Genomic DNA, 56,394 nt, shown 5'->3' with positions numbered 1-56,394 from the left:
GCCCGAGGCCCGCTCGCTGGACGGCCTGCCGGTGGCCACCGCCCGCACGCAGCCGCTGCCGCCGCTCGACGGCCACGTCTTCGACGGCTACCGCAATGCCGACGGCACCGTGGGCACCCGCAACCTGCTGGCGATCTCGTCCACCGTGCAGTGCGTGACGGGTGTCATCGACTACGCGGTGCGCCGGATCCGCGAGGAACTGCTGCCGCGCTTTCCGAACGTGGACGACGTGGTCAGTCTGGAGCACGCCTACGGCTGCGGCGTGGCGATCGACGCGCCCGACGCCCCGGTGCCGATCCGTACGCTGCGCAACCTGGCGCTGAACCCGAACTTCGGCGGCGAGGTCATGGTGGTGAGCCTGGGCTGCGAGAAGCTCCAGCCCGAGCGGTTGATGCCCGCGGGCACGATCCCGATCGCCGACCTGCGTGGCGACGCGCAGCTCGACGTGGTCTGCCTGCAGGACGACGCGCACGTCGGCTTCGAGTCGATGATCGAATCGATCCTGCGCAGCGCCGAACGACACCTCGAACGCCTGAATGCGCGGCGGCGCGAGCCCTGTCCTGCGTCGGACCTGGTGGTGGGCGTGCAATGCGGCGGCAGCGACGCCTTCTCGGGCTTGACCGCCAATCCGGCCGTGGGTCACATGACCGACCTGCTGGTGCGCGCCGGGGCCACCGTGATGTTCTCGGAGGTCACCGAGGTGCGCGACGCGATCGACCAGCTGACCGCGCGTGCGGCCACCCCCGAGGTCGCGGCGGCGCTCGTCGAACAGATGGCCTGGTACGACGCCTACCTGGCGCGCGGCGGCGTGGACCGCAGCGCCAACACCACGCCGGGGAACAAGAAGGGCGGCCTGTCGAACATCGTCGAGAAGGCGATGGGCTCGATCGTGAAGTCCGGCAGCGCGCCGGTGGCGGGCGTGCTCGCCCCCGGACAGCGCCTGGGCGAGGCCGGCGCGCCGCGCAAGGGGCTGGTATTCGCCGCGACGCCGGCCAGCGACTTCGTCTGCGGCACGCTGCAGATGGCCGCCGGCATGAACCTGCACGTGTTCACCACCGGCCGCGGCACGCCCTACGGGCTGGCTGCGGTGCCGGTGGTCAAGGTGGCCACCCGCAACGACCTGGCGCGCCGCTGGCACGACCTGATGGACGTGAACGCCGGGCGCATCGCTAGCGGCGAGGCCACGATCGAGGACGTGGGCCGCGAGCTGTTCGAGCTGCTGCTCGAGGTCGCCAGCGGCCGCCGCGAGACCTGGGCCGAGCGCTGGAAGCTGCACAACTCGCTGGCGCTGTTCAATCCGGCGCCGGTGACCTGATCAACCTTTCGCCGGCGAGCGAGGCCCCGGTGACGGCCGGGCGCGGCTCAGTGACGCACGGGACGGCAGAAATGCCCCTGAATCGCCTCGGCCATCGCCTCCCGGAATTCCTCGCGCGACATGCGAAGCAGGCATTCGTGATCGCCGCCTTCCATGTAGACGACGTCGACGCTACCGAGGTCCTCGTCGACCAGGGTCGGCAGGCCCCAGGCCATGGCGAGCGGCGGCACGGCGCCCCGGTCGCACTCCTCGAAGAGCATCGCGATCCGGTCCTCGTCGGCCAGCCGCAGGCGCTCGCGGCCCAGCAGCTCCGCGATCCGGCCGATCATCACCCGGGAGTCCGCCGGGACGACGGCCACGACCCAGCCTCGGTCGTCTTCGAGGACGACCGACTTGGCCAGCTGGTGGGGCGGAATGTGCGCCGTGCGGGCAGTTTCCGCACTGCTGCGGCTGTAGTCGTGGGTGGAAACCTGGTAATGGGCGCCGCGCCGATCGAGATAGCGCGACAGGCGTGAGGGAATGGACATGGCGGGCCTCCTGCTGGCTGGCCAGGGCGGCTCCGGAGCAGCGGCGCCGAGGCGATCGCCCCGCAGGCCCTGGTGCGCAAAGTCTGCGCCGAGCGGAGCCCGATGACCAGTAACCATGTCGGCGCGAGCTGTTTACGGCTGCGTCTGCTTCGGCGAGCCCAGCACCAGTGCGATGCGCCGCCGGATCGCCGCGGCGGCCTCGGCATCTCCCGCCGCCTGCGCGCGTTCTTCCTGCACGCCGAGCCAGGCGAGCAAAGGACGACGCCAGCCGTGGGCCGACGCAGTCTCCACGACAAGGGCGATGTCTTCGGGCACGATCTTCCCGACACGCATCAGGGCGCCCGCGGCGACCAGTCGGGCGACCGGCTCCTCGATCGCTCCCAGTACGCCGGGAGTGGCTGGCGCCACGCCCTCGCGCTCGCCGTTCGCGCCGCCGACGGCCGTGAACGCCATCCGATGCGGAGCCGGCAACAAGGCCGGATCGAGCTCGGCCCACCGGCCCCCGATGTAGGCCGAGTAGGCGCGAGAACCGGCGCCGGCGTCCCGGGCAAGCGGCGCCAAGCCCGGGCAGTCGTCGAAATCGAGGCTCGCCCCCTGCAAGGCGCAGCGGGTGAGCTCCGCGCGCGCCACCAGTTCGGCGCTGCCGGTGCTGGCCAGCTCGCTGCGGGCCCGCTCGAAGGCCTGCTCGGCGATGCGCGATTCGCCCCGCAACCAGGCGTGCCGGTACTGGTCGAGGGCGGCGCTGGCGTCGCGACGCCACTGGGGCGGCAGTGGCCCGCCCTGGCAGGCGGCCAGCAGTGCAAGGGCCAGGCTCCCGGTCGCGATGGCTCTGGCCCAGTTCATGGCAGGTTCCTGCGCCTCATGGCAAGTTCAACTCCGCCTCGCGCCTGAATGGCCACTTGCGCTCGAGCTCGTCGATCAGCTGCGAGGCCTTGCGCAGGCTGGCCTCGACCTCGGCGCGCAGCGACTGCAGGTCGGTGGTGGCCGCGCGGGTGTCGGCGGCGATGCCCTGTGCATCGACCAGCACCGCGTCGACCTTCTCCAGGCTCTTGCGCGCGTCGGCCAGCATGGCGCTCAGCTCCCGCACGAGCGCCTGGGCCTCCTGTGCGATGCCGCCCTCGCCGAGCAGCTCCCGATCGGCCTTGACGAGGGTCTGCTCGGCCTTTCCGGACAGGCTGTCGATCCGGCGTGCGGCACTCTCCAGCGAGGCCAGCACCTTGTCCATGCGGTCGATCGCGCCGACCACCTTCCTCGCCTCCTCTTCGCTGCCCAGCAGCGCGGTGAGCAGGCCGTAGCGGCCGCCTGCGCGATCGGCGAGCGTGCGCAGCCCTTCGAGGCTGCGGTTGATGTCCGAGTCGTGGGCGGTCATCTGTTCGAGGTTCCCGACGAGGCGCTTGACGCCCGCGACCAGCGCCGGCAACTCGTCGGTGGTATCGCCGCGCAGCACCTCGCGCACCGCGCCATCGGGCAGCAGCGGGTCGTTCATGTCGGTGGTGAAAGCGCGCAACCGTGCGCCGCCCACCAGGCCGCGCTCGAGCGTGAACATGCTGCCGGAGCGCAGCCAGTGCGCCTGCGAATGCGGCACGGCGATCTCGATCCGGGCCTGCCCGGTGCGGGCCAGCTCGATTCGCTGCACCCGCCCGATCGGGAAGCCCGAGAAGCTCAGGTCCGATCCGACCGACACACCCTCGGCGTTGTCGGTCATCAGGACCAGGCGCTGCGTCTCCTCGAAGGTGCCGCGCGCGTAGAGCGCATACAGCAGGAAGCCGACCAGCAGCGCGAAGGTCAGCACCAGTAGGAGCGTGGCCTTCAGGGCGACCTTCTCCGACGGCTCGGCGAGGCGAGGCTGCTCTTCGCTCATTTCGACTCAGGCATACAGGGCGGTCACGAACACGATCTCGATCACGGCGAGCGTCACGCCGAGCCGGACCATTCCGCGGCGCACGGCGCCGGGCACCTCGCCGTGACCGGGCCGCATGCCGAGGGCCGCCCCGATCGGGACCGCGCCCACCACGGCGCCGAAGAGCGACGTCTTGAACAGGAAGCCGGCGACCGCCACGGGATCGAAGACGTGCCCCGTGACCCGCACGAAGCCGCCAATGGCCCAGGGCGAGAACCCGTAGAGCTCGACATAGGCGAGCAGCAGCGCGACGGCGCCGTTCAGCCAGGCGAGAAGCATCACCGCGACCAGGCTTCCGATCACCCGCGGCACCAGTTCCGCCCCCACCGGATCTCGCCCCGATCGCGCCACGCGCCCGAGCTCGCCGTCGACCCGCATCAGCGCCACCGTTGTGCAGATGGCGGCCCCCGAGCGAAGCGCCACGTACAGCGCGGCGAGCACCGGGATCAGCTCGAGCACCAGCACTCGCACGGTGAGCTCCAGTGCGTACTGGGGCAGCCCGAAGTCCTGCGCGGTGTCCACCACGATCCGGATCAGCACGAAGCTCAGCAATGCGCAGGCGAGCGTGAAGCCAGGCAGCGCCTGCCAGGCCGAGAAGTGGATCTGGCGGGCGGCCAGCGCGCGCGCCTGCCGGTCGTAGGCCGAGGGCGAGAAGGCAGTCACCACCGCGGCAGCCGAGAAGTGGGCCGCGCGCAGCCACCCCGTGAGGGCACGTGAGCCTCCGGACGCGCGCCGGGGCGCGTCGGCTTCGGGAATCGAGGACTGGCGCGGCTGCGGCATGGAAGGATGATAGCCCGGCCCCTCGCGCCCGGCTCAGGCTTCAAGCGCCTCGCGAAGCATGTCGATGAAGGCGCTCACGCGGGTGGCCTGCAGGCGCCGTCCTGGCGTGACGGCCCAGACGGTCATGGTGGGCAGGCACCAGTCGGGCAGCACGCGCTCGAGCAGGCCCTTCTGCACGAAGGCCGCCGCATACCGCTCCGACAGGCCGACCAGCCCCAGTCCGTGCGCGGCAAGCTCACGCTGCAAGCCGACCGAGTTGACCGCGATCGGCCCGGTGAGCGCGCCGACCCAGTGCTCGTCGCCGCGCGAGAGCTGCCAGGCCTGGGCCTCGCCGCTGCTGGTGATCAGCTTGAGCCCCGTGTGGGAGGCCAGGTCGGCCGGTGCGAGCGGGCGCCCGAATCGCGCCAGGTAGGCAGGGCTCGCGTACAGGCCGTGGCGCATCTCGATGAGGCGCCGCGCGACCAGGGTGGCGTCGTCGGGCAAGCGTGCCGCCACCCGGATCGCCAGGTCGAAGCGCTCGGCGATCAGGTCCACCCGCCGCGGAGAGAGGTCCATCTCCACCCTCACCTCCGGATAACGGGTGGCGAAGGCCAGCAGGAACGGGACCAGTTCCATCTCCTGCAGGAAGTCCGGTGGCAGGGAGACTCGCAGCGTGCCCTGCGGCGTGGCCTGGCGGTGCTGGGCCAGCGCGCTGGCGGCCTCCGCCTCCTCGAGCAGGCGCCGGGCGTGCTCGAGCATGCCTTCGCCGAACTCGGTGATCGCAAACTGGCGGGTGGTGCGGGTGAGCAGCCGCTCGCCGAGACTGCGCTCGAGCGCGCTGATCCGCCGGGAGACGGTGGATTTCGGCAGGCCGCAGCGCTCGGCGGCTTGCGAGAAGCTGCCGGCATCGACCACGCGGGCGAAGAGGATGAGGTCGTCTGCTGCGATGTCCATATGGCTGCCTTACACCATTATTGTTCCGTAAATGCACTAATCATATCCATTTGGATGGCTTCCGGATTGTTTTTCTGTCCAATAAAGTGAGCCCATCTGCAACGACACAACCGGAAACCGAACATGAAGATTCTCCAGATCAACGCCAGCGCCCGTTCCGAGGGCGCCAACTCGACCCGCATCGCCGACGCGATCACCGCCCGGCTGAAGGCCCTGCATCCGGCTGCGAGCGTCACGCTGCGCGACCTGGCCCGGGACCCGCATCCGGTGCTCGACGAGCCGGCGCTCAAGGCCCTCTTCACCCCGGCCGAGCAGCGGACGCCCGAGCAGGCGGCGCGGGTAGCGCTCGACGACGCCCTGATCGCCCAGGTGCAGGCGGCCGACGCGATCGTGATCGGCGTGCCGATGTACAACTTCGGGACCCCGATCCAGCTCAAGGCCTGGATCGACGCGATCGCGCGTGCCGGAGTCACTTTCCGTTACACGGAGAAAGGCCCCGAAGGCCTCATCCGGGGCAAGAAGGTGTACCTTGCGCTGGCCCGCGGCGGCCTGTATCGCGACACGCCGGCCGACACCCAGGCGGCCTGGTTGAAGACCGTGCTCGGCTTCCTCGGCATGACCGACCTGGAGCTGGTCTACGCCGAGGGCCTGGCCATGGGGCCGGACGCCGCCAGCAAGGGGCTGGCCGAAGCCGAAGCACAGATCGAGGCGATCGGCGCCTGACGAAACGCTCGCCGCCTCCATCCGGATTGCCGGTCGCGAGGCATCTCCGCTTCGCGGCCGGCGCTCACGCATCAGCGAGGTTCACATCGATGGACATGCCCTCTTCTCCCACCGCGCTGCGCCTGCGCGCCGTCGAGCGCCTCGTTCGGGGCGTCGCCACGTCGGATGGCGCGGGCGTCCGGCTCACCCGCGTGCTCACGCAGAACCTGCAGCGCCGCCTCGACCCCTTCCTGATGCTCGACGCCTTCCGAAACGAGAATCCGGAGGACTACATCGGCGGCTTTCCCGATCACCCGCATCGCGGCTTCGAGACGGTCACCTACATGATCGCCGGTCGGATGCGCCACCGCGACAGCGCGGGCAACGAGGGGCTCCTGGGCCCGGGCGGCGCCCAGTGGATGACGGCGGGCAGCGGGCTGATCCACTCGGAGCTGCCCGAGCAGGAGGAAGGCCTGATGGAAGGTTTCCAGCTCTGGCTCAACCTGCCCGCGCGCAACAAGATGGTCGCGCCGAGTTACCGGGACATCCCCTCGGCCGCGATCCCCGAGTTCACCGACGACACGGGCGTGCGGGTGCGGGTGCTGGCCGGCGAGAGCCACGGCGTGGCCGGGGCGGTCGCGCGGCCCGACACCGAGCCGCTCTATCTCGACGTGCACCTGCCGGCCGGCGCCCGTTTCCTCCAGGCCATCCCGGCCGGGCACAACGCGTTCACCTACACCTATCGGGGCAGCGTGAGCGTGGGCGGCAGCGAGGCGCCGGACCGGAACATGGCGATCCTGGCCAACGACGGCGGCGAGGCGGTGGAGCTGGCGGCCCGCGAAGCCTCGCGGGTGCTGCTGATCGCCGGCCGGCCCCTGAACGAGCCGATCGCGCAGTACGGCCCCTTCGTGATGAACACCGGTGACGAGATCCGGCAGACGCTGGTCGACTACCAGCGCGGCGCCTTCGAGGCGGCGAAGGTGCGCGCGCTGTAGGTTCTGCGCGCCGACACGGCACAATCCGGGTGACGCCGCAGCGCCGAACAGGCGCCTGCGCGCACAACCAGGAGTGAGTCCATCGTGAAGACCCGCATCACCGAGCTTTTCGGCATCCGCCACCCGATCATCCAGGGCGGCATGCACTACGTCGGCTTCGCCGAACTGGCGGCCGCCGTGTCCAATGCCGGCGGCCTCGGCATCATCACCGGCCTGACCCAGGGCACGCCCGAGAAGCTCGCGAAGGAAATCGCCCGCTGCAAGGAGATGACCGACCAGCCCATCGGCGTGAACCTGACCTTCCTGCCGGGCTTCGCGAATCCGCCCTACCCCGAATACATCGACGCGATCCTCCAGGGGGGCGTTCGCATCGTCGAGACTGCCGGCCGCAGCCCGGAGGCCTACATGCCGGCGCTCAAGGCCGGCGGGGTCAAGGTGATCCACAAGTGCACCTCGGTGCGCCACTCGCTGAAGGCCCAGAAGATCGGCTGCGATGCGGTGAGCGTGGACGGCTTCGAGTGCGGCGGCCACCCCGGCGAGGACGACGTGCCCAACTTCATCCTGCTGCCGCGCGCCGCCGAGGAACTGTCGATCCCCTTCGTGGCCTCGGGCGGCATGGCCGACGGCCGCTCGCTGGTCGCCGCGCTCGCACTGGGCGCGGACGGCATCAACATGGGCACCCGCTTCATCGCCACCCGCGAGGCGCCGGTGCACGAGAACGTCAAGCAGGCGATCGTGCGCGCCACGGAGCTCGACACCCGGCTGATCATGCGTCCGCTGCGCAACACCGAGCGGGTGCTGGCCAATCCGGCGGTCGAGAAGATCGTGGAGATCGAGCGCACAAAGGGCACCGCCACCACGATCGAGGACATCCGCGAGCTGGTGGCCGGCGTCTATCCGCGCGTGATGCAACAAGGCGACATGGACGCCGGGGCGTGGAGCTGCGGCATGGTGGCCGGCCTGATCCACGACGTGCCGACGGTGAAGGACTTGATCGACGCGATCATGAGCCAGGCCGAGGGACTCATCCGGCAGCGGCTGGAGGGGATGCTGGCGGGTTGAGTCTGCATCCTGGCCTGTCGTCGCATCACGGAAAAGGGCCCCGCAATCGGGGCCCTTCTCACACCCAAGGCGCGATGGCACGGCCGAGCGGCCGTGCCCGCGCAGGCTCAGGGCGCCAGGTTCAGCTTGTACATCGCGTAGAAGTTCGCGTACTCGCGACCGGTGGCATCGGACGCCCAGAGGTGAAGCCCGTTCAGTACGGCCCCTTCGGCGAAGGTCGGTCCGCCGTTGAAGCAGTGCAGATCCTGCTGCGTCTGCGGCGAGCACGGCACCGTCGCGCTGCGCGCGGTCGACGAGAAGCCCACGCCGTCGTTGAACCGGACGTTGTTGTAGCTGCCGTACAGCGTGATCGACGTCGGCGGCATCTGCCCGGCGAGCACCGACCAGCCGTCGGCGCCGTTCACGCCGATGTAGCCGTCTTCCCCCTCGGCGAAGATCAGCTGGCCGGCGAAAGGCTGACCGTCGGCCTGGGCGCCCGACTCGATGTCGGCGACCAGCGCCGGATTCAGCTCGGCGAAGCCCTTCGTGCGCAGCTCGGCGATCGACAGCGCGCGCGACCGGCTCCGGTAGTACTGCGTGGCGTCGGGCGTGCCGCCGGTGTTCCCCGCCAGGAAATAGTCGAATCTCCAGGTGCCGCCCGACGGCGTGTTGACGAGTTCCTCCTCGGTGAGCTCGGTCTGCGCGAACACCACCGCGGCGCTTTCGACCTGCGACGGATGCGGCCTCGCGGTCGAACCGTCGACATACTCGCTGCGCAGCCGGAGGAAGCTCGTCCCGGTGGGACTGCTGTTGAGGTAGAAGACCAGGTTGGACTGGCCTGCCGACGGCTTCAGCGGCGGCAGAACCTTGCCCTTCGGCGAGGTGACGATGACCCGGTCGAAGACCGGCAAGCCGCTGGCCGAAAGATTGCCGACCGTCGGGACATAGCCGGTGCTGAAGTAGCTGTACTGGCCCTGGCCGAGCGTGATGAAGTTGCGCTTCTGATGGTAGCCGACGATGTTGCCCGGGTAGGCGTACTGGTTGCCGATCAGCCGCAGCACGCCATCATCGCCCTTGCGGACTGCCAGCACGCCGAAGGTCTCGCCGCGCTGCGCGTCGCGTATCTTGAAGCCGACGACGTAGTCGCCGTTGGCGCGCGTGAACTCGTAGCTTCCCTGGCTCCAGACCAGGCCGTTCGAGCCGCCGCGGAACAGGCTCGCGAAGGCGCCCTGGTTGGACGCGGTGCGCTGCACGACGACACCGTTGTGCTTGTAGAGCCCCGGGTTATCGTCGACGAACATGGACCGGCATGCAGGCGCAGTGACGTTGGCGGCCGTGCCGACCACGTTGCCGAAGCTGTCCGGCGTGCCACTGACGCGCTGCTCGACGGGCAGCGCGAAGCAGGCCGTGATCCGCTGCATCAAGTCGGCGATCCGGACGGAAAGGCCGTCTTCGGCCAGCGAGCTCGAATCGATCGTCGTGCCGCCAATGCCGGTAGACGAGATCTGGTTGTCGGACACGATGGTGTCGAGCGTCTGGTCGCTGCTGAAGTTGATCGTGGGCGGGTTCGCGTCCTCGCCGCCGACCGACTTGACCGCGACCTCGATGTTGGCGCTCGCCCCGCTCGGCACGATCGATACGCTGATCGAATCGAGCAGCTGGTCGTAGCCGCTTCCGTTCGTCGCGAACGCGTCGCGCAGCGGATCGAACTCGGTGGTGCCGCTCGCGGCGAGCAAGGGACCGAGGATCGTCTTCACTTCCTGCACCGTGGCGGCCACCCCTTCCGGCGTGATCTGCACCTGGTTCGCGGCCAGCTCCTCGGCGAGCTTCGCCGGATCGCCGGACGCAGACAGCCGCGACGCGATCAGCGTCGTGATCGGGGTCAGGTTCGCGGTGGTGACGTCGGTGGATTCGACGACGCTGACCAGGGTCTGCGTCTCGCCTGTCGAAGAGGTGCGCGAGGCCACGAGCACGAAAGGCGGCGTCGCGCCTTCGGCGAGCGTGACGCTGTAGACGCCGTCGTCGCCCACCGGCAGGCTGGTGCCGACCACATTGCCCTTGCTGTCGACGACCGAGACGACGCCGCCAACGAAGGCGGCGCCGGTCGCCGCCACCCCGGTGATCACGACGGTCTTGACCTCGGGCGTGGTCGGTGTGCTGCCGGGCGGCGCGGTACTGGTGGTCGAGTCACTGCCGCCGCAGCCGGCGATCGCCAGTGCGGATGCGCAGGCGATCGCTGCCAGCAGGTTTCGGGTCGAGCGGATCAACAAGTTCGTTCTCCTCGGAGCGCGGATTCGACGGACGCACTTGCGCCCGCATGGATGTCCGCCCGGATCATCCGGAACTACCCGGCCCCTCGCCTCCCATGAACATGGGAGGCGCCACCTTCCCTTGGCCGGCTCGCCGCCTTATGCTTGCCGACCAGGCGGCCGCGAACACGAGGCCCGAGGGGAGTTCGCCCGTGTGGCGTGTGCTGATCATCGAGGACGACATCGCCACTCGCGAATTCTTCGCGGCCAGCGTGAGCCGCTGCGCGCAACTCGAGCTGATTGCCGCGGTCGGCACGGTCGCCGAGGCCGCCGCGGTGCTCGGGGGCCCCGCGGAACGGATCGACGTGATGCTCGTCGACCTCGGCCTGCCCGACGGCCACGGTCTCGACCTGATCGGGATGGCCCGCACCCTGCGACCCGAGTGCGAGGCGCTGGTCGTCTCGATGTTCGGCGACGACGAGAACATCCTTTCCAGCATCGAGGCCGGCGCGCTCGGGTACATCCACAAGGACGCGCCGCGCGAGGACATCGCGAAGACCATCGTCGAGATGAAGTCCGGCGCCTCACCGATCTCGCCGATGATCGCCAGGCGCGTGCTGACCCGGCTGTCGTCACCGCCCGGTACGCCCGCACCCGCCGTTCCAGGCCTCAGCAACGCCGACCCGCCGGCCCGGCGGGGCGCCGCGGAAACGTCGCTGGCGCTGACGCCGCGCGAGCGCGACGTCCTCGAACTGATCGCCCGAGGCTTCTCGTACGCCGAGATCGGGCGCCTTCAGGCGGTCACGGTCCACACGATCCAGACGCACATCAAGAGCCTCTATCGCAAACTCGCCGTCCATTCCAAGAGCGAAGCGATCTACGAGGCCACCCGGATGGGGCTGCTCGACGTCGATCGGCGCGATGTCTGAGAACGCGCCCCCCGGGGTGCCTTCCCTTCGCACAGGCGCCGCCCGGGGCGGACCCGCGACCTGGCTGAAGCTGATTGCCGGGCTTCTGCTCGCGCTCCTCCTGCTCCGCGTGGGGCACACCGCTCCCCCTGACGGCCTGCTCGAGATCGGCGAGGCGGACGCGACGATCACGGTTGCCGGGGACAGCACGACCCGGACGGTCGCCCTTCCCTATCAGTGGGATCGCGAGCACCCCGGCCGGCAAGGCGCGGCGACATTCCGGATCCGGTTCACCATCCGGAGCCTGCCGGACAGCCCGCTGGATCTCTACATCCCGCGCGTCGGCAACGCCTACGAGATCCGCCTGAATGGGACCCTGCTCGAACGCAAGGGCGATCTCGACGTCTTCAACGGCGCGGATCATGCCCAGCTCCCCCGCCAGATGACCGTCGCGCCCGACCTGTTCCGTCTCGACAATCTTCTCGAGATCAGGATCCGGGCCGACCTGGGCCGGCGCGGAGGACTCTCCCGGATTCACGTCGGTCCGCGGCCGCTCGTGGAGCCGCTGTACGACCAGGACTACTTCTGGCGCGTCACCGGGTCGATCGGTGTAATCGTGTTCAGCCTGGTTGTCGGGCTCGGTGCGATCGCCCTGTGGGCCACGCAAGTCGACACCACTCGGCCCGGCCCGGTCCGGCGCGACCCGATCTACCTGCACGCGGGACTGGCCGAGCTCTTCTGGACGCTGCGAGTCAGCGACGTGCTGATCGAAAATCCGCCGCTCCCGTGGCCGTGGTGGGGCATGGTGCCGGTGCTGGCGCTGGGCGCCTGGGGCTACAGCATGGGGATGTTCTGCATGGAGGTCGCCGGCTGGCGGGACACCCGGTTCGGGGCAGCCTTTCGCCGCTGGCTGGCGGCCCTTGTCGTGTCGAGCGCCGCGGCGGCCGTGATGGCGCGCGCGCTGGGCTGGCCGCTCGCGCTGACCGCCTGGTACGCCGCGCTGGGCGGCACCTTCCTCGTCTTCGGCGCACTCTTCCTGGCCCACGTCCTGCGCGCCCGATCGCCGTCCGCGCACCGGATCGTCGCGCTCGCCATTCTGTTGAGCGTGTCGGTCGGGCTGCGCGACCTGTACCTGTTCCGGATCGCCCCCACGTACGGTGCCAACTCGATGATCCGATACTCGGCCCTGCTGTTCGGATTCGGGCTCGCCTATATCGTGCTGGTCCGGTTCCGTGAGGCCACCGCGCAGGCGCGCGAGTTGCTGCAGACGCTGGCGACGCGGATCTCGGACCGGGAGGCGCAGCTCGCCCGGAGCTACGCCGAAATGGAGCACATGGCGCACGAGCGCGCGCTCGCCGAGGAACGCAGCCGGATCCTGCGGGACATGCACGACGGTGTCGGCGCGCACCTCAGCACGGCGATCCGCCAGCTCGATTCCGGCGTGGCCCAGCCGGGAGATTTGCTGCAGACGATGCGCGACTCGATGGACCACCTGAAGCTGTCGGTCGACGCCTTGAACCTGCCGGCCGGCGACATCGGCTCGCTCCTGGCGAGTCTGCGCTACCGGCTGGAGCCGCGGCTGCGTTCAGCTGGCATCGAGCTGGAATGGGCCGTGGATCTGTTGCCGATCCTGCCTGAGGTCGATGGCTACCGGATGCGGCAATTGCAGTTCGTGCTCTACGAGGCCTTGTCGAACGTCCTGCAGCACGCGGGCGCCGACAAGCTGCGAATCGAAGCCGCGTCGGTCGGCGGCGGCATCAGGCTGCGGATCGTCGACAACGGCCGGGGCTTCACGGCGGACGCCATGCCGCGTAACGGCCTCAGGTCCATGCGCGAGCGCTGTGCCGCGATCGGCGGGCGACTCGACTATCGAAGCGAAGCCGGACGCACCGAGTTCGAGATCCGGATCGGTCGCGGGCACGCGTAGCGCAGTCGACAGGTGATCCCCCGGCGGGCTGACGTCGCCGGGCGACGCCCGCGACGCAGGTTCAGCCCCGTGCGAAGAACACCACGCTCATGATCGCGCCGGTGGCGATCACGACCGCCCGGATCCACGCCGCCGGCAGGCGACGCGCGCCATGCGCGCCCACGAATCCGCCCAGCGTCGCGGCGACCATCATCAGCACGCCCTGCTTCCAGGCGATCGCCCCGGCCACCACGAAGGCGGCCACCGACAGCCAGGAGAGCACCAGCGAGTTCAGGTTCTTCAGCGCGTTCATGGTGTTGATGCGCGACTCGCCGGCCAGCGTGTAGAGCGCCATCAGCAGGATGCCAAGCCCGCCGTTGAAGTAACCGCCGTAGATGGAGACCGCGAACAGGCCCGGATCGCGCCAGCGGGCCTTGGCCCCCTGGCGGGCGCCGACCCGATTCGCGATCAGCGGCCCGGCGGCGAACAGCACCGTGGCGAACAGCAGCAGCCAGGGCACGATGCCCGCGAACACGCTGGCCGGGGTGACCAGCAGCAGCAGCGCGCCGACGACCCCGCCGATCGACGCGAGCAGCGTCTCTCGGCGCAGGCGCGCGGGCGGCAGATCGCGAAGCTCGCGCCGGAACCCCAGGGTGCCGCCCAGATAGCCCGGGCTGACCGCGAGCGCGCTGGTGGCGTTGGCCACGATCGGCGGGACACCGGTGAACACCAGCGCGGGAAATGTAAGAAAGCTGCCGCCGCCGGCGATGGCGTTCAACACGCCGGCGGCGAAGGCTGCGAGGGCGAGAAGGAGGTAGGCGTGCAGGGGATCCAATCGGACGTCTTCTCGGCGCGGGCCATGCTTGCCTTGCTCGCATGGCTGAGGAAGGGAGATGGGGAAAGGCTTGCCTTGCTCGCTCGGGGACGGTGGGATTCACCGCACTCGCTTCGCGTGCGACCTGGGCTGAAACTGGCGCGCGCGTCCGGCGAAGCAGGACGGATTATCGCACCAACCTGCCGAAGATCCGATGCATCGCTTCCTGGCGAAATCGAGGATTCGAACCGTGCGCGCCGCACACGCCGCATGCGCACCGCTCGAGCGAACGGGGACCGCCTGCCTCTCCCCTCGCTTCACGCGGCCCGCATCAGATTGGCCGCCCCGAGCAAGACAAACATCGCGAACAGCGCTTTCTGGAATGCGTGGCCGGCAAGACGGCCCCGAAACACCTCGCCGAGCTTCAGGCCCAGGAATGCGCCACCCAGCGCCCCGCTCGTGGCCACGATCGTGGAGGCGGACATCCACCCCGGGGACGCCGATGCTTGCAGCCGGAAAGCCAATGCGAGCGTGGCGACAGTGAACGACAGGCCGAGAGCTTGCACCATTTCATCCTTGTCGAAGCGCAGGGACTGCAGGTAGGGCACCCAGGGCAGCACGAAGACTGCGGTGAGCGACGTGACCACTCCGGTCGCCATTCCTGCCAGCGCTCCCACCCATCGGCCGTGTTCCGAGAGGTCCGGCAAGGCGGGTCGCCACAGGCCCCAAAGCCCATAACCGACGAGCACGATGCCAAGCGAGCGTGAGGCCGAGTCGGTCGCGGACGCATCGCCACCCATGCCAGGCGCGAAGACTGTGACGACGGCCATTGCCAGCCATCCAGGCCACAGGCGCGCGGCGAGTCGTCGCAGATGCGGTCCCCGGCATTGGGCCACGTTGGTTGCCAGAGACGGAGCCACGAGCAGCGCTGCTGCCTGCGCTGGCGGCATCCAGAGCCCGAGCACACTCATTGCCACGGTCGGCAACCCCATGCCAGTGATGCCCTTGACGCCACCGGCAAGCGCAAACACCGCGACCACGAGCAAGACTTGCATCGTTTCCATGAAGCCATCATGTACCGATGCGTCTTGCGACGTCCATTCGATTCATGCGGGGATATCCTTCGGGAATTCCGTAGGATAGCCATCATGACCGCCCCACGCCGCAGGGTCGCCTACCGAATCGACCCATTCGATCTGCACCTGTTCTCCGAAGTGATTTCGCACGGCACGATCACTGCGGCCGCCGAGGCGGTGAACCTTTCGCTGGCCGCCGCCAGTGCCCGCCTCAAGGCCCTGGAAGAGGTTGCCGGCACCCGCCTGCTCGATCGCTCGAAGATCGGGGCGGCTCCGACCGACGCAGGGCTCGCCCTGGCGCGTCATGCCAATCGGGTGCTCGCGGAACTGGAAACGCTGCACGTGGAGATGGCGGGCTTCGGTCATGGCCTGCGTGGCACCGTTCGCCTGCTCTGCAACACCGCAGCGATGTCGGAGGCCCTGCCCAAGGCGCTCGGGCGCTTCCTTTCCAGCAATCCGGAGATCGATGTGGATGTGCGGGAACTGGCGAGCAACGCCGTTCTCGACGCGTTGCGCCGAGGCTTTGCCGACATCGGCATCGTTGCGGACTATGTGGACACTTCGGGACTGATCTCGCGCCCTTGGCTGGACGACCGTCTGGTGGCGTTTTTGCCCCGAAGCTGGCCGACAGGGAAGCGACGCTCCATATCGTTTGGCGAACTCCTGGAACGCCCCTTGATCGGTCTTTCCAGTGACAGCGGCCTTAGCGGCTTCCTGGCCGCCCAGGCGAGTCGCAGCGGGCGGGTGCCCCGTCACCGAGTGCGCCTGTCTGGATTCGACGGGATGGCGCAACTGGTCGCAGCCGGCGTCGGCGCGGCGGTCATGCCGGAAAGCGCGGCATTGCGCTTGAGAGGCAAGGACACCCGGACCCTCGTGCTCTCCGATGGATGGGCTGCCCGCAAGCTGCTGGTCTGCATGACACCGCAAGGTGCCGATTTCGCCGGGGTAAGAACGCTGGCGGACTCCCTCGTTTCGAGTCGACCCTGACGAGGCAGGCGGCTTCCGTCCGCACTTCCTGCTGCGGCCCGGTCTTGGATGCCCTTGTCCTGTCGCCGGCCCGTATTGGCCGGACCGGAGGGATTCGGTCACGCCCGTTTCGCGCGTCTCCGTCAAACAACAACGCCCGCTGATGCGGGCGTGGTTGCTTGGCGGAGACGGAGGGATTCGAACCCTCGATGCAGTTTTTGGCCGCATGCTCCCTTAGCAGGGGAGTGCCTTCGACCTCTCGGCCACGTCTCCGGGCTTCGATGACTTTCGTTCTCGATGCCGGCTCGGGGCGAATTGTACCCGAAAGCCGGGCACTACCCGAGTACCGCTCGGGCTGCCTTTCGCGTCAGGCCACCGCGGGCACGTCGCCGGACTGGTCCAGTCCGAAGGCCTTGTGCAGCGCGCGCACCGCGAGTTCCATGTACTTGTCCTCGATGACGACCGAGATCTTGATCTCGCTGGTGGAGATCATCTGGATGTTGATCCCCTCTTCCGACAGCGTGCGGAACATCAGGCTGGCGAGCCCCACGTGCGAGCGCATGCCGATGCCGACCACCGAGACCTTTGCGATCTTCGGGTCGCCGATGACGTCGCCGGCGTTGATCGCGGGCTTGACCTTGTTGTTCAGCACGTCCATCGCACGCTGGTACTCGTTGCGGTGCACCGTGAACGAGAAGTCGGTCATCCCGTCGACGCTCTGGTTCTGGATGATCATGTCGACGTCGATGTTCGCTTCGGCGACCGGCCCCAGGATCTGGAAGGCGATGCCCGGGCGGTCCGGCACCTTGGTGACGGTGATCTTGGCCTCGTCGCGGTTGAAGGCGATGCCCGAAATGACGGCCTGTTCCATGTTCTCGTCTTCCTCGAAAGTGATCAGCGTGCCGGAGCTGGCCTCGATCCCGAGCGGGAGATCGGGGGGCGTGAGGCTCGACAGCACGCGCGTCTTGACCTTGTACTTGCCGGCGAATTCCACCGAGCGGATCTGCAGCACCTTGGAGCCCAGGCTTGCCATCTCGAGCATTTCCTCGAAGGTGACCTTCTCCAGCCGGCGCGCTTCGGGCACCACACGCGGGTCGGTGGTGTAGACGCCGTCCACGTCGGTGTAGATCAGGCACTCGTCGGCGCCCAGCGCCGCCGCCACCGCCACCGCCGAGGTGTCGGAGCCCCCGCGGCCCAGCGTGGTGATGTTGCCCAGGTCGTCGATTCCCTGGAAACCGGTGATGATCACCACGCGGCGGGCGTCGAGATCGGCCCGCACCTTCGCGTCGTCGATCGAGAGGATGCGGGCCTTGGTGTAGGCGCGGTCGGTCCTCACCGGCACCTGCCAGCCTGCGTAGCTGACCGCGTCGGTCCCGATGGACTTGAGCGCGATGGCCAGCAGCCCCACCGACACCTGCTCGCCGGTGGCGGCGATCATGTCGAGCTCGCGCGGATCGGCCTGAGCACTGATCTCGCGGGCGAGACCCAGCAGGCGATTGGTTTCGCCGGACATCGCCGAGGGGACCACCACCACCTTGTGGCCGGCGGCATGCCATTTGGCGACGCGGCGGGCGACGTTCTGGATGCGCTCGATCGAGCCCATCGAGGTGCCGCCGTACTTGTGAACGATCAGTGCCATGGTCGGCTCTTGTCGCCCGGGTGGTCCCGGGCGGGTCACGTGGGAAAACCCGGGATTGTAGCGCGAGCGCCCCTGCAGCGTGGGGCCCGGCGCTAGTCCGCCAGGTAGTACTCGACCGTCGAGACCACCCTCACCTTCTTGATGTGTGGCGTGCTGGCGTCGCGATCCGCGATCGAGAACTGTCCCTGGCTGGCGCGCCGGATCTTGCCCAGGTGGCTGCCCGAGTCGTTGGCGAACTTCGTGGCCGATTCGCGGGCGTTGCGGGTGGCCTCCTCGATCATCTCGGGCTTGATCGCATTCAGGCCGGTGAACAGGAACTGGGTCTGGGCGCCATGGTCGCCGCCGATCGCGATGCCCTCCCGACCCAGTTCGCCGAGGCGGTTCATCGTGGCGCGAACCCGCGCCACGTCGGCGGTGTGGACGGTGACCGTGGCGCGGCCGGTGTAGCGGAAGGGGCTGCGCTCGTCGCCGCCGTACTCGCGCGCCTGCTTGTCGACCACCGACGGGGCCGATGACCCGATCTCCTCGGGCTTGAATCCGGCCTGCTTCAGGAACTCGACCAGGCGGATGCTCTTGCGCTCGATGGTCCGGTACAGATTGCCGACGTCGTTGTCGGCCTCGGCGAAGGAGATCGGCCATATCGCCAGGTTGGCCGGCACCTCGCGCTCGGACAGGCCCTTGACCTCGACCGTCCGGTCCAATCGCTTGAAGGCCAGCAGCGACTGACCGCCGACCCAGGCCGCGCCGACCAGGCCGATCGCGACGAGCAGGCCGAGAATGGCCGCTGCAGGGGCGAGTCGGATGACGCGAGGATCGGAAGAGGATTGCATGGATTCAAAGATTCTTGTTATTCAAGGTCTTGAAACTGCTTCGTGCCGAAATACTTGAATTCATTGGGTCGATGCTCAAACCCTGGTTCGCCATAGACGCCGAGCCAGGGCGATCCGATCGGGTGCGCACGGATGCACTCTTGCAATGTGATAAAACACTCAAGATTTGTTTTTCATCTATTTGTTTTTAATGATTTTATCAAGAATTATCCACTCGAGCCGGTAGCGTTCGCCCTGGGTTGCCACCCGATCGGCATCGATGCCCAGCCTGGGCACCCACACAGGATGCCCGCGCGACCACAGGATCGGCAAGCACGGCCTGAGCCAGGGCGGCACGCCCTGCTCCTGGAACAGGTTCTTCAGACTGCGATGCGGCCCGCCGGGCCGGGTTCGAAGCCGCTCCCCTCCCGTTCGAGGCCGCAGGACCAGATCGGGGGCACGGAGGTCATCGGCACCCAGGCCGGGCCGGCCAGGCTCCAGGACAGGCTCGATCAGCAGCCAGCCGCCGAGCCCGGGACAGTCGATCCGCCCCTCGCCGGCCCAATCGATCGGCACCGACCGCGCTTCCCTCGCCGCTCCGAGCGGGACCGTGCCGGCAGCGGGCACGCCCTCCGGAGCCCTGCCACCCGGCGCGAACCCCGCTGCAGCAGGCGCGAGGATCACCAGATCTCGATAGCGGCGCACCACGCACCCGTCATGGCTCATGGCCGCCTGCGCGTCCTTGCGCGGCGACTCCAGCTGTCGCGCGATCTCCGCAAGTCGCGCACGCGAGGGCATCCGCACGCCGCACTCGGCGAGCCAGCGGCGCAGCACGCCCGGCCGGCGCGCCACTGGCAAGGCCCGCCAGGCCGACAACGACAGGCACAGGCCGAATTCCCTGGTATCCACCTCGACCCCAGCCAGGTCCCGGAGCTCCAGGGCGCGGATGCGGTCGCGCGCCTCGCGCAGCGAGGCCAACGTGTCGGGCAGACGATGGCGCAGCGAAGGCAGCACCCGGTCGATCGCCGGCATCAGCTGGCGACGCAGCGCGTTGCGGGCCACGCGCTCGTCGGCGTTGGACGGATCCTCGATCCAGGAGAGCGCCGACTCCCGGGCCCACGCTTCGATGCATCGCCGCGACAGCGCCAGCAAGGGCCTCATCAGCCTGAGCCCGTCGCGGGTCAGGTCGACCTCGATGCCGACCAGGCCATCCAGCCCCGCCCCGCGCGCGAGCCGAAGCAGGAAGGTCTCGATCTGGTCGTCGGCGTGGTGGGCGGTCAGCATGACCGACACGCCGCTCTCCGCGGCCATTTCGGCCAGCGCCGCGTAGCGATGCTCGCGCGCCCAGGCCTCGAGACTCTCGCCGCGTGCGGGCGAACCGGCCAGCCGCCGTGTGCGGAAGTCCACGCCCAGCGCTGCCGCCTGGCGCGCGCACTGGATGGCCCATTCGGCCGAAGCCGCCTGCAGCCCGTGGTCGACGTGCAAGGCAAGCAGCCGCCCGGCCGGCAGGACTTGCGCCGCCGCGTGCAACAGGACGGTGGAATCGAGGCCGCCGCTGAAGGCGACGGCCGCGCGCGCCGAAGCGCCCAGCGGCGCGAGCGCCGCCTCGAGCGCCTCGACCGGGCCGGGATCAGCCCTGCCCGGTCTCCTTGAACTTGCCATAGGCCATGATCCGCTCGAGGCGATGCCTGAGCAGGTCGTCGAGCCGCATGCCCTGCAACTGGCGCAGCGAGTCGGACAGGGCGCGCTTGAGCAGCAGCGCCATCTGCTGCGGATCACGGTGGGCGCCGCCCACCGGTTCGGTGACGACCTTGTCGACCAGGCCCAGGGTCTTGAGGCGCTGAGCGGTGATGCCCAGGGTTTCCGCGGCGTCGGGCGCCTTCTCGGCGCTCTTCCAGAGAATGGCCGCGCAGCCCTCGGGCGAGATCACCGAATAGACCGAGTACTGCAGCATCAGCGTGACGTCGCCGACCGCGATCGCCAGCGCGCCACCCGAGCCGCCTTCGCCGATGATCGTGGTCACGATCGGCACCCGCAGCGCGGCCATCTCGAACAGGTTCCGCCCGATCGCTTCGGACTGGTTGCGTTCCTCGGCGCCGATGCCCGGGAAGGCGCCCGGCGTGTCCACGAAGGTGAGCACCGGAATCTCGAACTTCTCGGCCAGCTTCATCAGCCGCAGGGCCTTGCGATAGCCCTCCGGCCGCGGCATGCCGAAATTCCGGTAACCGCGCTCCTTGGTGTCGCGCCCCTTCTGGTGGCCGATCACCATCACCGACTGGCCGTTGAAGCGGGCCAGCCCGCCCACGATGGCCGGATCGTCGGAGAACGCGCGATCGCCGTGAAGCTCGTGGAAGTCGGTGAAGATCGCCTTGACGTAGTCGAGCGTGTAAGGCCGCTGCGGATGGCGGGCGACCAGCGCGGTCTGCCAGGGTGTGAGCTTGGCGTAGGTCTCCTTGACGAGGACCACGCTCTTCTTCTGCAGTCGCTCGACCTCGTCGGCGATGTCCAGCGCCGAGTCTTCCTGCGCAAAGCGCAGCGCCTCGATCTTCTGCTCGAGGTCCGCGATCTGCTGCTCGAAATCCAGGAAAGTCGTCTTCATCAGTACTCCACGGGCACCGGCTCGAGGCTGCGCCACAAGTACCAGGTGGCGACCGTTCTCCAGGGGCGCCAGGCTTCGCCCAGCTGCCGCGCCTCGCGTCGCGTCACGCTCGCCCCGTTCCGGTAGTGCTTCTCGATTCCGCGCAGCAAGCCGAGGTCATCCACTGGAAGAACATCGGGCCGCAACAGATTGAATATCAAAAACATTTCCGCTGTCCAGCGGCCGATTCCGCGGACCGTCACCAATTCGGCGATGATGGCCTCGTCGTCGCGCGAAGGCCAGTGCGTGGGATCGACCTCGCCGACATGGAAGCGCCTGGCCAGGTCCTTCAGGTACTCGGCCTTGCGCTCGGACAGCCCGCAGTTTCGCAAGGTGGCCACGCGCATCCGCGAGACCCGCAGCGGAACGACCTCGCCGGCGGCCGCTTCGAAGCGGTTCCAGACCGATTGCGCCGCCTTCACCGAGATCTGCTGGCCCACGATCGAACGCGCCAGGGTCTGGAAGGGATCTCCGCGCGACACCAGATGGGCATGGCCCCGTTCGGCGATGATCCGCCCCATGACCGGATCGCGCCGCGACAGGTCGCGGCAGGCGTCGTCCCAGAAGTCGGGTTTCATCGGCTCGGGCTATCCTCGCGGCGGGCGCGCAGTGTATCAGTGCCCGCGCAACGGCAGGTTGAAGAGCAGGTTCTGCGGCTTCATGCGCAGCACCCCATCCTCGTCCATGGCAAGCGCCAGGTAGACCGGCTTGCCGGCCAACTGTGGATCCTGGTCTTCCAGGCGCTCGAAGTCCAGCCGCATCAGCAGCAGCAGGCGGCGATGCTCGTCCGGCGTGAGGCCGCCGTCTCGCCAGAGCGTGTCGAGCAGCTTGCTCGATTCGACGTCGAGCCCGACATGCCAGCGCCACCGCTGGTCCTCGATCTGGGCCAGCGTGCGGACCTTGACCGCCACGCCGAGCAGGTGCCCGACCCAGCGGCGAAGGAGGTCGCAGAGCATGGCCGAGGCGGTGCGCCCGTGCGTGAGCTCGACCGCGAAGTCGTGGCGCTCGTCACGGCCGAAATAGGCCTCGGCATTCTCGCGGTCGATGACCTCCAGGTCCACGCCGCGGGCAGCGACCTGCGCCTGGGCCAGCAACCGGCCGAGATCGCCGAGCCCCTGGTCCTCGCGACGCGCGTCGACCGTTTCGAGGTCGGCCAGCAGCACCCGGTTGTCGGCGATCGACACCCGCTGCTCGCGGAACCACAGCTCGGCCACACGCAGCATCAGCCCGTCTTCGCAGTCGGCCAGCAGATGGTGGACGATGATCTGCGCGAGTTGGTCCACGAAGAGCGGCGGCACGTCGATCCGGCCCGCACGCTGCGCATCGGCGAAGACGGCCACGTAGGCCGCCTGCAGGTTGGGCGCGCCCAGCAGCCGGTCGCGAAAGCGCAGGAACATGCGCCAGTTGTCGCGGGCATCGGGATCGGCCAAGCCGGCCAGTTGCGCGTCCGGAACCGCCGCCCGCGGCGCCGCCAGCAGGCCGGTGTGCAGCGCGCGCTCGGCGGCGCAGGACTCGGGCACCGGCGCGAGCTCGGGCCGGCGCAGGTAGGCCGCCAGGAACTCGTCGGTGACGATGAGGCCACCGTGCTCGTCCACGTCGAGCAAGGCCAGCCCGGAATGGACCCAGAAGGGTTTCATCCGCTCAGGCGCGCCGCCAGGTCGTGCCACCGGGACCGTCTTCGAGCACGATGCCCTGCACGCTCAGCGCGTCGCGGATCCTGTCGGCCTCTGCCCAGTCCTTCGCTTTCTTGGCGGCGACCCGCTCGGCGATCGCGGCTTCGATCGCGGCGTCGTCCGGCGCGCCTGCCGAAATCGCGGCCTCGCTGCCGTGCAGGCCGCTGCGGCGCACCTCGGCCGGGTCGCGGGCGAGCAGGCCCAGCAGGCCGGCCAGTTGTCGCAGCTCGCGCACCGCCTGGGAGGAGGCGCTGCGGTGGGCCTCGGCGGCAAGGTCGAACAGGACGGACAAGGCGATCGGCGTATTGAAGTCGTCGTCCATGGCCTCGCGAAAACGCGCGGCGGCGGGCGCTGACCAGTCGATCGGCGCCTCGCCGGCCGGCGCGGCGAGCGCCGCCCGCGCGGCGGCATCGGCGGCGGCTGCCGCATCGAGCGCGCCGTACAGCCGCAGCAGCGCCTGGCGGGCGTCCTCGAGATGGGCGTCGGAGTAGTTGAGCGGGGAGCGGTAGTGCGCGCGCAGGATGAACAGCCGCACCACCTCGGCGTCGAACTTCTTCAGCACCTCGCGGATCGTGAAGAAGTTGCCCAGCGACTTCGACATCTTCTCGTCGTCGACGCGCACGAAGCCGTTGTGCATCCAGTAGCGCACGAACTGGCAGCCCAGCGCCCCTTCGCTCTGGGCAATCTCGTTCTCGTGGTGCGGGAACTGCAGATCGGCGCCGCCGCCGTGGATGTCGATGGTCTTGCCGAGCAGGCTGGTGGCCATGGCCGAGCACTCGATATGCCAGCCGGGGCGCCCCGGACCGAAGGGCGAGGCCCATCTGGCCTCGTCGGGCTCGTCGGCCTTGGCAGCCTTCCAGAGCACGAAGTCGAGCGGATCCTGCTTGGCGTCGTCGACGGACACCCGCTCGCCGGCGCGCAGGTCGTCGAGCGACTTGCCGGACAGCCGGCCGTAGCCGCCAAAACGACGCACCGAGTAATTGACGTCGCCGTCCGCCGCACGATAGGCAAGGCCGTTCTTCTCGAGCCGGTCGATCAGGCCGAGCATCTGCGGCACGTACTGCGTGGCGCGCGGCTCGTGATCGGGCCGCTGAACGCCCAGCGCGTCGGCATCTTCGTGCATGAAGCCGATGAAGCGCTCGGTGAGCTCGCGCATGGTCTCGCCATTCTCGACCGCGCGACGGATGATCTTGTCGTCGATGTCGGTGATGTTGCGGACGTAGGTGACCTGGTAGCCCGAGGCGCGCAACCAGCGCTGCACCACGTCGAACACCACCAGCACGCGGGCGTGCCCCACGTGGCACCAGTCGTAGACGGTCATGCCGCACACGTACATCCGCGCGCGGCCGGGTTCCAGCGGGACGAATTCTTCCTTGCTGCGGGTGAGCGTGTTGTAGAGGCGGAGCATGAGCGCGCAGGACGCGCCGGGCCGACGGCCGCGCGTTGCTAGAATGCAGGGATGCGATCGAGTATAGCACCGGGCCTGAGCCGTCCTGCCGCCCCTTGGGCCGCCCATGTGGTCGCCGCCTGCGCGCTGTGGGGCGCCCTCGCCGCCGCATTCTTCGGGGCTGCGGCGATGGCCCAGTCGCCCGCCTCGACCGAGCTGCCCGCCTTGCTCGCGCCCGGCTCGCCGATGCCGGCCATGTCCGATCCGCGCGCCGCCGACACCGCCTACGCCCAGGCCCAGCGGCTCGCCGACGAGGGCAAGCCCGACGACGCGCTCGCCGCGATCGAGGTCGCGCTGAAGGAGTCACCCTCCGACGTGCGCCTGCGCTTCCTGAAAGGCGTGATCCTGAGCGGCCAGGGCAAGGACGCCGCCGCCATCGAGGTCTTCCAGGCGCTCACCCGGCAGTTCCCCGAGCTGCCCGAGCCGCACAACAACCTGGCGGCGTTGCACGCCGCGCGCGGCGAGCTCGACCTGGCGCGCGCCGCGCTCGACGAAGCGGTGCGCGCGCTGCCCTCCTACGCACTGGCCCACGAGAACCTCGGCGACCTTCACCTGCGGCTCGCGATACGCGCCTGGCAGCGCGCGGCCGAGCTCGAGCCGGCGAACGCCGCGGTCGCGTCCAGGCTCAGGCTGGCGCGCGAGCTCTCGCGACAGATCGCCCCAGCGGCGCCCGGCGCGGCGCCGCTGCCCGGATCGCGCTGAGCGCTGGCGCCAGTCCCGTCCTCGCCCCGCCTACGTTTCCTTCCTCCAGTTCCTTCCTCCAGGAGTCCACAGAATGTTCCGCAAGCTTCCGCTGATCGGCGCCCTGATGTTCGCGCTGGCCGCCCCCGACGATGCCGCGGCCGCGAATCCGCAGGTGCTGGTCAAGACTTCGGCCGGCGAATTCGTGATCGAGCTCTATCCGGACAAGGCACCGGGCACCGTCGACAATTTCTTGAAGTACGTGAACGACGGCTTCTACGCCGGCACGATCTTCCACCGGGTCATCGGCAACTTCATGATCCAGGGCGGCGGCTTCACGAAGGATCTCTACGAGGGCGGCCTGCGACCGAAGCCCACCCGCGCGGCAATCGCCATCGAATCGCGCAACGGCCTGCGCAACGACACCGGCTGGGTCGCGATGGCGCGCACCGGCGACCCCGATTCGGCAACCTCGCAGTTCTTCATCAATGTGGTCGACAATGCCGGCCTGAACTATCCGCAGCCCGACGGTCACGGTTATGCGGTATTCGGCAAGGTCATCCGCGGGATGGACGTGGTGAACAAGATCCGCGCAATGCCTACCCGCACGGTCGGCCCCTACCGCGACGTGCCCGGCGACGCGGTCGTCATCGACTCGATCGCGGTGGTCGGCGCGCCGCGCTGATCCCTGTGCTCGTGGCCGCATCCGGGTCCTGCCTCGCCCACGGGCCGTCCCTGTCGGGCAGCGACGTCGCGCTGTTCGGCTCGGACATGCACCTGGGCGATCACGACCCGGCGACGGCGACGCTGTTCTTCCAGCGGCTCGAAGCGGCCTGGCCCCAGGCGAGCCACGTGTTCCTGCTCGGTGACCTCTTCGAGGCCTGGGTCGGCGACGACCAGCCGGACGCGGTCGCGGCCGACGCCCAGGCGCTGTTCGCCCGCATCGGCGCCAGCGGCCGCCGGTTCTACGTGATGCGCGGCAACCGCGATTTCCTGCTCGACGCGGGCGGCGGCGAGCCTGCTGAGCCGCGCTTTGCCCAGCGATGCGGCGCCACCATGCTCGACGATCCCTGCCTGGTCGGACTGTTCGGCCAACCGGCGGTGCTGGCGCACGGCGACGCGCTCTGCACCGACGACATCGATTACCAGCGAATCCGCGCCGAGATCCGCGCGCCTGATTGGCGCAGCGCCTTCCTGGCCCGGCCGATGCCCGAGCGGCTGGCCTTCGCGCGCTCGGCCCGCGCCCAGAGCGAGCGGGTCAAGGCCGCGCGCTATCCGTCGGATGTCAACGCGGGCGCGGTCGACGCGCTGCTGCGCAAGGCCGGGGCGAGGCTGCTGATCCACGGCCACACGCACCGGCCGGCCTGCCACCGCTGGCTGCTGGACGGCCAGGCTGCCCGGCGCTGGGTTCTGCCCGACTGGGATGCGATCGACGGCCGCGGCGGCTTCCTGTGGGCCGACGCCGGCGGCTTCGAGACCGACGGCTGGCTATCCGCTTCGGGCGCCTAGTCCACCATCCGGTTCAGGGCACCGGCATCCAGCGGCTCGCAGCATTCCTGCACGTCGGCGCCCATCCGCCGCAGGCATTGCTGGAGGGCCTCGATCTGCCGGTCCTGCTCGGCCACGTGATCGATCAGCCGGTGCAGCGCCACTGCCAGCGGGTCGTCGGCGTCGCGGGTGACCGCATAGGCGGAGAAGCCCATCTTCGCGGCCTGCTCCTCGCGGCGCCGGTCGGCCTCCTCGACGATGATCCGCGCTGGAATACCGACCGCCGTCGCGCCGGCAGGCACCGCCTTGACCACCACCGAGTTCGACCCCACGCGCGCGCCCGCGCCCACGATGAACGGCCCCAGCACCTGCGCCCCCGCGCCGATCACGACGCCCGGTTCGAGGGTGGGATGGCGCTTGCCCTTGTCCAGCGAGGTGCCGCCCAGCGTGACGCCCTGATAGATCGTGCAGCCATCCCCGATTTCGGCTGTCTCGCCGATCACCACGCCCATTCCGTGATCGATGAACACGCGGCGCCCGATCGTGGCGCCCGGGTGGATCTCGATGCCGGTCAGGAATCGGGTCAGGTGCGACACCCAGCGCGCCGGAGTGCTCAGGCCCGCCGCCCAGAGATAGTGGGCGCCGCGATGAAGCAGCACTGCGTGAATCCCCGGGTAGCAGAGCAGCACCTCGAGCGTCGAACGTGCGGCCGGGTCCTTCTCCAGCACGTTCGCGATGTCTTCCCGCAGGCGTTCGAACATGATTCCGGTTCTCCAGTTGTCGGCGACCGCGAGTTTAGGGCCTGAACAGGTCGCGGGTCGCGCGGTCGGCCAGCGCAGGCGGGCGCGAGGGCAAGTGCACCCAGCCGCTCATCAGCCTGCGGGCGCTGCGCGACAGCACCGCCTTGTCGAAGCGCCAGGCGCCGTCGGCGAGCGACAGCTCCGCGCCCACGGTGAGCGTGCCCGCCGGGTGGCCGATGCGGGTCGGCACGCCCGGCAGGGTGCGCGCCACCTCGCCGACCACGGAGCCGGGCAGCGCGGCGGCGGCGGCCAGCGCGATCGCCCCGCCGTCGCCAAGGGCGGCCTGCGGCCTGCCTGTCGACAGGAAGCGCGCCAGCAGGTCGATCCGCTCGGCCGCGATCTCGGCGCCGCCGACGCTCCGATAGGCTGCCGGCCGCGCGACCCAGGCGAGCCCGGGCGCGTCGGGCCTCGAACGAGCGGCCTCTTCGGGCGTCTCGGCCAACCCCATCCGGACCGCCGCCTCGGCACGGATCGCCTCGAGCAGACCGAGCAGCTTGCGCTTGCCCCGCAGCTGCTCCGGCAGCTCGCGGCCGCTCAGGCCGAGCGTGTCGGCGCGCACGATCACGGTCGGTTCGCCGGCGCCGACCAGCGTGGCCCTCACCTCGCCCAGGCCATCGATTCGCAGCAGCTCCTGCGGCGACCCAGTGGGCAGGAGCGCCGTCGCCGGCGAGTCGACCGCCAGGAACTCCAGCCGGATCTCGGCCCCCGGAAACGGCACGCCCTCCTCGCTGAAGGCCCCCTCCTCGAGCACCTCGCCGTGTCGAACCGGAACGAAGGCGTCGATCCGCTGCCCGACGCCCTGCTGCCAGATGCGCACGCGAGTCAGGCCATCGACAGCCGGCACCAGCCCCTGGGCGATCGCGAAGGGCCCCACCGCAGCCGACAGGTCGCTGCAGTTTCCGGACCAGTCGATGGCTGGCCGATCGATTGCGACCGCCCCGAACAGATAGTCGACATCGCAGTCGTCGCGCCGCGACGGCGAGACCACCGCGACCTTGCTGGCGCCTGGCATGCCCCCGCCCATGCCGTCGGCCTGTCGGCCGCCGGGGTCGGGGCTGCCGATCACGCGAAGCAGCAACGCATCGCGCTCGGCATGCATGCGCGGCAGGTCCTTGCCTTCGAAGAAGACGCCCTTGCTGGCACCGCCGCGCATGTAGACGGCCGGGATGCGCAGGGGCTTCAAGCGCGCTCCGCGGGCTTGCCGGGTCCGGCGGGAGCCGGCTCCTGGTGGCCTTGCCCGGCGACGGCGCGCGACCGGCTCGGTCCGTGTATGTCGCCATCCGCCAGCTTCAGGATCTGGGTGCAGACGCCGCGCAGGATCGCGACCTCCTCGTCCTCGAGCCGGGCGCGGCCGAAAAGCCTTCGCAGGCGCGGCATCAGCCGCTTGGGGTGCGCCGGATCGAGGAAACCGATGCGGATCAAGACCTCCTGCAGATGGCCGAAGAAGCCCTCGACCGCCTGGATCGTGGCGGGGCGGCCTCCTTCCGCGAGCCCTTCTCCCGGCCCCTCACCGGGCTCGCCGGTACTCGTCGCGAGCGGCTGCAGCCGGTCGAGCGAGCGCAGGCAGTAGGCGACGATCTGTGCGGCCTGGGCCAGGTTCAGCGAGTTGTAGTCGGGTTCGCCCGGAATGCTGCACATGAGCTGGCAGCGCGCGGCGTCTTCGATGGACAAGCCGGTGCGCTCCGGCCCGAACACGAGGGCGACCTGCGCGTCGGGCGTGTCCAGCAGCGCCGCCCTCGCGTCGACTGCGATCGCTTCGGGCGGGCGGGGCTGCGGACCGAACTCGCGCGCCTCGGCGCTGACCGCCACCGCCAGCGTGAAGGGCGCGAGCGCCTCGTCGAGGGTGGCCGCCACGCGGGCCTGCGCGAGCACGTCGTGTGCGCCGCTGGCGCGCGCCACCGCCTCGGGGTGCGCGAGCACGTCTGGCTCGCGCGGGTCGACCAGGATCAGCCGGCGCAGGCCCATCGTTCGCATGGCGCGAGCGACCGCGCCCACGTTGCCGGGATGGCTCGGCCGCACCAGCACGAACGCCAGGCGCTCGAACCACGGCGGCGCGGAACGGTGCAAGGCGGACAGGTCGAATCCCTTACAATGGCGGATTGCACACAGACAGACCGAAGAGGTCTCACCGTACATGCATCCGATGCTGAACGTGGCGGTTCGCGCGGCGCGCCGCGCCGGGCGAATCATCAATCGCGCGAGCCTCGACCTCGACACGCTGCAGGTCGCGCGCAAGCAGCGCAACGACTTCGTGACCGAGGTCGATCACGCGTCGGAAGAGGCGATCATCGACACCCTGCTGACCGCCTATCCGGGCCATTCGATCTTAGCAGAGGAGTCGGGTCACTCGGAGAACGGCCGGAAGGTCGACAGCAAGAAGGGCGGCGGCCAGATGGCGCAGGTCATGGAGGCCGAGAACATCTGGATCATCGACCCGCTCGACGGCACGACCAACTTCATCCACGGGCTGCCGCAATACGGCATATCCATCGCCCTGATGCAGCGCGGCCTGGTCACGCAGGCGGTCGTCTACGATCCATCGCGCGACGAGCTCTTCACCGCGTCCAAGGGCCGCGGCGCTTTCCTGAACGACCGCCGGATCCGCGTGTCCAGGCGCACCCGGCTCGAGGAGTCGCTGGTCGGCACGGGCTTCCCGTTCCGCAAGATCGACAACCTCGACCAGTACCTGGCGATGCTGCGCGCAGTCACCGAGAAGGCCGCCGGCGTGCGCCGGCCGGGCGCGGCGGCGCTCGACCTGGCCTACGTCGCCTGCGGCCGCTTCGACGCGTTCTTCGAACTGGGTCTCTCGCCCTGGGACGTGGCCGCAGGCAGCCTGCTGATCACCGAGGCTGGCGGCCTGATCGGCAACTTCACGGCCGACGGCGACTACCTGTTCGCCGAAGAAGTGGTGGCCGGATCGCCCAAGGTCTTCGCCGCGATGATCGCGCTGCTGCGCGGCACGCGGGGCGCCGCGCGGCAGGCCTGAGTCAGCCCTGACCGGACAGCCAGGCCGCCAGGCCGTCGGCGTTCAGCCCGATGTCGAGCGTGAAGATCCGCTGAAGCTCGGCTTCGTCGGCCGTCCATCCCTGTCGGCGGGCCTCGGTGAAGATCAGCTCGCGCATCCCGTCGCGAAGGCACTCGCGCAGCGCCTCGGTCGGCACGCCGTGTGCGGGGGCCGCCGCGGCATCGCCGAGGCGCGCCGCGCAGTCGCGCCCCAACGCCACCATGGCATCGATCTGGCGATGCAGATCGGCAGCCAGGCGAGGCACGTCGCCCACCGGGCCGAAGTGGGTCAGCGCGACCGCGCGCGGTTGCAGCGCGGCGATGCGGTCGATCGACGCATGCAGCGCCGGCGGGTCGAACTGCACCGGCGTGGTCGAGGGCACGACGAACTGCCGATCGCCCTGGTCCAGCTCGCGGTAGGACAGCCCGAAGGTGTCGCCGGCGAACACGATTCCCGCCTTGCGATCGACCAGGCAGAGGTGGTGCTTCGCGTGCCCGGGAGTGTCGATGGCCTCGAGCCGCCGACCGGCAAGCTCGATCGCGAATCCGTCGGGCGCCTCGACCACCCGCTCGGCCGGCACCGGGACGATCTCGCCGTACATCTGCCGGGCGGCTTCGGCGCCATAGACCGCCACCGTGCCGGCCATCAGCCTGGCCGGGTCGATCATGTGCCGCGCGCCGCGCGGGTGAACGAGCAGCCGCGCCGCGGGCAGCCGGCTCATCAGCAGCCCCGCCCCGCCCGCGTGGTCCAGGTGAACGTGGGTGAGCACGACCCAGTCGACGGACTCGGGCCCCAGCCCCAACCCGGCCAGCGCCTCGAACACGCGCGGGACCGAATCGTTCACCCCGGTGTCGACGATCGCAACCCTCCCCCGCTCGACGATCAGGTGGATCGCGTCGAGCCGGGGGCGGAAGAAACCGGAATCGACGACGTGGATGCCGTCGCCGAACTCGCTCAGCACCCGACGCACTCCAGCAGGGCGTCGATGCCTTCGAGCGGCTCGAATCGGTTGCCGCGCTGGATCAGCCGGGTGGGCCCCGCCATGACGCGCTCGCGAAGCGGATGGCGCTCGTCACCCGGATAGGCGACCACCCGGCAGCCTTCCAGCTCGAAGGGCTCGGGCTCGATCAGCACCGGCCCGCGGCTGCGCGCGGACTCGATGACCTCGGCGGCCGACCGGTGCTGCGCGAGCTGCACCAGGCTCATGATCTGCGGCGGGCCCATCACGATCGAGCCGTCGCGGTAGCGGCGCAGCGCCTCGCGCGGATTCAGCCAGTCGCCGGCCACCGCCTCGTGATCGTCGAAGCCGGCCACCTGCCCCTCCGGCACCGCCGCCACGAAGAACCGGGTGTCGAAGCGCTTGTTGCGGGCCATCGCCGACGGCACGCGCGGGGTGATCCAGCGCGACCAGGGCACCAGCGCATCGGCCATCAGTTCCAGGTCGTGGGCGGCCAGCACCTCGGCGAAACCGAAGCCTTCGCGCAACATGGCCCAGGCCCGCTCGCCTGCCTCGGCGCCCGCGCCGCGCGCCAGCAGCACCCGCGCCTCCTCGAAGGTCTCCCGGCAGGCGGCGTAGAACAGGCCGGCAGCCGTGGCGGCGTCGAGATCGGGCTCGCCGAGCGCGGCATGCAGCCGATCGGGCAGCGAGCCGACCCGGCACAGCGACTCGCCCTCGCAGTCGGCGCGGTCCAGCTTGCCGCCCGGGAAGACGTAGGCGCCGCCGAAGGCGCCGGAGTCGTCGTGGCGGCGGAGCATGTACACCTCCGGCCCCTCGTTTCCGTCGCGCAGCAGCACGACGGTCGAGGCAGGACGGGGAACGATGGGCTGAGCGTCGTCGAGAGCGTGCATGTCTGGGGCCGCGATCCGGGGAACAGCCGTGATGATGCACCAGATCGCGACGCCCTCTCACCACGCCGGCTAGAGCGACATCGACGGTCTCTCGCCCATCGCCGCCCGCCAGCGGATCAGGTTCGGGTGCTGTTCGCCCGGCTTGATCTTCACGATCCGAGCGAAGTCGACCGCCACCGCCGCGGTGATGTCTGCGATGCTGAATCGGTCGGTGGCCACGAAATCACGCCCGTCCAGGCGGCCGTCGAGCATGACGAAGAAGTTCGCCACCCTCGCCAGCCCGCGCGCCGCGAGCTCCGGTATCTGGGGGTAGTCGACCGCGCCCGGAAGCGCCCGGTTGGCCATGGCCGGCGAGCTGTTGCGCAAGGCCTCGGCAATGGCCAGCAGGCCCTCGAACTCCATGCGCCAGTTCCAGCTGGCGATCTCGGCCTTCTCCTCGGGCGTGACGCCCAGCAGCGGCGGCTCGGGGAAGCGGGCTTCGACCCAGGCTGCGATCGCCGCGTTGTCGGTCAGCACGACGCCCTCGTCGGTGCGCAGCGCGGGCACCGTGCACTGCGGGTTCACCCGGCGAAAGGCTTCGCCGAACTGCTCGCCGCTGCGCAGGTCGATCTGCACGACGTCATGGGCAAGCCCCTTCTCGGCCAGCAGGATGCGCGCGCGGCGCGGGCTCGGCGCGGTGGCGCAGTCGTAGAGTGTGATCATCCGGCGGCTCCCGTCATCTTGTCTTGCGTGTTCGTGTCGAAGTCACTCGCGTCGTGACGCTCGTGCAGTTGGCTGGAGGGCTGCCCGAAGGTGCGATTGACCATCCGGCCGCGTCGGGCGGCCGGACGAACGGCGATCCGGTCGGCCCAGGCGATGACGTGCCGGTACTCGTGCACCTGAAGGAACTCGCCGGCCTCGTAGAGCTGACCCTTGACCAGCGCGCCGTACCAGGGCCAGACCGCGATGTCGGCGATCGTGTAGTCGTCGCCCGCCAGGTACGGGCTCTCGGCCAGGCGGCGATCCAGCACGTCGAGCTGCCGCTTCACTTCCATTGCATAACGGTCGATCGCGTACTCGATCTTGACCGGCGCGTAGGCGTAGAAGTGACCGAAGCCGCCACCGAGGAAGGGCGCGCTGCCCATCTGCCAGAAGAGCCAGGATAGGCACTCGGCCCGCTGGCCGGTCTCCGTGGGCAGGAAGGCTCCGAATTTCTCGGCCAGGTAGACCAGGATCGCACCCGACTCGAAGACCCGGATCGGCTTCGGGCCGCTGCGGTCGAGCAGGGCCGGGATCTTGGAGTTGGGGTTGACCGCGACGAAGCCGCTGCCGAACTGGGCGCCCTCGCCGATCGGGATCAGCCAGGCGTCGTACTCTGCGCCGGCATGGCCCAGGGCCAGCAACTCCTCCAGCATGACGGTGACCTTCACGCCGTTCGGCGTGCCCAGCGAGTACAGCTGCAGCGGGTGGCGGCCGACCGGCAGTTCCTTCTCGTGGGTGGGGCCGGCCACCGGTCGATTGATGTTCGCGAAGCGGCCGCCGTTGCCCTGCTTCCAGGTCCAGACGGCGGGCGGCGTGTAGTCGGTGGAATTGGTCATGCGGCGTTCTCCCGGTTCGATGCGAGGCTCGACGATACCAGCGCGACCGGCGGCCGCGACGGCGGCGTCGCCGATCGGCTCGCGAAACCCCGGACTAGCGGCCGAGCGCCCGCATGACTGCGCCGGTTCGATTCGACACGCCAAGCTGCCGATAGATGTTCTGCAGGTGCTTCTGCACCGTCCGCTTGCTCACGCCGAGCAGCTCGCCGACACAGGCATCGGTCTTGCCGGCTGCGATCCAGCCGAGGATCTCGGTCTGGCGTGCCGTCAGCCTCGTTGCGACACCCTGCGGGCGCGAGCGATCGTCGGGCGGGGCCGACAGGCCGTCCCCGCGCTGCCGCTCCAGCAACAAGGTGCAACCCGCGCCGCAGGCCAGGGGCAGGCACCGGATCGCCAGCCGCAATCCGGGCCGCACCTTGAGCATCGCCGGCTCGATCGAGGCATTCGGCGCGGTCGCCAGCGCCTGCAAACGCGCCCGCAGCCAGCGGCGCAAGGGCTCGGACAGCGCCGTGCCTCCGCCAGTGCCATCGCGGGCAAGTTCGGCCAACCAGAACAGGCCCTCGCCAGAAGCGTCGACGACCTGCAGTTGCGGATCGAGGCGAACCATCCCGACCCTTTCGCCGTCTGGAAGCCGGCGCAGCAGATTCTCGGCGCAGGCCGCGCAGGCCATCGCAACGGACTGGCGATAGATCGCGACGACCTGGTGTCGCAGCAGCTCCAGCAGCGCTGCCTCGCCATCGGTGAAATCGCCATGCGCCCGATTCAACACGATGCCGCGCAGCTCGTCGCCCTGCCAGCCGATCGGCAGCAGCACGGCGCTGTCGATGCCCAGCGGCCGGTAGTAGGCCTCGAACAGCTCGCTGTCATGGAATTGCGCGAGCGGCAGGCAGTCGGAGATCCGGCGCACCCGGGCATGCGGGTGCCGCAGGTGATAGCGGACCAGCGGATGGCCCGACATCAGGCGATCGAAACAGGCCAGATCGGCGAGGCCGAGCCGGCCGGCGGGCTGCGCGGATACCAGGCGCCGCCCCAGGCTCAGGTCGCAGACACTGAGCGTGAGCAGCTCGGCCGGAACGATCCGGGCGAGCGTCTCGAGCAATTCGCCCACTCGACCATGGCCCGGGCCGGGCACGCGCTCGTCGACCGTCCCGAGCAGTCGGAACGCCCGAACGATGTCGCAGTGCCGGGGCGCTCTCAAGGTGCTTCCTTCCTGCGGAGCGTCACGCCGCGCAGCCTACGCATCACTGCGCATTTACGGGCTGGCGGCGCAAGTCGAAAGTATAGGTGTCCGACGGCGCCGGCGCCATCGACACGCCCGATCCACGAAGCCGGCGTGGATGACCCTCGATCACAGGCATCGCACTGGAGGCGATCATGTCCCTTGACCAAGCGAAACTCGATAGCTTCCTCGGGAAGATGGTGAACGAACTCGGCGCCATCGCAAGCGCGCCGCTCGTGGTTCTCGGCGACCGTCTCGGCCTGTTCCGCAGCATGGCCGGCGCCGGTCCGATGAGCATCGACGATTTCGCAGAGGCGAGCGCCATCCGCCGACGCTACGCGCAGGAGTGGTTGAACGCCATGGCAGCGAGCGGCTACGTCGAATACGACCCCGCCAGCGAGCGTTACCGCCTCTCGGACGAGGCCGCGATGGTGTTCGTCGACGAGAACAGTCCGGCCTACATGGCCGGCGGCTTCGAGGTGCTCACTTCCTTCTACCACGACATCGACAAGCTGCAGCGCGCCTTCACCAGCGGTAGCGGCCTGGGCTGGCACGAGCATCACCCGCTGCTGTTCTCCGGCACCGAGCGCTTCTTCAGGGCGGGCTACAACGCGCATCTCGTGCCGGAATGGATCCCGGCGCTCGAAGGCGCCGACGCCCGGCTGAAGGCCGGCGCCCTCGTCGCGGACGTCGGCTGCGGCCATGGCGCCTCGACGATCGTGATGGCCAAGGCCTATCCCGAGTCGCGCTTCGTCGGCTACGACTACCATCAGCCCTCGATCGACGTCGCGCGCGAGAAGGCCCGCGATGCCGGGGTCGCCGACCGTATCCGCTTCGAGCGCGCAGGCGCCAAGGACTTCCCGGGCAAGGACTACGACATGGTCGCGTTCTTCGACTGCCTGCACGACATGGGCGACCCGGTCGGCGCGGGCCGCCACGTCCGCGAGACGCTGAAACCGGACGGCACCTGGATGATCGTCGAGCCGTTTGCGGGCGACTCGGTCGCCGAGAACATGAATCCGGTCGGCCGCGTCTACTACGCGGCGTCGACGATGGTCTGCACGCCCTGCTCCCTGTCGCAGGAAGTCGGCCTCGGGCTCGGCGCCCAGGCTGGCGAGAAGCGGCTTCGCGAGGTCGCCACGGAAGCCGGCTTCGGGCAATTCCGGCGCGCGACCCAGACACCGTTCAACCTCGTCTTCGAGGCGCGCGCCTGACCGGCGCGCGACCGATGACCCGATCCTGCCCCTGCAGCCGTCTTGATCTTCGTCAGCGTGCCCGCTGCCGGCCGGACCCCATACTCGGGACTGCCGGCGCATCGGTGCGCCGGCGGCAATCGGGGCGCGTCTGCGGGCAGCAGGGATTCGATGGCGGAGCGCAGCCTTCTGCCTCGCCTTGGCGATCGGCGGCTGCGGTGGCGGCGACGATTCCACCGCGCTCACGGTGACCATCGACGGGCCGGCCATCGTGGAGTTCGACGGGCCCGCGATCGTCCTGAGCGGCACGGCATCGCTACCGGAAGGCTCCTACGTCACCGGCGGCACGCCGTCGGTTCCCTGGGTCACCTGCCAGACCGGGCCCTACACGTTGACCTGGTCGAACGCCGCGACCGGGCAGAGCGGCAACCTCACCGCGTTCTGGAACTGCACGGAATCCTTCCTTCGCTGGTCGACGATTCCGCTGCCGCTCGCCCTCGGCGCGAACCCGGTCACCGTGTCGATGATCGACGAGCGGTCGAGCGCCAACGACAGCGACAGCGTGACGGTCAACCGGCGCTGAGCTCGAGCGCCGGCAGGCGCCTCGAGCGCGGGTCCGCCGATCCGCGCTGGCATACTTCGACCTTCCACGGATGGCCTTGACCCCGAGCGAAGTGCCCGCCCCTCGATCCCTCTCCGGCAAGCCGGATCCCGACCAGGATCTGGCCGCCCACACCCCGATGATGCAGCAGCGTTTGTTTGGCTACAGTAAAGGGTTTCAGGCCATGTCCGTAGAAACCTATACCAAAACCTATACTTGATAGTCCAGCTTGAGCTGCTGGCTCTTGCGGGCGGCAGCCCCGCCCCGCGGCCACCGCCCTGCCCTGCACTACCTCGCGACTGTCACCCTGACTTCCTCCCGCGCCGCACCGCGATACCGCTCCAGATCGACCCCGGCGAGCTCGGGCACCTTCTTGTAGTCGACGCTCCCGGCCTTCAAGAAGCGCGTGACCGTCACGCCGCAGCCCTGCTCGCTCGTGTGCTCGGCGAGCGCCACGAGCCGCCCCTTGGCCGCTTCCAGCTCCGCCGCTACCGCCTCGGCCGACGCCTTCAGCCGAACGTACTCGGCAGCAGCCTCGGCCCAGGCCGGGTCGTCACGCTGGCGCGTGTCGCCCTCGGCCAGCGGCGGCGGGGTGTCGGTGCGCACGTACTCGTCAAACGCCTCCCACCCCCGCCGGATCGTGTCCCAGCACTCGGGCTCGGCCGGCTGCTCGACCAGATGGCCCAACTTGCCGTCCCAGACGTAAAAGTGCGCAAGCCGCGCGCCGGCCACCATCAACTGGTGCTGAATCTGCCAGTAGACGTGGATCGGCACCCGGCCGGCCCGGGCATCCTTCAGCAGCCCCGAGTCCTTCGACTTCGGGCACTTGATCTCCAGCACCAGGTCGCCGTCGAGCGTGATGCCGTCCAGGCTGGCCGAGTACACGCCGTCGACCAGCACGAGCGGCTGCATCACGTTGCCGGTGAGCGTCTCGTACATGACCCGGGCCTGCGGCTCGGTGGCGGTGCCGTGAGCCATGGCGGCGGTGACCTCCACGGTCGCCCGCCCGGTGCGCTGCTGCCACAGCTGGTACGGCGTCGTGTAGGGCGAGAGCCCGAGCACGGCGGGAGTCTCGGAGGCGTTGCGGTGGGCGAGCCGGTGCACGTGCCACTCGGCGCTGCCCTGAACGAGCTTGACGATCGTGGCCATCACGCAGCCCTCCGCTTCTGCTCCAGCGTGCGGATCGCCCGGCTCGCGCTCTGCGAGGTGAGCTCCTCCAGGCCGTCGATGCCGAAGAACTCCAGCACACGGTCAAGGTCGCTGCCGGTCTCTTCGAGCAGCCGCTCGATGTAGCGGATCTGCGCGACCGTCACCTTGCCCGCCGTGGGCAGCTTCGAGACCGGCGCCTTGGGCCGGCTCGGGGCGTCGACTTCTGCCGGTTTTGCCGGTTCGGCCCCCTCGCTCTGCGGCAGATCCTCGCCCGCGTAAACGTACAAGCCGAGCCCGTGCAGCGCGATGGCCTTGACCAGCGCCCGCTGGATCGAGGCGTTGATGTCGAAGCAGGTCGGCTCGAAGATCGGCCGGTTCTTGCCGTCGAGCACCGGGTGGATCTGGGAGAGCGTGACGCCCTGCACCGTGACGGCGACCTCGACGAAGTAGCCGGTCTCGGTGCGCAGGAACGGCAGGCCGTCGAAGCGCCTCACCTCCCAGCAGGCGCTCGGGTCGGCCAGCCGCAACTGGGCCACTGCGTACGGCCAGCTCAGGTAGCTGAACGCGCCCTTCTTCTCGACGTGCTCGTTGACGTTGATGCGGCTCAGGACCGCGAAGTAGTTCTCGGACATGGTGAGGCTCCTTGAATGGAAAACGCCCGGCGGGGCACGAGGCTCGACCGGGCGTCAGGGGGATGGCCGCAGGTGCGGCCGGACAGGTGCCGGGGTGGCACCGGCAAAACCGGCGAAACTCCGGGAGGGGAAAGTCGAGCTACAGGAGGCCCTTCTCAGCGAAGCTGACCGTCTCGCGGCGGGTGACGATGAAGTGATCGAGGACCACGACATCAACCAGCGCCAGCGCCCGCTTGAGCGCGTCGGTGAGCATCCGGTCGGCGGCCGAGGGCTCGGGCGCGCCGCTCGGGTGGTTGTGCGCGAGGATCACGCCCGCCGCGTTGCGCTTGAGCGCCTCGATGACCACCTCGCGCGGATAGACCGCGGTTTGGGTCAAGGTGCCTCGAAACAGCTCGGCGATCTCGATCACCCGGTTCTGGGGGTCGAGGAACACGACCGCGAACACCTCGTGCTCACGATCCCCGAGCGCCAGGCGCAGGTAGTCGCGCACCGCGCCCGGCGAGCCCAGCGCTTCGGTCGAACGGACCTCTTCGGCGAGCAGCGCGAGCGCCGAGGCCACGAGCGGATGACGGGTGGTACTCATGCCGCCACCTCGCTTGCCGCAGGGGCCTGGGCCTGGGGGCCGTGACCGGCCAGACCGAGCACGTAGTCGGCCGCGGCCTGGGCGCGGGCGGCAGCGGTGAAGATCAGCCGCTTGTCCTGGCGCAGCGCCCGCAGCCAGCTCTCGATGTAGCTCGCGTGCTCCAGACGGCCCTGGAGCCCGCAGTGGGCGCACAGGAAGGCCGCGCCCATCTCGGCCACCAGCTCCTCGAAGGCGTACGCCTCGATCGCCTGGCGCGGCAGCAGCGGCCGGTTGCACCGGCTCGGGTGGCCGGTCGAGTGGGTGAGCTCGTGCAGGGCTGTCGCGTAGAACGCATCGCCCTCGGCGAAGGCCGAGCGCGGCGGCATCTGGATGCGGTCCTGGCCGGGGGCGTAGAACGCCTTGCTGCCGCCGTAACTGATGGCGGCACCGGAGGCGTCGAGCAGCAGCTCGGCCGACTCCCAGGGCGTCCACTCGGGCATCGCCGTGGGATCGGGCAGCGCCTTGGGCGGCAGGCCGTCGATCTGCGCGGCGTTGAAGACGACGAAGGTGCGCATCAGCGGCACGATCCGGGCCGTGGCGTCGGGCGCAGCCGGCTCGCCCTCGGCGCGGATCTCCTTCATCTTGAAGAGGATCACCGGGGTGCCGACCTCGCCCTTGCGCACCTGCGCGCCCATGGCCAGCGCCTGCCGGTAGGTCATCCAGCGGTTGACCCGGTACTGCCGGGCAGCGGCCTGAAGGTTGAGCAGCAGGACGTTGATGCCGCGGTACGCGCGGCCGGTGGCCAGGTTGGCCGGGTACGGATCGGCCGGGTCGGTCGACCAGGGCTGAATCCACGGCGGGGTGCCGGCTTCGAGCGCGGCGACGATGCGCCGGGTCACGGCGTCGTAGAGGTCGTTCATGGAGGGTCTCCAGAAGCGCGAACGCCCCGCCGGAATGACCGGACGGGGCGTTGCAGGGGGATGAAGGGAGCGGGCGAACTAGACGTCTAGAAGCCGCTGGCGGCGGCGGGCGCGACGCCCTCGCCTGGACCAGATCCAGTTCGCCGCGATGAGCGCGAGCGTGACGGCCAGATCGAGCAGCCAGTAGAGGGCCGCCTTCATGGCCGGTCTCCCACGCGCAGGTTGATCCAGCCGGGGTAGTAGCGCCCGGCGCGGATGTGGCCGAAGGCGCGCTTGGCCGCGCTGGTGGCCACGCTGGTAAGCAGCCCGGCGAAGGTGGCGGCGACCAGGCCCGAGAAGGTGCCGAAGTGCAGCGCCAGCACGACGACGGAGACCGCGACGTCGATCGCGATGTCGTAGCGCAGCGCCCGCAGCATCCAGCGCCGGGGCAGCTTGATGAGGACGAGGATCGTCGAAAGGAAGATGACGAGGCCGGTGATGAACATGGTGAGCTCCTTGCGCCTGCCGAGGGTCGGGGTGACCGCTGAGTGCGACAGACACAGGGCGCGTACCGAGCGAGCGGCGGGGTTCACCGCCGCTCGATGGAGGCGGCGACGCTCGCGATTCCCGTGCGACGGGCGGTGGGCGAAGAGACTCCTTTTCCTCGTCGCGGAACCCGAATCCGAACCGGGGTCGGGTTTCAGCGAGGCCCGGGGAGAGATTCGGGGCGCGGGTTCGTCTCTGAAAAATTTTTCACAAAATTTTTCGGGCCGGGAATCGTTCCGATTTCTGATGCTACGGTCGTCAGGGACCGACCCGACCGTCGGGCGGGAGTGCCGTCTGCGCCCTGCGCCGGGAGCTGAGGGTCGTCTGGTGAGCCCCTACGGCTCTATCATCGGCACGAAGCCGCCCGGCATGCTCCGACAAGAACGCCCGAGACAGTGAACCAATCCGCCCTTTCCGCCTTCATCTGGTCGGTCGCCGACCTGCTTCGTGGCGACTTCAAGCAGTCCGAGTACGGACGCGTGATCCTGCCCTTCACCGTGCTGCGCCGGCTGGACTGCGTGCTCGAAGCCACGAAGCCGGCGGTGCTCGCCGAGCTGGCCGAGCGCGAGAAGACAGGGCTGAACCCCGAGCCCTTCCTCCTTCGCATCACCGATCGCGGCTTCTACAACACCTCCCCGCTCGATCTGAAGAAGCTGGTCGGCGACCCCGACCACATCCGCGAGAACCTCTTCAGCTACGTGCAGGGCTTCTCGCCGGCTGCCCGCGACATCTTCGAACGCTTCGAGTTCCACGCCCAGGTCGACCGGCTCGCCAAGGCCAAGCTGCTCTACCAGGTCACCGAACGCTTCGCGCAGATCGACCTGCACCCGGGGGTTGTCGACAATCACCAGATGGGCCTGGTGTTCGAGGAGCTGATCCGGCGCTTCGCCGAGATCTCGAACGAGACGGCCGGGGAGCACTTCACGCCACGCGAAGTGATCCGGCTGATGGTCAACCTGATCTTCATCGAGGATGACGAGGTGCTCTCGAAGCCCGGCGTCGTCCGGACCATCTACGACCCGACGGCCGGGACGGGCGGCATGTTGTCGATCGCAGGCGAGTACCTGGCCGAGCACAACCCCGAGGCCCGACTCACCGTGTTCGGCCAGGAGCTGAACCCGGAGTCCTACGCGATCTGCAAGGCCGACATGCTGATCAAGGACCAGGACGTGGCCAACATCGCGTTCGGCAACACCTTGTCCGAGGACGGGCACCCCCACGCGAAGTTCGACTACATGCTCTCCAACCCGCCCTTCGGCGTCGAGTGGAAAAAGGTCGAGAAGGCGGTGCGCGACGAGCACGAGAAGCTCGGCTACAACGGCCGATTCGGGCCAGGCCTGCCGCGCGTGTCCGACGGCTCGATGCTCTTCCTGCTGCACCTGATCGCCAAGATGCGCCCGGCCGCCGATGGCGGCAGCCGCTTCGGCATCGTGCTGAACGGCTCGCCACTCTTCACTGGCGGCGCAGGCTCCGGCGAGAGCGAGATCCGCCGCTATGTGCTGGAAAACGACCTGCTGGAGGCGATCGTCGGCCTGCCCACCGACATGTTCTACAACACCGGCATCGCCACCTACGTGTGGGTCGTGAGCAACCGCAAGCCGGCACACCGCAAGGGAAAGGTGCAGCTGATCGACGCGAGCGGCATGTGGCAGAAGATGCGCAAGAGCCTGGGCTCCAAGCGCAAGGAGCTGGCCGACGCGCACATCGACGAGATCACCCGGATTTTCGGCCAGTTCGTGGAGGCCGAGCAGGACGACAAGCCGATCTCGCGGATCTTCGACAACGCCGATTTCGGCTACCGAACGATCACCGTCGAGCGGCCGCTGCGCGACGAGGCCGGCAAGATCGTGCTCGGCGAGCGCGGCAAGCAGAAGGGCAAGCCGCAGCCGGATACTTCGCTGCGCGACACCGAGAACGTGCCGCTGAAGGACGACGTCGAGGCGTACTTCCGGCGCGAGGTCCTCCCGCACGCGCCCGACGCCTGGATCGACCATGAGAAGACGAAGGTCGGCTACGAGATCCCCTTCAACCGGCACTTCTACGTGTTCAAGCCGCCGCGCCCGCTGGCGGAGATCGACGCCGAGTTGAAGCAGGTGACCGACCGGATCGTGGAGATGATTCGGGGGCTGTCGGCATGAGCTTTCCGCGGTATCCGGCGTACAAGGACAGCGGGGTCGAGTGGCTGGGGGAGGTGCCGGCGCACTGGCCGGTCGCACCGATCAAGCGACGGTATTCAGTTGTCGGCGGGTCCACACCGAAGTCTGATGCGCCGGCCTACTGGGACGGCGACATTGTGTGGATAACTCCGGCCGACCTATCCCGGCTGAGGGGCTTCGAGATCGTCGAGTCGATTCGCACTATCACCCAGGAAGGTCTGGATTCGTGTGGGACGACGCTGGTTCCGCCGGGCAGCCTCGTTCTGTCGACTCGTGCGCCCATCGGCTCACTCGGCATTGCCACACGAAAGCTGTGCACGAACCAGGGCTGCAAGGCCCTCGTCCCCAGTGACGGCGACGAATCCCGGTTTCTCGCCTACCTGCTATCAGTCACCACCGAAGAACTCAACATCCGCGGGCGAGGAACCACGTTCTTGGAGCTGTCCGGTGACGAACTCGGCGCGTTTCGCATCCCGTATCCGCCCCGAGACGAAAAGTCGCTTATCACCGCCTTCCTCGACCGCGAAACCGCCAAGATCGACGCGCTGATCGCCGAGCAGGAGCGGCTGATCGAACTGTTGAAGGAGAAGCGCCAGGCCGTCATCTCGCATGCGGTGACGAAGGGGCTCGATCCGAACGTGCCGATGAAGGACTCGGGGGTGGAGTGGCTGGGGGAGGTGCCGGCGCATTGGGAAGTGATACCTCTCAAGTGGCTCACTGACGCAGACCGCCCGATCATGTACGGGATCGTCCTTCCTGGGCCAGATGTTGGCGAGGGTGTGCCGATTCTCAAAGGGGGGAACGTGCGTCGCGAACGACTGCATCTGGAGGCGCTCGCGCGTACGACAGCCGAGATCGAAGCGCCGTACACTCGGGCGCGACTCCGTGCTAACGACCTGGTCTACTCGATTCGGGGGACGATCGGCGACTGCGAGATCGTTCCTGAAGAGCTTGAAGGGTGCAACATCACCCAGGACGTTGCCCGAATCGCGCCCGCCGAAGGCGTTGACAGTCAATGGCTCAGGTTTGCACTACTCTGTGAGCCGGTGGCCGAGGATCTCGCCTGCGGCTCTCTCGGAGCGGCAGTTCGGGGGATCAACATCTTCGATCTCAAGCGCGCGCGCATCCCCGTTCCGCCTGCCCATGAGCGGGCTGCGATCGCCGCCCACCTGGTCGACGAGATCGCTCGGCTGGAAAGGCTCGGCGATACGGCCGTATGCGCGGTTGGACTACTCCGCGAGCGCCGCGCCGCCCTGATTTCCGCCGCCGTTACCGGCCAGATTGACGTGCGCGGTCGGGTCGATGCTGAGGCCGTATGACCACCCGCCCCCACTCACGAGTGCCGCCATGGCCAATGCCGTGCGTTTAATTGACGAGACGCGGAGCATGCCCCCCTCTTCCCCGCAGCTGTTCCGCACCCCGGCGCGAGGCGTCTCGAGCGCATGAACACTCAATGCCCCCGGAGGCCTTAGTGAAACTTGGCCTAAATTCCGAACGACAGCAATTCATGCTCGTGTACCTCTACTCTCAGACCGGATGGTTCGGACATAACGTACCAGCATTTTATGCCGACAAGGACGGCGGCTCCCTGGTGATCACGGGTAGATCTGGCGCGCTGCTTTCGCCTGACGTTTTTCTTGACCAACCAGGCCTCCTTGATCCAATTCCGCCTCACACGGGCCTGACATATTCGCTGCTCTGGTATTACCACAGGACGATGAACGACGAGCAGTTACTCGAATTCTGCAAAGGCTATGAGAAAAATTTCAATCTCATCCGCGAAGTGGGTCGAATTGCCACCTTGCCCCATGCTCGTAGTTACATCGTTTTTGCCCACGACGACGGCACGGAGGGCGACTCGCATGACGGACAATTAAGTACGGAGGAGAAGGCGCAGGTCGTAAGGATCAAGCGCGGAGGGCCGGAACTCATCGCCGAATACATCCTATCTACGTTCAACCATCCGTGGTATGCCTCCATTTTCTCCGGAAGCGAGCATCTCTGCGACGATGGTCAGATTAGAAAATTCAGCTTCGATCTGCTCGATGACTTCAGAGCCATGGAGCGAACGTCCGTTGATATTGATATCGAAGATGACGGCCTAGATGCAAGCGTCGAGCACGAACATTATGTCTACAATTTCGATGACGAATTGCTCGAATTTCTTGAGCGGGAGTTTTCGATCCCTCAAAGAGTGTTCCACCTGTTGAGTGAAGATCAAAAACAAGCCTTGCGTAAAACTGTCTCGTCCGACTTGGAGAAAATGTCCACTTTCATAGTCTCAGAGTTAATCAGGAGTCTTAACTCGGATGCATAGGAATCGTGCGGTTAGGTAAAAAGTCCTGCTATCTAATCGGGACGGCCGCGGACGCACAGACCACATCCGGACGATTAGATGCCGAACTTTCCGAGGTGCCCAGTGTGAGTGGAGGCAGTATGCACGCCCTCGCGCTGTAAGGCCGTCAGGGGAACAGTATTCGTGGCCATTCACAAAGAGATCGAGTTCGAGAACGACATCTGCGCCCACCTGGCCGCGCACGGCTGGCTGTACGCCGAGGGCGATGCCGCCGCCTACGACCGCGCCAGCGCCCTGTTCCCGGCCGACCTGCTCGCCTGGGTCCAGCAGACCCAGCCGAAAGCCTGGGAGGCTCTTACCAAGAACCACGGCGCATCCGCCGAGGCCACGCTCCTCGACCGGGTCCGCAAGCAGCTCGACGACCGCGGCACGCTCGAAGTGCTAAGGCGAGGCATCGAGTTTCACTACCTGCGGGAGCCGATTTTCCTGGCCCAGTTCAAGCCCGCCCTGGCGATGAACCCGGACCTTCAGACCCGCTACGCGGCCAACCGCCTGCGGGTGGTGCGCCAGGTCCACTACTCCCAGCACAACGAGAACGCTCTCGACCTCGTGCTGTTCGTGAACGGCATCCCGGTCGCCACCGCCGAGCTGAAGAGCCAGTTCACGCAGTCGGTCGACGATGCGGTGGACCAGTACCGCTTCGACCGCAACCCGCGCCCGAAGGGTCAGGCATCCCCCGAGCCGCTCCTCGACTTCCCGCGCGGCGCGCTGGTGCACTTCGCGGTCAGCAACGAGGCGGTCCGGATGACGACCCGGCTCGCCGGCCCGGCCACCCAGTTCCTGCCCTTCGACCAGGGCGACCACGGCGGAGCCGGCAACCCGGTGAACCCGACGGGGCATCGCACCGCCTACCTGTGGGAGAGCGTCTGGGCGCGCGACAGCTGGCTGGAGATCCTCGGCCGCTACCTCGTGGTCCGGCGCGACAGCAAGAAGCAGATCGCCTCGATCGTCTTCCCCCGCTACCACCAGCTCGACTGCACCCGGAAACTGGTCGCCACGGTGCTCGCCGATGGGCCGGGCGAGAAGTACCTGATCCAGCACTCGGCCGGCTCCGGCAAGACCAACTCGATCGCCTGGACTGCGCACTTCCTCTCCGAGCTGCACGACGCCGAGAACAAGAAGCTCTTCGACTCGGTGCTGGTCATCAGCGACCGCACCGTGCTCGACGCACAGCTTCAGGAGGCGATCTTCGACTTCCAGCGCACAGTCGGCGTGGTGGCCGTGATCTCTGGCGATTCCGGCAGCAAGAGCGCCGAACTAGCCACGGCGCTATCGGGCGACAAGAAGATCGTCGTCTGCACGATCCAGACCTTCCCCTTCGCGATCCAGGCAGTGCAGGAGCTCGCCGCCACCCAAGGCAAGCGCTTCGCGGTGATCGCCGACGAGGCGCACAGCTCGCAGACCGGCGCTGCCGCGGCCAAGCTGAAGGAAGTCCTGTCGACCGATGAGCTGAAGGAGCTGGAGGACGGCGGCGAGGTCGCCGCCGAGGATCTGCTCGCCGCGCAGATGGCCGCTCGCGCCGCCGCGCCCGGCATCACCTACGTGGCCTTCACCGCCACGCCGAAGGCCAAGACGCTGGAGTTGTTCGGTCGACGGCCCGATCCGAGCCAGCCCGCTGGCCCCGGCAACCTGCCCGCCCCCTTTCACGTCTACAGCATGCGCCAGGCCATCGAGGAAGGCTTCATCCTCGACGTGCTGAAGAACTACACGCCCTACAAGCTCGCCTTCAAGCTCGCGAACGAGGGCAAGGAGTACGACGGAAAGGCCGTCGAGCGCAGCGAGGCGCTCAAGGGCATCCTGCGTTGGGTGCGTCTGCACCCCTACAACATCGCGCAGAAGGTCCAGATCGTCGTCGAGCACTTCCGCGAGAACGTGGCCCCGCTGCTCAACGGCCGGGCCAAGGCGATGGTCGTGGTGGGCAGCCGCGTCGAAGCGGTGCGCTGGCAGCTCGCGATCGAGAAGTACATCAAGGCACAGGGCTATGGCATCGGCACGATGGTGGCCTTCTCCGGCGAGGTCAACGACCCGGAGTCCGGCCCGGACCCGTTCACCGAGAACAGCAAGACGCTGAACCCGAAACTGAACGGCCGCGAGATGCGCGAGGCCTTCGCCACCGACGAGTACCAGATCCTGCTGGTGGCGAACAAGTTCCAGACCGGCTTCGACCAGCCGCTTCTCTGCGGCATGTACGTGGACAAGCGGCTGGCCGGCATCCAGGCCGTGCAGACGCTCTCGCGCCTGAACCGGGCCTACCCCGGCAAGGACACCACCTACATCCTCGACTTCGTGAACGAGCCCGAGGACGTGCTCGAAGCCTTCAAGGTCTACTACGAGACCGCCGAGCTGTCCGGCGTGACCGACCCGAACCTGGTGCTGGACCTGCGGGCCAAGCTCGACGCCAGCGGCCACTACGACGACTACGAGGTCGATCGGGTCGTGGCCGTGGAGCTGAACCCAAAAGCCAGCCAGGCCGAGCTGTCGGCCGCGATCGAACCGGTAGCCGACCGGCTGCTCAAGCGCTACAAGGCCGCCACGGCGGAGCTGAAGATGGCGCAGGCGAAGAAGGACGCGAAGGCCGAGCAGGAGGCGCAAAACGCGCTCAACGCGCTGGTCCTCTTCAAGCGCCAGCTGGGCGCCTTCCTGCGCGTCTACGCCTTCCTGTCGCAGATCTTCGACTACGGCAACACCGCGATCGAGAAGCGAGCGATCTTCTACAAGCGGCTGCTGCCGCTGCTGGAGTTCGGCCGCGAGCGCGAGGGCGTGGACCTGTCGAAGGTCGTGCTGACCCATCACCGGCTGAAAGACCAGGGGCGGCGCGACCTGCCCTTGACCGCGCAGGATGCCGCCCAGCTCAAGCCGATGACCGAGCCCGGTGCCGGGGAGGTGCAGGAAAAGGAGAAGGTGCTGCTCGCCGAGATCATCGAGAAGGTCAACGACCTCTTCGAGGGCGAGCTCACCGACGACGACAAGCTCGTCTACGTGAACAACGTGCTCAAGGGCAAGCTGCTCGAATCGGAGATCCTGGTGCAGCAGGCCACGAACAACACGAAGGAGCAGTTCGCGAACTCGCCGGACTTCGGTCAGGAACTGGTGAACGCGATCATGGATGCGCTGGCCGCGCACGGAACGATGAGCAAGCAGGCGCTCGGGTCGACGAAGGTGCAGGCGGGCCTGAAGAACATCCTGCTCGGGCCGGCGCAGCTGTATGAGGCGCTGCGGGCGCGGGGGGAAAGCCGGCCGGGCTGAGTCGGCGAAGCTCGGTTGTCACGCCGACATGCCCGAAATCGCCCTTCCGATCTTCCTTCCGAAGTGGCATCGGAACTTACTATAGAAACACCCTATGTATACCTACCCTTCATACCTTCCTTTCTATTACTACTTCTTAAGATTGGAAGAATGGAATAGATTATATAAATCAAATACTTAACCATTCCAAATTCCAATCCAGTTTTGCTTAGAGTCGCACGCGAGCCGTGACCCGTCGAGCAATTTCGTGAACGTACGCACTGAGCTGAAGACGCCCTTCCGATGGTTCGCCTCCCTCCCGGTCTCGATCGTGGCACTGAACTCGATCATGCTCGGCACGATCACCAGCGCGGCTGAGTACGACGGCTGGATCAGCTGGGGGCACGAGGCGTCGGGCCTGATGTTGGTGCCGATCGTGTTGTGGGCGGTGTGCGTGTACGCGACACGAGGCCGTCGACTCTAGGTCCCGAGGCGGAGAGGTTTTGCTCAATTTCGTCAACTCCACTCACCTCGACATGTCCGCACCCCTAGACAGCGTCACCCCCACCTAGCGCCTGCTGGATTTCGGGACGCACCACAGCTTTCCTCTTCGGCAAAGAGATGGGACGAATGCTTACAGACATTTTCGCAAATCGGTACGCCGGACGCCGGATATGGAATACGTTTGGAGCCGCCGAACGAGCTTTATTAGTCCAATGCTTCCGAAACGTCGCAGAACAGGTTATGCCCTACTGGCACCAAGGCAAACCAAACGAGTCCACGAAGAAGCTCTGGGATTCCGTGGAGCGACGCCTTTCTATGGAATTGGGCCTTGAGGAGTTGTCGCCGCGCGCTTATGGTTACTACAATCCGCAGAAATTCTGGATCAGCGGCACGTACTCGACGGAGATGGTGTGCAGGTCATGGATGCTTGCAGATATCTCCGAGGGTAGTGACCCAGACTCCTTCATGAAGGAGCGTTTAAGCTTTATTGAATTGGCGTTCCGAGAACGTGACGGCACCTTATCTAGAGAACGCTTGACCTATGAACTTCTAGGGAAACGGGGATTATCCCATGTAAATATCGAGCAAGCGGCACAGCGTAGCCATGAAATGCTTCGTGCATCCTTCACGGCGTACTGCAATGAACTGAATGAGCGCTTCCGTCTAGCCAGAGCTCCGGTCAGCTACCACAATGGTTTTATCCAGCTGACGACCGATGAAAAGCTAGAGTTGGAGGTCGTACAACCTTTCTGGAAGCTTGTGGCCGACAAGCCGTGGGAGAACGTGAGCATTGATATGGCGGAAGCGGTCGATCGTCGCGACACCGAGGGACGAGATCCCGCCTTCTACGCCGCAAAAGCGCTGGAGAGCGTGATCAAGATCATCTCGGAACAGAAGGGCTGGACGCGCGGCCACGAGAGAGGGGCTGCCAACTATATTGACAATCTTGTGAGCGAGCGAAACGGGAGGCGCTACATCGATGTATGGGAGAAAGACCTCTTGGCAGCGTTTTTCGCGAAGGTACGCAATCAGCTCGGCCATGGCCCCGGCGGGGAGCCCATGCCGAACTTGTCGAACCAACAAACAGACTGGGCTATCGCGAACTCCATGTCTTGGTGCAAGTCGCTAATCGAGCGCTTATAGCCGGGACAAACATCTACGCAAATGCGAAGAGCCGCTCCATACACCTCGTTCAGTTTACGTTCTCGGTCAAGGCGGGTGACCGGCCCCCACTGGTGGAAATGGGGCTAGCACACAAAAATCGAGGCATCGGGCAAAGCAAAAGCGTACGACACGTTACACAAACTCAACGAAGTAGTGTGGCGAGGCATTGGCATTGTCACTCTGCGGCCGAGTTTGCAGCCCGCTTCTGTCGGTCCAGGTCAATGCGAGCTTTCCGTTCCTGCATGTAGTGGATTGGGTCCCACATCCCAGCTCCTGCCCTCTCGCTAGGGAGCCTTGCGTACTTTCGGAGTCTGCTCGCAATGTCAGCCGCCTCGATGCCGAGCGCAGCGTACTGAAACTGACGCTCCTCAAATCCCTCTTCGTAGTCAGGCGGCCCTGCGCTGTACTCGAACTCAGCGCGTACGCTATGACTCGCTGCGCGGATCTTGGATGGGAAGTTCAAGATTTCATACATGAGGTTCGCCGGTAGCGATTTCCATTCAACATTAATATTCTCCAGCTCCAAGGTAGGCGCTGGTACTTGCACTTCTCTGCACCCGTCCTCACCGTATCCACCGTCGATTAGCCCGTCGTCCCCAACGACCTCTGCGCATTGATCTACGAATCGTTCAAGTTGGGTAGTCACCTGTATACAAAGATACTCGGCTGCTTTCCGATTACCCCGAGCAATAAACCACCACTCCTTCGCGCCCGAAAGCAGTGCTCCAATAAATACACCTATGAGGCCGAAAATAGCGGATTCCATATTATTCTTCCTTGTCCTTACGTCGAGACTAATTGCATCTGCGTACCCAGATGAGAAGAGGCGCGCGATTACCCCACGAAATGTTGGCGATCGACCGGCTGTCAGCGAGAGAGCGTGGATTGTGTGAGTGTATGTGTGCCGAAGCTGGCACCGGTCGCCGACCCCACAAGTTCGCCACCCTGCGGATTTCCGATGCGCACGGATCAACTCCGGAGGAGCATGGATGTGCAACCGCTACGTGAGTCCCGACCAGGCCGAGATCGAACGGTACTTCGAGGTCGGCCGGCGCAACCCGACGCCGCCCTGGCCCGCGGAGATTTTCCCTCGCGCGCCTGGCCCGTTCGTTCGTCTCGACCGTGACGGTCGTCGCGAGCTCGTCGTCGGCCGGTGGGGGCTGATCCCGCACTTCGCCAAGTCGCCGGACATCCGCTACTCGACGAACAACGCCCGCAGCGAGGAACTCGCCGAAAAGCCCACATACCGAACACCATGGGCCCGCGGTCAGCGCTGCATCATTCCGGCGCTGTCGTTCGACGAGCCGAACTGGGAGAGCGGCAAGAACATCTGGTGGCGCTTCCGACGGACCGACGGTGAACCGTGGGGCCTGGCCGGACTGTGGAATGCCTGGATCGACCGCGCGACGGGCGAGATCCACGAGAGCTACACGATGCTGACAATCAACGCGGACGACCATCCGTTGATGCGGCGCATGCACAAGCCCGATCCGGCACTGCCGGCGGACCAGCAGGACAAGCGCAGCGTGATCCCGGTCGAGCGCGTCGACTTCGAGCAGTGGCTGGCGGGCACCGTCGAGGAGGCCGAGGAGCTGATGCGGGTGCCGCCGCCCGAAGCGTTTGACGCCGGGCCGGTTTTTATGAAGCCGCACCGCGGGTAGCCCGCAGGCTCAGCTCCTGAGCCTCGACGCGTCCATCCTGTCGGGATGGCCGGCTTCCAACCTCACGCCGCTCCTCGCCCCTGCCGATACTGCCACTGGCTGATAGCCGTCGAGCACCACTGCGGCACGGCGCTCTGCGGGCGCGAGAATCAGATCGCACGGCACTGGCCAGCCGAGGGCGGCTGCGTGCTGTGGGAGCGCGAGCCGGGGGCGGATGATGACGCTTTGGGTGATCGATATGCTTCAGAGCACGCCGCGACCGGTCTCCGACTTCAGCAGCGCGGCAAGTTGTGAGCCCGACTTCAATTTTTCGATGAATGCGCAGCCCTGGTCCCAAGGCAACCAGTAAGGGCAGGCCAGAAAGTAGGTGTCGAGCAACCCCGTCGGATTCCCCTTCTTTTTCAACACCATGTGCTCGCCATGGACAGGGCAAGTCGCCAGCTCCACCCCTTCCTTTCGCCGAGACAGGTCCGACTTGAGATCATCGATTCTTTGGGTGACGATCTCAGCCGTGCCTGGGTTGGACACGATCTCGCCGAATTCATCCGCCGTGAGTGATAACTCGGGCGCAGACGTATCCATCATCAGAGCATAGTCCGAGCGCGTCAATCGCTCCTTGTGATTGCAGGCGCGTATCCCTCCCCTCACGAAATACCAACCAGTGCAACCCCAGAAAAAGTCGCGGGGGCCGGGGACGGGTTGGTCGCGAGGCCACTGCAACTTCATTTGCCGAGCGCACTTGGGGCACGCCTTTCCAAGGGAGTCGGCAAAGACGTTGTACTGAAGCACATGGGTGGTGTCGAGGTTGACTTCAACTTTCGTAATCAGTTCCTCGTTGTCGAGAATTTTCTCGGCGGCCGAGACCTCCTTGGCGTGATGGAGGACCCGCATTAGGTCGTCGCGCTCCTGGCGCAAGTCTTGCCACCGCCGCCGTTCCTGGTCGGAGAGGCGGCCGTTGCTCTGGGCCCTGTTGCGCAAGTGCATGATTTCGTCGTTGACCTCGCGCAAGCGGTCGTGCTTGCGGCGAGACTCATCCGCGGCGGCTTCCTTGACCGCGCCCCCTTTGCCGACAAAAGCGTCGTAAGCGTCGCGCACGGTCTCCACCACCGCGGTGACGGTATCCAACACGGCACCTATCACCGTTCCCAGGGTGTTTGACAGAAAATTGAAGAAGCTCACGCCAGCTCCTTTGAAAGTACGCGTTCTTGTTGTTGCAGCCGGAGAGCCATCAGCTTGTCGCGATGTGACGCATACGACGCCGCAAGGCCCGTCTGATTGACGGTTCGGTCGAAAATCAGACCTCCGGCAATAGCAGCTGGAATGGACAGCAGGCCCCCATCCAAGGCATAGACCGCTACGCCGACGGCTTGTGTGGCAACGATACGTTGGCCACGTCTAGACAAAGCCAGCTTGAACTCGTCCAATGACTGTGACCCGATGGCAAGCCGTCGCCCCTCATACAGGGCGACAGCAGCCAGCGGAAGCAAGAGATGAAAATGCTCAAGGAAGGCCTCCACAAGCGACTCGTCAAGATCCTCGACAGCGCTCCCCACTTTTTCGCGCAAGTCTTGATTGGAGATGCCGCTATCAACTACCAGGCCACTGGCGGAGACCTCGTTAGTGGCCAATATCTGGATGTCCGGATAGCGCTCCAGCGCTGCGCGGACGTAACCAACGCTGTCGGTGGCCTTGAGTTGCAGATATTCCACTGCTGAGCCGTTCGCATCCAGAATGCGTAGGTCCCAGCCCGGTTGCGTCATCGATTCCGCCAGCACCGCAGTCTGCCCTGGCTCCAGAAGCAACGGCCCAACCTGCTCCCCTGCATTGAGCCGTTGCGCGACCAGGTGCTCGAAATATTTTCCCTTGGAGGTGTTGACCGCGCCTTGCAGTGCCTCATCGTTCATTTCAAACAGCCGGGATTCGTCCAGCAACGGATTGGTTTCCCGGATGGCCCGCAATAGCAATGGATCGACATCTTCCTGATTACTGAGTGTCCCAATGTGTACGGATGCCGCCGCCGCCGTCACGTCCAGCAACGATTCCCGGTTGGCACGGAGATAACGTCGAAAGGCAGCGTGAAATGCCTCCCCCGCGGGAATATCGGTCCGTGCATAGCGCTGGCTTAACTGCACAAGCGCCCGGGAAGGTGGGGTGCGCATCATGATTGGGTTAAGCCTTGCGCAACCGGGCCAGCTCTGACTTTACGCGCTGCAAGTCGGCTACCCAGCCCGCTGTGGAGAGGCCTTCCGGTTCCAGCCCCAGACCTTCCTCGATGCGGGTGATACGCCGCTCCAACCCTTGCGCGAACTGGTCGAGCCCCCCCAGTACTTCTTCCACCATCAGGAGGTGCTGCTCCATCTGGGTGCGCAGGTCTCTCTGTGTCACTGATTCGAACATCGCGTCCTCTCAGAGATTGCGTGCAAAATTCTTCTCCGCCAGCGCCAATTGAGGGTTGTTAATGCGGACGGTGGTCACGCAGTCGTCGTGCCTGCCTTTGCCTTGAGGCTGACCCAGAAGCCCCCGTTCTCCTGAGTCAGGGCCAGTTCCGGGTAGGCACGAACCATCTCAGATAGTGCCGTGTGCCCATATGTCTTGGCCGTGAAGCCGGGGTCGGTGCGCTTCATGTATTGGCCTAAGGCGCCCAGCCCGACACGCCCATCCGGCGTGTCAGCAGCCAGTAGCATCACGGCGTTGATGACCGCCTTAGGGCGACGTTTGGCAACAGGTTTCGAGGCTGCTGCCGGCGTCGGCTTTGCTGCGTCTACCGGTTCGGCCGGCGATTCAGCTGGCAACCATTCGAAGAACTGGTCGCTAGCATTCCGAAGGGCGTCGGGCGTCTTCGCCTCCCCGACTATATGCACGGTCGCCCCACGTTCGCGAAGCTTCCGGCAGAGGTGGGCGAAGTCGGAGTCGCTTGTGACAAGGCAGAATGTGTCAGCCCGCGAGTCGAACATCGCTTCCAATGCGTCGAGCGCCAGCGCGATGTCGGCCGTGTTCTTTCCAGCAGCGTACTGGTATTGCAGGCAGGGCGTGAAGGCCAGGCGGACTAGCGCGTCCTGCCACTTGTTCGCCAACGTCGCGTGATTCCCGTAGCCGCGGCGCAGCACTAATCGCCCAAACTGGGCAACGATGCTCAGGCCGTATTCCAGGATGTCTGGAGTCGTGTTGTCGCAGTCAACGAGTACTGCGACGCGCGCATCTCCTCCGATCGCGTGATTGCTCACGCCGTCAGCCCTACCGATAGGCGCGTGTGGAAGGCGGGCCGGAGGCCGCGATACATGTGCATGTGAGGTCGACGAAGGTGGTTTACCGGCGTTCGTACGCCTTTCAGGCTCGTCGATCTCAGCGTGTGGGAACAGGCCGTAGGGGATGGGCGGTAGCCTGTGGCCGATGCGGTGCGGGGTCGTCGACCCGAAACAGCATTCCGGATGTATGTGAGAGACACCGAGTCACGAAGTTGGTCGCGCGAACTGCGATACCCATTTGAGGCCCCGCGACGCGCCCCAATTCGCTGGGAATGCGAAAGCAGGAACCCCGCCGAAGCGGGGCTTGCGCGACAGCACCCGGCCTACGCTTTGGGCCGCCTCAGCGCCAGGCCCGCGAATTCGGTCGAAGGTGGGTGCGTGATGTGGGAGCGCGTGCGAGCCGGGGGCTGATGATGACGCCCCCGGGAACTGGAGCCACAGAGCCCGCCCCAGACTGCCGCGGCAGACGTTGAGCGCCTGCGCACCCTCGATCAAACTGCCCTGGCTAGCCACTCAACCGGGGAGCGAGAGGAATGTCCGAGCGCAGTGACGATGCCGTTGAACGGGAGACTCTATACGCGGAGGTCTGGACCGACCCGATGACCGTCGTGGCCGAGCGCTACGGACTCTCGGATGTCGGCCTGGCCAAGCTCTGCAAGCGGTACGCCATCCCGGTCCCGAGCCGCGGGTACTGGGCGAAGGTCAAGGCCGGACGGATCATGGGGCGGCCGCCCCTGCCCGCCCTTCCGCCCTCGGTGCCGGCCACGACCACGCTCACACCCCTCTCGACCGAGCAGCGCAAGAAGCGCACGGTGGCACGCAACACAGTGAAGCGGGTCAAGGCGTCCTACCCAAAGATCGAGGTCCCGGCCGATCTCGTCGCCCCTCACCCGCTCGTTCGGGAGGCGTCGAAGCGCCTGAAGCATCGCGACGGGTGGGACAGCCCGCCGGGGCTGCGCAGCGCGCCGAAGGAGGTGCTGCACCTGGAGGTGAGCCGCGAGAGCCTCGACCGAGCGCTGCGGCTGGTCGATACGCTCATCAAGGCGCTCGAAGTCTCGGATGTCACGGTCCACGTCGACAGCCAAGCCGGCGAGACCGTGCTGAAGTCCGCCGGCGCTGAAGTGCCGCTGACGATCACCGAGAAGGTCACCTGGACCGAACACGTGCCGACGCGCACCGAGCTTCGCGCCAGGAGGCGGTACGGCAACTCGTACCTGACCGGCGAGGTGGTCCCGTACCCCCACATCCCTCGTGTCGATCCGAACCCGACCGGGCGGCTGACAATCACCGTCGGCTACAAGTACGGGGGGCGAAACTGGAACGACACCGAGCGCAAGCCCCTGGAGGACCGCATGGGCGAGGTGGTCGCCGGGGTCATCGCCTTCGTCGAGCTCAAGCGCGCCGAAGAAGCTGAGCGGGCACGGCGCGAGGAGGCGCGGCGTATGCGTCCGGGCAACCCATCTTGAATCGAGTCGCCTGAGATAGGAGCCTCGTGTCCGCGTAACTCTTATGCGGACACATGGACACTTATCCCGTAGAACTTCCGGATCGCCGCCGCCGGCGCCG

The 56,394-nt window shown here is 67.5% G+C and carries 54 protein-coding genes, 1 tRNA gene and 1 pseudogene (1 of these 56 only partly in view); 22 read left to right on the top strand and 34 right to left on the bottom strand.

The genetic code is table 11. The features are described 5' to 3' along the window. On the top strand, nt 1-1,315 hold the 3' portion of the coding sequence (garD, locus tag FHP08_RS04705; RefSeq protein ID WP_187272204.1) for a galactarate dehydratase. The gene continues 227 nt to the left of window position 1, outside the view; only the last 1,315 of its 1,542 coding nucleotides appear in the window; its start codon lies off the left edge, out of view; the stop codon is at nt 1,313-1,315. 47 nt (nt 1,316-1,362) lie between these two features. Here the strand turns inward: garD and FHP08_RS04700 are convergent, their stop codons facing one another. From FHP08_RS04700 to FHP08_RS04680, 5 genes are all read right to left on the bottom strand, one after another. Further along, the gene (locus FHP08_RS04700) at nt 1,363-1,842 is read right to left on the bottom strand and encodes an aminoacyl-tRNA deacylase (protein WP_147703179.1); all 480 of its coding nucleotides are present in this window, start codon (nt 1,840-1,842) and stop codon (nt 1,363-1,365) included. 132 nt (nt 1,843-1,974) lie between these two features. Beyond that, entirely contained in the window at nt 1,975-2,685 is a 711-nt protein-coding gene (locus FHP08_RS04695; protein ID WP_147703178.1) for a hypothetical protein, read from the bottom strand. A gap of 16 nt (nt 2,686-2,701) precedes the next feature. After that, a complete protein-coding gene (locus tag FHP08_RS04690) occupies nt 2,702-3,703 on the bottom strand; it encodes an MlaD family protein (RefSeq protein WP_147703177.1) in 1,002 nt (333 codons plus the stop codon). Nucleotides 3,704-3,709: 6 nt separating this feature from the next. After that, on the bottom strand, nt 3,710-4,522 hold the full coding sequence (locus tag FHP08_RS04685; protein ID WP_147703176.1) for an MlaE family ABC transporter permease: 813 nt from the start codon (nt 4,520-4,522) through the stop codon (nt 3,710-3,712). Between the two features lie 33 nt (nt 4,523-4,555). Continuing rightward, nucleotides 4,556-5,455 (bottom strand): LysR family transcriptional regulator, encoded by a 900-nt coding sequence (locus FHP08_RS04680; RefSeq protein WP_147703175.1) that lies wholly within the window; start codon nt 5,453-5,455, stop codon nt 4,556-4,558. A 123-nt stretch (nt 5,456-5,578) separates the two neighbouring features. On the opposite strand from FHP08_RS04680, the gene FHP08_RS04675 reads away from it, so the two are divergent. From FHP08_RS04675 to FHP08_RS04665, 3 genes are all read left to right on the top strand, one after another. Beyond that, entirely contained in the window at nt 5,579-6,178 is a 600-nt protein-coding gene (locus FHP08_RS04675) for an FMN-dependent NADH-azoreductase (RefSeq protein WP_147703174.1), read from the top strand. Nucleotides 6,179-6,267: 89 nt separating this feature from the next. Continuing rightward, nucleotides 6,268-7,152, top strand: coding sequence for a pirin family protein (locus FHP08_RS04670; RefSeq protein WP_147703173.1), 885 nt, complete (start codon nt 6,268-6,270; stop codon nt 7,150-7,152). Nucleotides 7,153-7,236: 84 nt separating this feature from the next. Next, nucleotides 7,237-8,214 carry an NAD(P)H-dependent flavin oxidoreductase gene (locus FHP08_RS04665; RefSeq protein WP_147703172.1) on the top strand — a complete coding sequence of 326 codons (978 nt, stop codon included), beginning with the start codon at nt 7,237-7,239 and terminating at the stop codon, nt 8,212-8,214. A 107-nt stretch (nt 8,215-8,321) separates the two neighbouring features. Here FHP08_RS04665 and FHP08_RS04660 read toward each other — a convergent pair whose 3' ends face one another. After that, nucleotides 8,322-10,460 (bottom strand): hypothetical protein, encoded by a 2,139-nt coding sequence (locus FHP08_RS04660; RefSeq protein ID WP_147703171.1) that lies wholly within the window; start codon nt 10,458-10,460, stop codon nt 8,322-8,324. A 194-nt stretch (nt 10,461-10,654) separates the two neighbouring features. Between FHP08_RS04660 and FHP08_RS04655 the strand changes: the two genes are divergently transcribed. Next, nucleotides 10,655-11,371 (top strand): response regulator transcription factor, encoded by a 717-nt coding sequence (locus FHP08_RS04655; RefSeq protein WP_225879034.1) that lies wholly within the window; start codon nt 10,655-10,657, stop codon nt 11,369-11,371. Continuing rightward, nucleotides 11,364-13,277: a sensor histidine kinase gene (locus tag FHP08_RS04650; RefSeq protein ID WP_147703169.1), complete on the top strand. Its 1,914-nt coding sequence runs from the start codon at nt 11,364-11,366 to the stop codon at nt 13,275-13,277. The genes FHP08_RS04655 and FHP08_RS04650 overlap by 8 nt, the downstream gene beginning before the upstream one ends. A 61-nt stretch (nt 13,278-13,338) precedes the next feature. Here the strand turns inward: FHP08_RS04650 and FHP08_RS04645 are convergent, their stop codons facing one another. Continuing rightward, nucleotides 13,339-14,091 carry a sulfite exporter TauE/SafE family protein gene (locus FHP08_RS04645; protein WP_407703979.1) on the bottom strand — a complete coding sequence of 251 codons (753 nt, stop codon included), beginning with the start codon at nt 14,089-14,091 and terminating at the stop codon, nt 13,339-13,341. Nucleotides 14,092-14,387: 296 nt separating this feature from the next. Then, the gene (locus FHP08_RS04640; protein ID WP_147703168.1) at nt 14,388-15,134 is read right to left on the bottom strand and encodes a sulfite exporter TauE/SafE family protein; all 747 of its coding nucleotides are present in this window, start codon (nt 15,132-15,134) and stop codon (nt 14,388-14,390) included. Between the two features lie 84 nt (nt 15,135-15,218). Between FHP08_RS04640 and FHP08_RS04635 the strand changes: the two genes are divergently transcribed. Then, on the top strand, nt 15,219-16,133 hold the full coding sequence (locus tag FHP08_RS04635) for a LysR family transcriptional regulator (RefSeq protein WP_187272169.1): 915 nt from the start codon (nt 15,219-15,221) through the stop codon (nt 16,131-16,133). Between the two features lie 159 nt (nt 16,134-16,292). Here FHP08_RS04635 and FHP08_RS04630 read toward each other — a convergent pair. The 8 genes from FHP08_RS04630 to cysS all read right to left on the bottom strand — a co-directional run bounded on the left by FHP08_RS04630 (nt 16,293) and on the right by cysS (nt 24,279). Further along, nucleotides 16,293-16,385 (bottom strand) — tRNA-Ser (locus FHP08_RS04630). Between the two features lie 94 nt (nt 16,386-16,479). Further along, nucleotides 16,480-17,751, bottom strand: coding sequence for an aspartate kinase (locus FHP08_RS04625; RefSeq protein WP_147703166.1), 1,272 nt, complete (start codon nt 17,749-17,751; stop codon nt 16,480-16,482). A gap of 92 nt (nt 17,752-17,843) precedes the next feature. Continuing rightward, the gene (locus FHP08_RS04620) at nt 17,844-18,581 is read right to left on the bottom strand and encodes an SIMPL domain-containing protein (protein WP_147703165.1); all 738 of its coding nucleotides are present in this window, start codon (nt 18,579-18,581) and stop codon (nt 17,844-17,846) included. A 177-nt stretch (nt 18,582-18,758) separates the two neighbouring features. Further along, a complete protein-coding gene (gene tilS / locus FHP08_RS04615) occupies nt 18,759-20,222 on the bottom strand; it encodes a tRNA lysidine(34) synthetase TilS (protein WP_147703164.1) in 1,464 nt (487 codons plus the stop codon). Beyond that, a complete protein-coding gene (locus FHP08_RS04610) occupies nt 20,191-21,159 on the bottom strand; it encodes an acetyl-CoA carboxylase carboxyltransferase subunit alpha (protein ID WP_147703163.1) in 969 nt (322 codons plus the stop codon). Before FHP08_RS04610 ends, tilS begins: the two co-directional genes overlap by 32 nt. Next, nucleotides 21,159-21,776: a DNA-3-methyladenine glycosylase family protein gene (locus tag FHP08_RS04605; protein ID WP_147703162.1), complete on the bottom strand. Its 618-nt coding sequence runs from the start codon at nt 21,774-21,776 to the stop codon at nt 21,159-21,161. Before FHP08_RS04605 ends, FHP08_RS04610 begins: the two co-directional genes overlap by 1 nt. A 36-nt stretch (nt 21,777-21,812) precedes the next feature. Further along, a complete protein-coding gene (locus FHP08_RS04600; RefSeq protein ID WP_147703161.1) occupies nt 21,813-22,835 on the bottom strand; it encodes a DUF6352 family protein in 1,023 nt (340 codons plus the stop codon). A gap of 4 nt (nt 22,836-22,839) precedes the next feature. Next, nucleotides 22,840-24,279, bottom strand: coding sequence for a cysteine--tRNA ligase (gene cysS, locus FHP08_RS04595; RefSeq protein WP_147703160.1), 1,440 nt, complete (start codon nt 24,277-24,279; stop codon nt 22,840-22,842). Nucleotides 24,280-24,330: 51 nt separating this feature from the next. Between cysS and FHP08_RS04590 the strand changes: the two genes are divergently transcribed. From FHP08_RS04590 to FHP08_RS04580, 3 genes are all read left to right on the top strand, one after another. After that, nucleotides 24,331-25,020, top strand: coding sequence for a tetratricopeptide repeat protein (locus FHP08_RS04590; protein ID WP_147703159.1), 690 nt, complete (start codon nt 24,331-24,333; stop codon nt 25,018-25,020). 73 nt (nt 25,021-25,093) lie between these two features. Then, nucleotides 25,094-25,684, top strand: a complete 591-nt coding sequence (locus FHP08_RS04585; protein WP_147703158.1) for a peptidylprolyl isomerase — start codon at nt 25,094-25,096, stop codon at nt 25,682-25,684. An 11-nt stretch (nt 25,685-25,695) separates the two neighbouring features. Then, a complete protein-coding gene (locus tag FHP08_RS04580; protein WP_222707815.1) occupies nt 25,696-26,508 on the top strand; it encodes a UDP-2,3-diacylglucosamine diphosphatase in 813 nt (270 codons plus the stop codon). Here FHP08_RS04580 and cysE read toward each other — a convergent pair. The 3 genes from cysE to FHP08_RS04565 are packed head-to-tail and all read right to left on the bottom strand — an operon-like array spanning nt 26,505 to nt 29,354. Beyond that, a complete protein-coding gene (gene cysE / locus FHP08_RS04575; RefSeq protein WP_147703157.1) occupies nt 26,505-27,248 on the bottom strand; it encodes a serine O-acetyltransferase in 744 nt (247 codons plus the stop codon). The two genes, FHP08_RS04580 and cysE, sit on opposite strands and share 4 nt — an antisense overlap. Before the next feature lie 34 nt (nt 27,249-27,282). Then, entirely contained in the window at nt 27,283-28,470 is a 1,188-nt protein-coding gene (locus FHP08_RS04570; RefSeq protein ID WP_147703156.1) for a PrpF domain-containing protein, read from the bottom strand. After that, on the bottom strand, nt 28,467-29,354 hold the full coding sequence (locus FHP08_RS04565) for an RNA methyltransferase (RefSeq protein ID WP_225879033.1): 888 nt from the start codon (nt 29,352-29,354) through the stop codon (nt 28,467-28,469). The genes FHP08_RS04570 and FHP08_RS04565 overlap by 4 nt, the downstream gene beginning before the upstream one ends. A 67-nt stretch (nt 29,355-29,421) precedes the next feature. Between FHP08_RS04565 and FHP08_RS04560 the strand changes: the two genes are divergently transcribed. Then, the gene (locus FHP08_RS04560) at nt 29,422-30,273 is read left to right on the top strand and encodes an inositol monophosphatase family protein (protein WP_147703154.1); all 852 of its coding nucleotides are present in this window, start codon (nt 29,422-29,424) and stop codon (nt 30,271-30,273) included. 1 nt (nt 30,274) lies between these two features. On the opposite strand, the gene FHP08_RS04555 is transcribed toward FHP08_RS04560, so the two are convergent. The 5 genes from FHP08_RS04555 to FHP08_RS04535 all read right to left on the bottom strand — a co-directional run bounded on the left by FHP08_RS04555 (nt 30,275) and on the right by FHP08_RS04535 (nt 34,914). Next, nucleotides 30,275-31,252, bottom strand: coding sequence for an MBL fold metallo-hydrolase (locus FHP08_RS04555; protein WP_225879032.1), 978 nt, complete (start codon nt 31,250-31,252; stop codon nt 30,275-30,277). After that, nucleotides 31,246-32,046, bottom strand: a complete 801-nt coding sequence (locus tag FHP08_RS04550) for an NUDIX hydrolase (protein WP_225879031.1) — start codon at nt 32,044-32,046, stop codon at nt 31,246-31,248. Before FHP08_RS04550 ends, FHP08_RS04555 begins: the two co-directional genes overlap by 7 nt. Nucleotides 32,047-32,208: 162 nt before the next feature. Continuing rightward, a complete protein-coding gene (locus FHP08_RS04545; RefSeq protein WP_147703151.1) occupies nt 32,209-32,841 on the bottom strand; it encodes a glutathione S-transferase family protein in 633 nt (210 codons plus the stop codon). After that, nucleotides 32,838-33,716, bottom strand: a complete 879-nt coding sequence (gene yghU / locus FHP08_RS04540) for a glutathione-dependent disulfide-bond oxidoreductase (protein WP_147703150.1) — start codon at nt 33,714-33,716, stop codon at nt 32,838-32,840. The genes FHP08_RS04545 and yghU overlap by 4 nt, the downstream gene beginning before the upstream one ends. A gap of 94 nt (nt 33,717-33,810) precedes the next feature. Beyond that, nucleotides 33,811-34,914 (bottom strand): helix-turn-helix transcriptional regulator, encoded by a 1,104-nt coding sequence (locus FHP08_RS04535; protein WP_147703149.1) that lies wholly within the window; start codon nt 34,912-34,914, stop codon nt 33,811-33,813. A gap of 176 nt (nt 34,915-35,090) precedes the next feature. Between FHP08_RS04535 and FHP08_RS04530 the strand changes: the two genes are divergently transcribed. From FHP08_RS04530 to FHP08_RS18405, 3 genes are all read left to right on the top strand, one after another. Continuing rightward, entirely contained in the window at nt 35,091-36,149 is a 1,059-nt protein-coding gene (locus FHP08_RS04530) for a methyltransferase domain-containing protein (protein ID WP_147703148.1), read from the top strand. A 178-nt stretch (nt 36,150-36,327) separates the two neighbouring features. Beyond that, the gene (locus tag FHP08_RS04525; RefSeq protein WP_147703147.1) at nt 36,328-36,711 is read left to right on the top strand and encodes a hypothetical protein; all 384 of its coding nucleotides are present in this window, start codon (nt 36,328-36,330) and stop codon (nt 36,709-36,711) included. 70 nt (nt 36,712-36,781) lie between these two features. Continuing rightward, nucleotides 36,782-36,949 (top strand): hypothetical protein, encoded by a 168-nt coding sequence (locus FHP08_RS18405; protein WP_187272168.1) that lies wholly within the window; start codon nt 36,782-36,784, stop codon nt 36,947-36,949. A 68-nt stretch (nt 36,950-37,017) separates the two neighbouring features. Here the strand turns inward: FHP08_RS18405 and FHP08_RS04520 are convergent, their stop codons facing one another. The 6 genes and pseudogenes from FHP08_RS04520 to FHP08_RS04500 form a co-directional block, all read right to left on the bottom strand. Beyond that, complete coding sequence (locus FHP08_RS04520) at nt 37,018-37,878, bottom strand: lambda-exonuclease family protein (protein WP_147703146.1); 861 nt, start codon at nt 37,876-37,878, stop codon at nt 37,018-37,020. Then, nucleotides 37,878-38,510 carry a Sak single strand annealing protein gene (locus FHP08_RS04515; RefSeq protein WP_147703145.1) on the bottom strand — a complete coding sequence of 211 codons (633 nt, stop codon included), beginning with the start codon at nt 38,508-38,510 and terminating at the stop codon, nt 37,878-37,880. The genes FHP08_RS04520 and FHP08_RS04515 overlap by 1 nt, the downstream gene beginning before the upstream one ends. A 139-nt stretch (nt 38,511-38,649) precedes the next feature. Next, nucleotides 38,650-39,276 (bottom strand): RadC family protein, encoded by a 627-nt coding sequence (radC, locus tag FHP08_RS04510; RefSeq protein WP_407703996.1) that lies wholly within the window; start codon nt 39,274-39,276, stop codon nt 38,650-38,652. Then, nucleotides 39,240-39,992 (bottom strand): annotated as a pseudogene (locus FHP08_RS04505) (ArdC family protein); the annotation flags it as partial. The pseudogene FHP08_RS04505 and the gene radC, both read right to left, overlap by 37 nt. 78 nt (nt 39,993-40,070) lie before the next feature. Then, nucleotides 40,071-40,193, bottom strand: a complete 123-nt coding sequence (locus FHP08_RS18730; protein WP_267285482.1) for a hypothetical protein — start codon at nt 40,191-40,193, stop codon at nt 40,071-40,073. Next, nucleotides 40,190-40,477 (bottom strand): hypothetical protein, encoded by a 288-nt coding sequence (locus tag FHP08_RS04500; protein WP_147703142.1) that lies wholly within the window; start codon nt 40,475-40,477, stop codon nt 40,190-40,192. Before FHP08_RS04500 ends, FHP08_RS18730 begins: the two co-directional genes overlap by 4 nt. Nucleotides 40,478-40,912: 435 nt before the next feature. On the opposite strand from FHP08_RS04500, the gene FHP08_RS04495 reads away from it, so the two are divergent. From FHP08_RS04495 to FHP08_RS04465, 7 genes are all read left to right on the top strand, one after another. Beyond that, nucleotides 40,913-42,655 (top strand): type I restriction-modification system subunit M, encoded by a 1,743-nt coding sequence (locus tag FHP08_RS04495; RefSeq protein ID WP_147703141.1) that lies wholly within the window; start codon nt 40,913-40,915, stop codon nt 42,653-42,655. Further along, nucleotides 42,652-43,992, top strand: a complete 1,341-nt coding sequence (locus FHP08_RS04490; protein WP_147703140.1) for a restriction endonuclease subunit S — start codon at nt 42,652-42,654, stop codon at nt 43,990-43,992. The genes FHP08_RS04495 and FHP08_RS04490 overlap by 4 nt, the downstream gene beginning before the upstream one ends. A gap of 188 nt (nt 43,993-44,180) precedes the next feature. Further along, entirely contained in the window at nt 44,181-44,990 is an 810-nt protein-coding gene (locus FHP08_RS04485) for a hypothetical protein (protein ID WP_147703139.1), read from the top strand. 162 nt (nt 44,991-45,152) lie between these two features. Beyond that, a complete protein-coding gene (locus FHP08_RS04480; protein ID WP_147703138.1) occupies nt 45,153-48,275 on the top strand; it encodes a type I restriction endonuclease subunit R in 3,123 nt (1,040 codons plus the stop codon). Nucleotides 48,276-48,522: 247 nt separating this feature from the next. Continuing rightward, nucleotides 48,523-48,738: a hypothetical protein gene (locus FHP08_RS04475; RefSeq protein WP_147703137.1), complete on the top strand. Its 216-nt coding sequence runs from the start codon at nt 48,523-48,525 to the stop codon at nt 48,736-48,738. 137 nt (nt 48,739-48,875) lie between these two features. Next, nucleotides 48,876-49,901 carry an AbiJ-NTD4 domain-containing protein gene (locus FHP08_RS18400; protein ID WP_323808888.1) on the top strand — a complete coding sequence of 342 codons (1,026 nt, stop codon included), beginning with the start codon at nt 48,876-48,878 and terminating at the stop codon, nt 49,899-49,901. 1,010 nt (nt 49,902-50,911) lie between these two features. After that, the gene (locus FHP08_RS04465; RefSeq protein WP_147703136.1) at nt 50,912-51,583 is read left to right on the top strand and encodes an SOS response-associated peptidase; all 672 of its coding nucleotides are present in this window, start codon (nt 50,912-50,914) and stop codon (nt 51,581-51,583) included. Nucleotides 51,584-51,826: 243 nt separating this feature from the next. On the opposite strand, the gene FHP08_RS04460 is transcribed toward FHP08_RS04465, so the two are convergent. From FHP08_RS04460 to FHP08_RS04445, 4 genes are all read right to left on the bottom strand, one after another. Then, on the bottom strand, nt 51,827-52,762 hold the full coding sequence (locus FHP08_RS04460; RefSeq protein ID WP_147703135.1) for a hypothetical protein: 936 nt from the start codon (nt 52,760-52,762) through the stop codon (nt 51,827-51,829). Beyond that, nucleotides 52,759-53,745, bottom strand: a complete 987-nt coding sequence (locus tag FHP08_RS04455) for a hypothetical protein (RefSeq protein ID WP_147703134.1) — start codon at nt 53,743-53,745, stop codon at nt 52,759-52,761. Before FHP08_RS04455 ends, FHP08_RS04460 begins: the two co-directional genes overlap by 4 nt. A 7-nt stretch (nt 53,746-53,752) precedes the next feature. Further along, on the bottom strand, nt 53,753-53,980 hold the full coding sequence (locus FHP08_RS04450; protein WP_147703133.1) for a hypothetical protein: 228 nt from the start codon (nt 53,978-53,980) through the stop codon (nt 53,753-53,755). Between the two features lie 74 nt (nt 53,981-54,054). Next, nucleotides 54,055-54,807 carry an NYN domain-containing protein gene (locus tag FHP08_RS04445; RefSeq protein ID WP_147703132.1) on the bottom strand — a complete coding sequence of 251 codons (753 nt, stop codon included), beginning with the start codon at nt 54,805-54,807 and terminating at the stop codon, nt 54,055-54,057. A gap of 554 nt (nt 54,808-55,361) precedes the next feature. Here FHP08_RS04445 and FHP08_RS04440 point away from each other — a divergent pair. After that, entirely contained in the window at nt 55,362-56,294 is a 933-nt protein-coding gene (locus FHP08_RS04440; RefSeq protein WP_147703131.1) for a hypothetical protein, read from the top strand. The last annotated feature ends 100 nt before the right edge of the window (nt 56,295-56,394 follow it).

Source organism: Zeimonas arvi (genome assembly GCF_008039575.1).
Classification (GTDB): domain Bacteria; phylum Pseudomonadota; class Gammaproteobacteria; order Burkholderiales; family Burkholderiaceae_E; genus Zeimonas; species Zeimonas arvi.
This window is presented reverse-complemented; position numbering and strand designations above follow the sequence as displayed.

Bases quoted from the DNA above. Each gene is read 5' to 3' on its own strand.
- FHP08_RS04700 (WP_147703179.1), bottom strand. From the start codon at position 1,842: ATGTCCATTCCCTCACGCCTGTCGCGCTATCTCGATCGGCGCGGCGCC.
- FHP08_RS04695 (WP_147703178.1), bottom strand. From the start codon at position 2,685: ATGAACTGGGCCAGAGCCATCGCGACCGGGAGCCTGGCCCTTGCACTG.
- FHP08_RS04690 (WP_147703177.1), bottom strand. From the start codon at position 3,703: ATGAGCGAAGAGCAGCCTCGCCTCGCCGAGCCGTCGGAGAAGGTCGCC.
- FHP08_RS04685 (WP_147703176.1), bottom strand. From the start codon at position 4,522: ATGCCGCAGCCGCGCCAGTCCTCGATTCCCGAAGCCGACGCGCCCCGG.
- FHP08_RS04680 (WP_147703175.1), bottom strand. From the start codon at position 5,455: ATGGACATCGCAGCAGACGACCTCATCCTCTTCGCCCGCGTGGTCGAT.
- FHP08_RS04675 (WP_147703174.1), top strand. From the start codon at position 5,579: ATGAAGATTCTCCAGATCAACGCCAGCGCCCGTTCCGAGGGCGCCAAC.
- FHP08_RS04670 (WP_147703173.1), top strand. From the start codon at position 6,268: ATGGACATGCCCTCTTCTCCCACCGCGCTGCGCCTGCGCGCCGTCGAG.
- FHP08_RS04650 (WP_147703169.1), top strand. From the start codon at position 11,364: ATGTCTGAGAACGCGCCCCCCGGGGTGCCTTCCCTTCGCACAGGCGCC.
- FHP08_RS04640 (WP_147703168.1), bottom strand. From the start codon at position 15,134: ATGGAAACGATGCAAGTCTTGCTCGTGGTCGCGGTGTTTGCGCTTGCC.
- FHP08_RS04635 (WP_187272169.1), top strand. From the start codon at position 15,219: ATGACCGCCCCACGCCGCAGGGTCGCCTACCGAATCGACCCATTCGAT.
- FHP08_RS04625 (WP_147703166.1), bottom strand. From the start codon at position 17,751: ATGGCACTGATCGTTCACAAGTACGGCGGCACCTCGATGGGCTCGATC.
- FHP08_RS04620 (WP_147703165.1), bottom strand. From the start codon at position 18,581: ATGCAATCCTCTTCCGATCCTCGCGTCATCCGACTCGCCCCTGCAGCG.
- tilS (WP_147703164.1), bottom strand. From the start codon at position 20,222: ATGGCAAGTTCAAGGAGACCGGGCAGGGCTGATCCCGGCCCGGTCGAG.
- FHP08_RS04610 (WP_147703163.1), bottom strand. From the start codon at position 21,159: ATGAAGACGACTTTCCTGGATTTCGAGCAGCAGATCGCGGACCTCGAG.
- FHP08_RS04605 (WP_147703162.1), bottom strand. From the start codon at position 21,776: ATGAAACCCGACTTCTGGGACGACGCCTGCCGCGACCTGTCGCGGCGC.
- FHP08_RS04600 (WP_147703161.1), bottom strand. From the start codon at position 22,835: ATGAAACCCTTCTGGGTCCATTCCGGGCTGGCCTTGCTCGACGTGGAC.
- cysS (WP_147703160.1), bottom strand. From the start codon at position 24,279: ATGCTCCGCCTCTACAACACGCTCACCCGCAGCAAGGAAGAATTCGTC.
- FHP08_RS04590 (WP_147703159.1), top strand. From the start codon at position 24,331: ATGCGATCGAGTATAGCACCGGGCCTGAGCCGTCCTGCCGCCCCTTGG.
- FHP08_RS04585 (WP_147703158.1), top strand. From the start codon at position 25,094: ATGTTCCGCAAGCTTCCGCTGATCGGCGCCCTGATGTTCGCGCTGGCC.
- cysE (WP_147703157.1), bottom strand. From the start codon at position 27,248: ATGTTCGAACGCCTGCGGGAAGACATCGCGAACGTGCTGGAGAAGGAC.
- FHP08_RS04560 (WP_147703154.1), top strand. From the start codon at position 29,422: ATGCATCCGATGCTGAACGTGGCGGTTCGCGCGGCGCGCCGCGCCGGG.
- FHP08_RS04550 (WP_225879031.1), bottom strand. From the start codon at position 32,046: ATGCTCCGCCGCCACGACGACTCCGGCGCCTTCGGCGGCGCCTACGTC.
- FHP08_RS04545 (WP_147703151.1), bottom strand. From the start codon at position 32,841: ATGATCACACTCTACGACTGCGCCACCGCGCCGAGCCCGCGCCGCGCG.
- yghU (WP_147703150.1), bottom strand. From the start codon at position 33,716: ATGACCAATTCCACCGACTACACGCCGCCCGCCGTCTGGACCTGGAAG.
- FHP08_RS04530 (WP_147703148.1), top strand. From the start codon at position 35,091: ATGTCCCTTGACCAAGCGAAACTCGATAGCTTCCTCGGGAAGATGGTG.
- FHP08_RS18405 (WP_187272168.1), top strand. From the start codon at position 36,782: ATGGCCTTGACCCCGAGCGAAGTGCCCGCCCCTCGATCCCTCTCCGGC.
- FHP08_RS04520 (WP_147703146.1), bottom strand. From the start codon at position 37,878: ATGGCCACGATCGTCAAGCTCGTTCAGGGCAGCGCCGAGTGGCACGTG.
- FHP08_RS04515 (WP_147703145.1), bottom strand. From the start codon at position 38,510: ATGTCCGAGAACTACTTCGCGGTCCTGAGCCGCATCAACGTCAACGAG.
- FHP08_RS18730 (WP_267285482.1), bottom strand. From the start codon at position 40,193: ATGAAGGCGGCCCTCTACTGGCTGCTCGATCTGGCCGTCACGCTCGCG.
- FHP08_RS04500 (WP_147703142.1), bottom strand. From the start codon at position 40,477: ATGTTCATCACCGGCCTCGTCATCTTCCTTTCGACGATCCTCGTCCTC.
- FHP08_RS04490 (WP_147703140.1), top strand. From the start codon at position 42,652: ATGAGCTTTCCGCGGTATCCGGCGTACAAGGACAGCGGGGTCGAGTGG.
- FHP08_RS04485 (WP_147703139.1), top strand. From the start codon at position 44,181: ATGCTCGTGTACCTCTACTCTCAGACCGGATGGTTCGGACATAACGTA.
- FHP08_RS18400 (WP_323808888.1), top strand. From the start codon at position 48,876: ATGGGACGAATGCTTACAGACATTTTCGCAAATCGGTACGCCGGACGC.
- FHP08_RS04465 (WP_147703136.1), top strand. From the start codon at position 50,912: ATGTGCAACCGCTACGTGAGTCCCGACCAGGCCGAGATCGAACGGTAC.
- FHP08_RS04455 (WP_147703134.1), bottom strand. From the start codon at position 53,745: ATGATGCGCACCCCACCTTCCCGGGCGCTTGTGCAGTTAAGCCAGCGC.
- FHP08_RS04450 (WP_147703133.1), bottom strand. From the start codon at position 53,980: ATGTTCGAATCAGTGACACAGAGAGACCTGCGCACCCAGATGGAGCAG.
- FHP08_RS04440 (WP_147703131.1), top strand. From the start codon at position 55,362: ATGTCCGAGCGCAGTGACGATGCCGTTGAACGGGAGACTCTATACGCG.